Origin of the sequence: Actinospineispora acaciae DSM 45401 (assembly GCF_000620785.1) — a bacterium.
Lineage (GTDB): Bacteria > Actinomycetota > Actinomycetes > Mycobacteriales > Pseudonocardiaceae > Pseudonocardia > Pseudonocardia acaciae.
The window spans coordinates 366110-422072 of the sequence record NZ_JIAI01000002.1; the positions used below are offsets into that span (position 1 = coordinate 366110).

At 73.6% G+C, this 55963-nt stretch carries 55 protein-coding genes (1 of these 55 only partly in view); 29 read left to right on the forward strand and 26 right to left on the reverse strand.

The window, feature by feature from the left end; all coding sequences use genetic code 11:
* The 4 genes from N912_RS66990 to N912_RS51195 all read left to right on the forward strand — a co-directional run.
* A partial coding sequence (locus tag N912_RS66990; protein WP_425415289.1) for a cytochrome c oxidase subunit I occupies positions 1-792 on the forward strand: 792 nt, incomplete at its 5' end.
* 95 nt (positions 793-887) lie between these two features.
* Positions 888-2420 (forward strand): MFS transporter, encoded by a 1533-nt coding sequence (locus N912_RS51190; protein WP_084210813.1) that lies wholly within the window; start codon positions 888-890, stop codon positions 2418-2420.
* A gap of 2 nt (positions 2421-2422) precedes the next feature.
* The gene (locus N912_RS0111365; RefSeq protein ID WP_028922516.1) at positions 2423-2986 is read left to right on the forward strand and encodes a TetR/AcrR family transcriptional regulator; all 564 of its coding nucleotides are present in this window, start codon (positions 2423-2425) and stop codon (positions 2984-2986) included.
* Between the two features lie 62 nt (positions 2987-3048).
* Positions 3049-4272 (forward strand): MFS transporter, encoded by a 1224-nt coding sequence (locus N912_RS51195; protein ID WP_051580054.1) that lies wholly within the window; start codon positions 3049-3051, stop codon positions 4270-4272.
* Here the strand turns inward: N912_RS51195 and N912_RS0111375 are convergent.
* Positions 4250-5200, reverse strand: a complete 951-nt coding sequence (locus N912_RS0111375; RefSeq protein ID WP_028922517.1) for an Lrp/AsnC family transcriptional regulator — start codon at positions 5198-5200, stop codon at positions 4250-4252. The genes N912_RS51195 and N912_RS0111375 overlap by 23 nt on opposite strands.
* 86 nt (positions 5201-5286) lie before the next feature.
* Here N912_RS0111375 and N912_RS0111380 point away from each other — a divergent pair, with 86 nt between their 5' ends.
* From N912_RS0111380 to N912_RS0111390, 3 genes are read left to right on the forward strand one after another with little or no spacing between them, the layout of a single operon-like run.
* On the forward strand, positions 5287-6723 hold the full coding sequence (locus tag N912_RS0111380) for a UbiD family decarboxylase (RefSeq protein ID WP_211261211.1): 1437 nt from the start codon (positions 5287-5289) through the stop codon (positions 6721-6723).
* Positions 6720-7190: a pyridoxamine 5'-phosphate oxidase family protein gene (locus N912_RS0111385; protein ID WP_028922519.1), complete on the forward strand. Its 471-nt coding sequence runs from the start codon at positions 6720-6722 to the stop codon at positions 7188-7190. Before N912_RS0111380 ends, N912_RS0111385 begins: the two co-directional genes overlap by 4 nt.
* Positions 7187-7756 (forward strand): non-oxidative hydroxyarylic acid decarboxylases subunit B, encoded by a 570-nt coding sequence (locus N912_RS0111390; RefSeq protein WP_084210814.1) that lies wholly within the window; start codon positions 7187-7189, stop codon positions 7754-7756. Before N912_RS0111385 ends, N912_RS0111390 begins: the two co-directional genes overlap by 4 nt.
* A gap of 91 nt (positions 7757-7847) precedes the next feature.
* On the opposite strand, the gene N912_RS0111395 is transcribed toward N912_RS0111390, so the two are convergent.
* Positions 7848-9119, reverse strand: coding sequence for an FAD-dependent oxidoreductase (locus N912_RS0111395; RefSeq protein WP_028922521.1), 1272 nt, complete (start codon positions 9117-9119; stop codon positions 7848-7850).
* A gap of 143 nt (positions 9120-9262) precedes the next feature.
* Here N912_RS0111395 and N912_RS0111400 point away from each other — a divergent pair, with 143 nt between their 5' ends.
* A complete protein-coding gene (locus N912_RS0111400) occupies positions 9263-9850 on the forward strand; it encodes a dihydrofolate reductase family protein (RefSeq protein ID WP_028922522.1) in 588 nt (195 codons plus the stop codon).
* On the opposite strand, the gene N912_RS0111405 is transcribed toward N912_RS0111400, so the two are convergent.
* The 3 genes from N912_RS0111405 to N912_RS0111415 are packed head-to-tail and all read right to left on the reverse strand — an operon-like array spanning position 9847 to position 12061.
* Positions 9847-11073 carry an RNA polymerase sigma factor gene (locus N912_RS0111405; RefSeq protein WP_028922523.1) on the reverse strand — a complete coding sequence of 409 codons (1227 nt, stop codon included), beginning with the start codon at positions 11071-11073 and terminating at the stop codon, positions 9847-9849. The genes N912_RS0111400 and N912_RS0111405 overlap by 4 nt on opposite strands.
* Complete coding sequence (locus tag N912_RS0111410; RefSeq protein WP_028922524.1) at positions 11070-11405, reverse strand: YciI family protein; 336 nt, start codon at positions 11403-11405, stop codon at positions 11070-11072. The genes N912_RS0111405 and N912_RS0111410 overlap by 4 nt, the downstream gene beginning before the upstream one ends.
* Positions 11406-11413: 8 nt before the next feature.
* Positions 11414-12061 (reverse strand): dihydrofolate reductase family protein, encoded by a 648-nt coding sequence (locus N912_RS0111415; RefSeq protein WP_028922525.1) that lies wholly within the window; start codon positions 12059-12061, stop codon positions 11414-11416.
* A gap of 159 nt (positions 12062-12220) precedes the next feature.
* Between N912_RS0111415 and N912_RS0111420 the strand changes: the two genes are divergently transcribed.
* Positions 12221-13777, forward strand: a complete 1557-nt coding sequence (locus N912_RS0111420; protein ID WP_028922526.1) for an MFS transporter — start codon at positions 12221-12223, stop codon at positions 13775-13777.
* Here the strand turns inward: N912_RS0111420 and N912_RS0111425 are convergent.
* On the reverse strand, positions 13774-15501 hold the full coding sequence (locus tag N912_RS0111425) for a 2-isopropylmalate synthase (protein ID WP_028922527.1): 1728 nt from the start codon (positions 15499-15501) through the stop codon (positions 13774-13776). The two genes, N912_RS0111420 and N912_RS0111425, sit on opposite strands and share 4 nt — an antisense overlap.
* A gap of 165 nt (positions 15502-15666) precedes the next feature.
* On the opposite strand from N912_RS0111425, the gene N912_RS51200 reads away from it, so the two are divergent.
* Complete coding sequence (locus tag N912_RS51200; protein WP_037064214.1) at positions 15667-16335, forward strand: FadR/GntR family transcriptional regulator; 669 nt, start codon at positions 15667-15669, stop codon at positions 16333-16335.
* A gap of 3 nt (positions 16336-16338) precedes the next feature.
* On the opposite strand, the gene N912_RS51205 is transcribed toward N912_RS51200, so the two are convergent.
* From N912_RS51205 to N912_RS0111445, 3 genes are all read right to left on the reverse strand, one after another.
* Positions 16339-17052: a TetR/AcrR family transcriptional regulator gene (locus N912_RS51205; RefSeq protein WP_051580055.1), complete on the reverse strand. Its 714-nt coding sequence runs from the start codon at positions 17050-17052 to the stop codon at positions 16339-16341.
* A gap of 45 nt (positions 17053-17097) precedes the next feature.
* Positions 17098-18309, reverse strand: a complete 1212-nt coding sequence (locus tag N912_RS51210) for an MFS transporter (protein ID WP_064745239.1) — start codon at positions 18307-18309, stop codon at positions 17098-17100.
* A gap of 124 nt (positions 18310-18433) precedes the next feature.
* Positions 18434-18772 (reverse strand): winged helix-turn-helix transcriptional regulator, encoded by a 339-nt coding sequence (locus N912_RS0111445; protein ID WP_028922528.1) that lies wholly within the window; start codon positions 18770-18772, stop codon positions 18434-18436.
* A 69-nt stretch (positions 18773-18841) separates the two neighbouring features.
* Here N912_RS0111445 and N912_RS0111450 point away from each other — a divergent pair, with 69 nt between their 5' ends.
* On the forward strand, positions 18842-19123 hold the full coding sequence (locus N912_RS0111450; RefSeq protein ID WP_028922529.1) for a DUF6191 domain-containing protein: 282 nt from the start codon (positions 18842-18844) through the stop codon (positions 19121-19123).
* 7 nt (positions 19124-19130) lie between these two features.
* Here the strand turns inward: N912_RS0111450 and N912_RS51215 are convergent, their stop codons facing one another.
* From N912_RS51215 to dhaK, 4 genes are all read right to left on the reverse strand, one after another.
* Complete coding sequence (locus N912_RS51215; protein WP_245645255.1) at positions 19131-20753, reverse strand: alkaline phosphatase family protein; 1623 nt, start codon at positions 20751-20753, stop codon at positions 19131-19133.
* A gap of 107 nt (positions 20754-20860) precedes the next feature.
* Positions 20861-23362, reverse strand: a complete 2502-nt coding sequence (gene ptsP / locus N912_RS51220; protein ID WP_051580058.1) for a phosphoenolpyruvate--protein phosphotransferase — start codon at positions 23360-23362, stop codon at positions 20861-20863.
* A 3-nt stretch (positions 23363-23365) separates the two neighbouring features.
* Positions 23366-24019, reverse strand: coding sequence for a dihydroxyacetone kinase subunit DhaL (dhaL, locus tag N912_RS0111465; RefSeq protein ID WP_028922530.1), 654 nt, complete (start codon positions 24017-24019; stop codon positions 23366-23368).
* A 3-nt stretch (positions 24020-24022) separates the two neighbouring features.
* On the reverse strand, positions 24023-25021 hold the full coding sequence (gene dhaK / locus N912_RS0111470; protein WP_028922531.1) for a dihydroxyacetone kinase subunit DhaK: 999 nt from the start codon (positions 25019-25021) through the stop codon (positions 24023-24025).
* A gap of 113 nt (positions 25022-25134) precedes the next feature.
* Here dhaK and N912_RS0111475 point away from each other — a divergent pair, with 113 nt between their 5' ends.
* A complete protein-coding gene (locus N912_RS0111475; RefSeq protein ID WP_028922532.1) occupies positions 25135-25902 on the forward strand; it encodes an IclR family transcriptional regulator in 768 nt (255 codons plus the stop codon).
* A gap of 7 nt (positions 25903-25909) precedes the next feature.
* On the opposite strand, the gene N912_RS0111480 is transcribed toward N912_RS0111475, so the two are convergent.
* The 6 genes from N912_RS0111480 to N912_RS0111505 form a co-directional block, all read right to left on the reverse strand.
* Positions 25910-26647 (reverse strand): MBL fold metallo-hydrolase, encoded by a 738-nt coding sequence (locus N912_RS0111480; RefSeq protein WP_028922533.1) that lies wholly within the window; start codon positions 26645-26647, stop codon positions 25910-25912.
* A gap of 15 nt (positions 26648-26662) precedes the next feature.
* On the reverse strand, positions 26663-27616 hold the full coding sequence (locus N912_RS0111485) for a M56 family metallopeptidase (RefSeq protein ID WP_028922534.1): 954 nt from the start codon (positions 27614-27616) through the stop codon (positions 26663-26665).
* Positions 27613-27975, reverse strand: a complete 363-nt coding sequence (locus N912_RS0111490; RefSeq protein ID WP_028922535.1) for a BlaI/MecI/CopY family transcriptional regulator — start codon at positions 27973-27975, stop codon at positions 27613-27615. The genes N912_RS0111485 and N912_RS0111490 overlap by 4 nt, the downstream gene beginning before the upstream one ends.
* 20 nt (positions 27976-27995) lie before the next feature.
* On the reverse strand, positions 27996-28532 hold the full coding sequence (locus N912_RS51225) for a hypothetical protein (protein ID WP_064745240.1): 537 nt from the start codon (positions 28530-28532) through the stop codon (positions 27996-27998).
* A gap of 78 nt (positions 28533-28610) precedes the next feature.
* On the reverse strand, positions 28611-30002 hold the full coding sequence (locus N912_RS0111500) for a CoA transferase (RefSeq protein ID WP_037064724.1): 1392 nt from the start codon (positions 30000-30002) through the stop codon (positions 28611-28613).
* Positions 30003-30104: 102 nt separating this feature from the next.
* Complete coding sequence (locus N912_RS0111505) at positions 30105-30860, reverse strand: IclR family transcriptional regulator (RefSeq protein ID WP_211261212.1); 756 nt, start codon at positions 30858-30860, stop codon at positions 30105-30107.
* Positions 30861-30983: 123 nt separating this feature from the next.
* On the opposite strand from N912_RS0111505, the gene N912_RS51230 reads away from it, so the two are divergent.
* From N912_RS51230 to N912_RS0111550, 9 genes are all read left to right on the forward strand, one after another.
* Positions 30984-32375: an MmgE/PrpD family protein gene (locus tag N912_RS51230; protein WP_084210816.1), complete on the forward strand. Its 1392-nt coding sequence runs from the start codon at positions 30984-30986 to the stop codon at positions 32373-32375.
* Positions 32372-32854, forward strand: a complete 483-nt coding sequence (locus N912_RS51235; RefSeq protein ID WP_037064216.1) for a MaoC family dehydratase — start codon at positions 32372-32374, stop codon at positions 32852-32854. The genes N912_RS51230 and N912_RS51235 overlap by 4 nt, the downstream gene beginning before the upstream one ends.
* Positions 32851-34029: an acyl-CoA dehydrogenase family protein gene (locus tag N912_RS0111520; RefSeq protein ID WP_028922538.1), complete on the forward strand. Its 1179-nt coding sequence runs from the start codon at positions 32851-32853 to the stop codon at positions 34027-34029. The genes N912_RS51235 and N912_RS0111520 overlap by 4 nt, the downstream gene beginning before the upstream one ends.
* Positions 34026-34511 (forward strand): MaoC family dehydratase, encoded by a 486-nt coding sequence (locus N912_RS0111525; RefSeq protein WP_037064218.1) that lies wholly within the window; start codon positions 34026-34028, stop codon positions 34509-34511. Before N912_RS0111520 ends, N912_RS0111525 begins: the two co-directional genes overlap by 4 nt.
* Positions 34508-35755 carry a CaiB/BaiF CoA transferase family protein gene (locus N912_RS0111530; protein ID WP_028922540.1) on the forward strand — a complete coding sequence of 416 codons (1248 nt, stop codon included), beginning with the start codon at positions 34508-34510 and terminating at the stop codon, positions 35753-35755. Before N912_RS0111525 ends, N912_RS0111530 begins: the two co-directional genes overlap by 4 nt.
* A gap of 22 nt (positions 35756-35777) precedes the next feature.
* Entirely contained in the window at positions 35778-36674 is an 897-nt protein-coding gene (locus N912_RS0111535; RefSeq protein WP_028922541.1) for an HpcH/HpaI aldolase/citrate lyase family protein, read from the forward strand.
* A gap of 26 nt (positions 36675-36700) precedes the next feature.
* Positions 36701-38068, forward strand: coding sequence for an MFS transporter (locus N912_RS0111540; RefSeq protein ID WP_028922542.1), 1368 nt, complete (start codon positions 36701-36703; stop codon positions 38066-38068).
* Between the two features lie 99 nt (positions 38069-38167).
* On the forward strand, positions 38168-39316 hold the full coding sequence (locus N912_RS0111545) for a serine hydrolase domain-containing protein (protein ID WP_028922543.1): 1149 nt from the start codon (positions 38168-38170) through the stop codon (positions 39314-39316).
* A 36-nt stretch (positions 39317-39352) separates the two neighbouring features.
* Positions 39353-40207 carry a metallophosphoesterase family protein gene (locus N912_RS0111550; protein WP_051580060.1) on the forward strand — a complete coding sequence of 285 codons (855 nt, stop codon included), beginning with the start codon at positions 39353-39355 and terminating at the stop codon, positions 40205-40207.
* 21 nt (positions 40208-40228) lie between these two features.
* Here the strand turns inward: N912_RS0111550 and N912_RS0111555 are convergent, their stop codons facing one another.
* A complete protein-coding gene (locus N912_RS0111555) occupies positions 40229-40963 on the reverse strand; it encodes a FadR/GntR family transcriptional regulator (RefSeq protein ID WP_211261213.1) in 735 nt (244 codons plus the stop codon).
* 86 nt (positions 40964-41049) lie between these two features.
* On the opposite strand from N912_RS0111555, the gene N912_RS51240 reads away from it, so the two are divergent.
* The 4 genes from N912_RS51240 to N912_RS0111575 all read left to right on the forward strand — a co-directional run bounded on the left by N912_RS51240 (position 41050) and on the right by N912_RS0111575 (position 45869).
* Positions 41050-42600: a carboxyl transferase domain-containing protein gene (locus tag N912_RS51240; protein WP_037064220.1), complete on the forward strand. Its 1551-nt coding sequence runs from the start codon at positions 41050-41052 to the stop codon at positions 42598-42600.
* Between the two features lie 263 nt (positions 42601-42863).
* Positions 42864-44081 (forward strand): type III polyketide synthase, encoded by a 1218-nt coding sequence (locus tag N912_RS51245; RefSeq protein ID WP_281176259.1) that lies wholly within the window; start codon positions 42864-42866, stop codon positions 44079-44081.
* Between the two features lie 59 nt (positions 44082-44140).
* Entirely contained in the window at positions 44141-45343 is a 1203-nt protein-coding gene (locus tag N912_RS0111570) for a cytochrome P450 (protein WP_028922546.1), read from the forward strand.
* 7 nt (positions 45344-45350) lie between these two features.
* The gene (locus N912_RS0111575) at positions 45351-45869 is read left to right on the forward strand and encodes a cupin domain-containing protein (RefSeq protein WP_028922547.1); all 519 of its coding nucleotides are present in this window, start codon (positions 45351-45353) and stop codon (positions 45867-45869) included.
* Positions 45870-45908: 39 nt separating this feature from the next.
* Here N912_RS0111575 and N912_RS0111580 read toward each other — a convergent pair whose 3' ends face one another.
* The 4 genes from N912_RS0111580 to N912_RS0111595 all read right to left on the reverse strand — a co-directional run bounded on the left by N912_RS0111580 (position 45909) and on the right by N912_RS0111595 (position 49134).
* The gene (locus N912_RS0111580) at positions 45909-47108 is read right to left on the reverse strand and encodes a cytochrome P450 (RefSeq protein WP_028922548.1); all 1200 of its coding nucleotides are present in this window, start codon (positions 47106-47108) and stop codon (positions 45909-45911) included.
* Between the two features lie 117 nt (positions 47109-47225).
* A complete protein-coding gene (locus N912_RS51250) occupies positions 47226-47936 on the reverse strand; it encodes a YwaF family protein (protein WP_037064222.1) in 711 nt (236 codons plus the stop codon).
* Between the two features lie 12 nt (positions 47937-47948).
* Positions 47949-48284 (reverse strand): YnfA family protein, encoded by a 336-nt coding sequence (locus tag N912_RS0111590; protein ID WP_028922549.1) that lies wholly within the window; start codon positions 48282-48284, stop codon positions 47949-47951.
* A 25-nt stretch (positions 48285-48309) separates the two neighbouring features.
* Entirely contained in the window at positions 48310-49134 is an 825-nt protein-coding gene (locus N912_RS0111595; RefSeq protein ID WP_028922550.1) for an alpha/beta fold hydrolase, read from the reverse strand.
* Positions 49135-49254: 120 nt separating this feature from the next.
* Here N912_RS0111595 and N912_RS0111600 point away from each other — a divergent pair, with 120 nt between their 5' ends.
* On the forward strand, positions 49255-49728 hold the full coding sequence (locus N912_RS0111600) for a TrmH family RNA methyltransferase (RefSeq protein ID WP_037064224.1): 474 nt from the start codon (positions 49255-49257) through the stop codon (positions 49726-49728).
* Between the two features lies 1 nt (position 49729).
* Here N912_RS0111600 and N912_RS0111605 read toward each other — a convergent pair whose 3' ends face one another.
* On the reverse strand, positions 49730-51100 hold the full coding sequence (locus N912_RS0111605; protein ID WP_028922552.1) for an MFS transporter: 1371 nt from the start codon (positions 51098-51100) through the stop codon (positions 49730-49732).
* A gap of 12 nt (positions 51101-51112) precedes the next feature.
* On the reverse strand, positions 51113-52015 hold the full coding sequence (locus tag N912_RS0111610; protein ID WP_028922553.1) for a polysaccharide deacetylase family protein: 903 nt from the start codon (positions 52013-52015) through the stop codon (positions 51113-51115).
* Between the two features lie 143 nt (positions 52016-52158).
* Here N912_RS0111610 and N912_RS0111615 point away from each other — a divergent pair, with 143 nt between their 5' ends.
* The 3 genes in view from N912_RS0111615 to N912_RS0111625 are tightly spaced (at most 49 nt apart) and all read left to right on the forward strand, a layout consistent with a single transcriptional unit that may run on beyond the window.
* Entirely contained in the window at positions 52159-53229 is a 1071-nt protein-coding gene (locus N912_RS0111615; protein ID WP_156993437.1) for a LacI family DNA-binding transcriptional regulator, read from the forward strand.
* A 49-nt stretch (positions 53230-53278) separates the two neighbouring features.
* Positions 53279-55333: a TRAP transporter permease gene (locus N912_RS0111620; RefSeq protein WP_028922555.1), complete on the forward strand. Its 2055-nt coding sequence runs from the start codon at positions 53279-53281 to the stop codon at positions 55331-55333.
* Positions 55334-55963, forward strand: partial view of a TAXI family TRAP transporter solute-binding subunit gene (locus N912_RS0111625; protein WP_051580061.1) — the 5' portion only. It continues 372 nt past the right edge of the window; only the first 630 of its 1002 coding nucleotides appear in the window; the start codon lies at positions 55334-55336; its stop codon lies off the right edge, out of view.

Here is a 55963-nt window from a genome sequence, read left to right on the forward strand (position 1 = left end):
TGGGCGCACCACATGTACGCCACCGGCGCGGTGCTGCTGGCGTTCTTCTCGTTCACCACGTTCCTGATCGCGATCCCGACCGGCATCAAGTTCTTCAACTGGATCGGGACGATGTGGAAGGGCCAGTTGACCTTCGAGTCGCCGATGCTGTTCGCCGTCGGCTTCCTGGTCACCTTCCTGCTCGGCGGGCTGACCGGCATCCTGCTGGCCTCCCCGCCGGTGGACTTCCACATCACCGACACCTACTTCGTGGTCGCGCACTTCCACTACGTGCTGTTCGGCACGATCGTGTTCGCCACCTACGCCGGCATCTACTTCTGGTTCCCGAAGATGACCGGCCGGATGATGGACGAGACCCTCGGAAAGATCCACTTCTGGCTGACCTTCCTGGGCTTCCACGGCACGTTCCTGGTCCAGCACTGGCTGGGCGCGGAGGGCATGCCCCGGCGCTACTTCGACTACCTGCCCACCGACGGGTTCACCACGCTCAACACCATCTCGTCGATCTCCTCGTTCGTGCTGGGCGCCTCGGTGCTGCCGTTCGTGTGGAACGTGTTCCGCAGCTACCGGTTCGGGCGGGTGGTCACGGTGGACGACCCGTGGGGGCACGGGAACTCGCTGGAGTGGGCCACCAGCTGCCCGCCGCCGAGGCACAACTTCACCGAGCTGCCCAGGATCCGCTCCGAGCGTCCCGCGTTCGAGCTGCACTACCCGCACCTGGTCGGCCGGTTGCGCGCCGAGGTGCACGGCCGCCCCAGGAAGCCGGCCGGGCCTGAGCCGGCCGAACACTAACCGCCACACCACCCGTCCTCGTTCGAACCCTTCCGGCTCGGATGTTGAACTATGGTACAACTAGTACGAACGTTCAACTAATGCGAGGAGACGGAATGGGACGGGCCGGCTGGCAGGAGTGGGGCGGTCTCGCGCTGCTGGCGTTGCCGACCATGCTGTTGGGGCTCGATGTGACGGCGCTCTACCTGGTCGTTCCGAGCCTGGCCACGGACCTGAACCCGACCGCGGCCCAGCTGTTGTGGATCATGGACGCGTACGGCTTCTTCATCGCCGGGTTCCTGATCACGATGGGCACGCTGGGCGACCGGATCGGGCGGCGGCGGCTGCTGATGGTCGGGGTGGCCGCGTTCGGGGTGGCCTCGGTGGCGGCGGCGTTCGCGCCCAGCGCCGCGTGGCTGATCGTGGCGCGGGCGCTGCTCGGGGTGGCCGGGGCGACGCTCATGCCCTCGACGCTGTCGCTGATCAGCAACATGTTCGCCGATGCCCGGCAGCGGGCGATGGCGATCGGCGTGTGGGCCACGATGTTCGCGCTCGGGATGGCGGCGGGGCCGGTCGTGGGCGGCGTGCTGGTCGCCGGCTTCTGGTGGGGCGCGGCCTTCCTCCTCGCGGTGCCGATCGTGGTGCTGGTGCTGGTCGGTGCGCCGGTGCTGCTGCCGGAGTTCCGCACCGGTGACGGCCGCCTCGACCCGCTCAGCGTCGGGCTGTCGCTGGTGGCGATGCTGCCGATCGTCTACGCGATCAAGGAGGTGTCCGTCCACGGCGTCGGCGTGCCGGCGCTGGCCGCCGCCCTGGTCGGGGTCATCGCCGCCGTCGCCTTCGTCCGCCGCCAGCTGCGGCTGCGCGAGCCGCTGCTGGACGTGCGGCTGTTCACCGGCCGGGCGTTCTCCTCGGCCCTGACCGTCCTGCTGGTCGGCCTGGTGGGTTTCGGCGGGACGATGTTCCTGGTCACCCAGTACCTGCAGCTCGTGGAGGGGCTCTCGGCCACGGCGGCCGGGCTGTACATGGGGCCGCCGGCGCTGGCCATGCTGGTCGGTGCCCTCGGCGCTCCGCTGGTGGCGCGCCGGGTGCCTCCGGGCGTCGTCATGGCGGCCGCGCTGGCGTTGTCGCTGGTCGGTTACGGACTGCTCGCCGTCGCCGCGCCGGGCGGCGCGCCCGGGGTGGTCACCGGGTTCGCGTTCGTCTACCTCGCGCTCGGGGTGATCGCCGCCCTGGGCACCGACATCGTGGTGGGCGCGGCGCCGGCGGCGAAGTCCGGGTCGGCCGCGGCGCTGTCGGAGACCGTTCAGGAGCTGGGCATAGCGGTGGGGGTGGCGCTGCTCGGGAGCATCACGACGGCGATCTACCGGTGCACGGCGCAGGTCCCTCCGGGGCTGTCCGCGGCCGCGAGCGGGGCGTACGGCGACGGCCTCGCCGGGGCGGTGTCGGTGGCGAATGATCTGCCGGCGGGGGCGCTCGACCAGGCGCGGGCCGCGTTCCTCGGCGGGCTCAACGCCTCCGCCGTGCTGGCGGGCATCGCCATCGCCGCCGCCGCGCTCGCCTGCTTCACCACGCTGCGGCACATCCGGCCGCTCGGCCCGGATGGCTCGGAGACGGAGGTGCGGCCGGATAACCTCGACGCGAGGGGGTGACGATGACCGAGGCCGAACAGGACACCGCCGACGGGCGCACGCTGCGCGGCCAACGCCGCCGCGCGCAGATCATCGAGGCGACGCTCGCGGTCGTGCGCCGCGACGGGGCCAGCGGCGTCACCCACCGGACCGTCGCCAAGCAGGCCGGCATCACCACCAGCCTCACGCTGTACTACTTCGCCACCCTGGACGACCTGCTGGTGGCCGCCCTGACCAGCGTCACCGACGCCTACACCCACCGCATCCGCCGGCTCATCGACACCGAGGACGACCCGCTCGACGGGCTCGCCCACCTCATCGCCGAGTCCGCCGGCCCCGGCCGGGAGCGCGCGCTCGCCGAGCGCGAGCTGTCCACCCTGGCCGCCCGTCGCCCCGCCCTGCGCCCGGCCGCGCGGCGCTGGCGCGACAACGTCGCCGAGCTCGCCCGCACCCAGACCGACGACCCGGACGCGGTCGAGGCCGTCGTCGCCCTGTCCGACGGCCTGTGCACCGCGATCCTGCTCGACGACCGCGAGGCCGACCCGGACCACATCCGCTCGGTGCTCCGCCGGGCGTTGGAGAAGTAACCCCGGCGGTCACGTCGCAAAACCGCCGGAGCGCCGGCCCCGGCGTTGGCACTGTGATCGTCATGGAGTTGTACAGGCCTGCTCATCTCGGGCTCGGCGCCGGACGCCGCGCCGCGTTCTGGCTCTACGCCGCCTCGCTGCTGACGTTGATCGCCGGCACCGAGGTGCCCACCCCGCTGTACGTGCGCTACCGCGCGCACTTCGACCTGTCCGCGACCGCGCTCACCCTGCTGTTCGCCACCTACGCGCTGGCGCTGATCCCGTCGCTGCTGGTGTTCGGGCGGCTGGCGGACCGGTTCGGCAGGCGCGGCGTGGTCGTGCTCGGCCTGCTCGCCGCCACGGCCGCCGCCGTGGTCCTGGCCGGCGCGGGCACGGTGGGCTGGCTGTTCGCCGGGCGCGCACTGCAGGGGGTGGCGGTCGGCGCCGCGACCGGGGCGGCCACCGCCGCGCTGGTCGAGCTGGAACCCGCCGGTGACCGGGCGCGGGCCGCGCGGTACGCCGCGATGGCGGTGGCCGGCGGCGGCGCGGGCGGGCCGCTGCTCGGCGGGCTGCTCGCCGAGTACGCCCCGGCCCCGTCCGCGCTGAGCTACCTGCTGGTGGCCGCGCTGCAGCTCGCGCTGACCGCCGGGCTGCTGGTGGCCGGGGGCGTCGTACCCGCCGTCCGCACCGCCCGTGCCCGCCGCCCGGGCGTTCCGGCCGCGATCCGGTTACCGTTCGCGCAGGTCGGGCTGACCGTGTTCACCTGCTGGTCGGTCGGGGCGCTGTACACCTCCGTGGTGCCCTCCTACGCCGAGGCGCTGCTGGCCACCGACAACCTCGCCCTGCTCGGCGCCGTCGCGTTCGTCATGCTCGCCACGGCGGCCGCCGCCCAGTTCGTGTTCCGCCGGATGCCGGCGCACCGCGCCCAGGTCGCCGGGCTGGTGCTGCTCGCCGCCGGCCTGGTCGCGCTGGTGGTCGCGTTCCCGACCGGCTCGCTGCCGTGGCTGCTGGCCAGCGCGGTCACCGACGGCGCCGGCCTCGGGCTGGCGTTCCTCGGCGCCCAGACCCAGCTCAACCACATCGCGCCGCCGTCCCGCCGTGCCGAACTGGCCGCCGCGTTCTCGGTGTGCCTCTACCTCGGGGTGGCCCTGCCGGTGCTCGGCGTGGGCGTGCTGGCGGACGCGTCCTCGCTGTTCACCGCCGTGCTCTGGTTCGCGGTCGGGACCGGCGCGCTCGGCCTGCTCACCGCCGCCTGGATCACCCGGACCGCGCCCGCCCGGCTCCCTACTCCAGCCCCACCCGCTTGACGGTGCGGATGATCGGCGCGGTCTCGATCGCGCGGACGCCGGGCAGTGAGCCGATCCGACGAGAGATGCAGTCGTAGAGCGAGTCGTCGTCGGTGCACAGCAGCGAGGCGACCAGGTTGTGCGGGCCGGTGGTGGCGGCCGCGAACGGCACCTCGGGCAGCTCGGCGATGGCGCGGCCGGCGGCGTCCAGCGCGGACGGTTCGACGGAGATCCACAGCACCGCGCTGGTGGCGTAGCCGAGGCGGCGGTCGTCCAGCTCGACGTCGAAGTACAGCGCCCCGCTGGCGCGCAGGTGCGCGATGCGGCGGCGGACCGTGGACTCGTGCCGGCCGAGCTTGGCCGCGAGCAGCGCGTGCGGGGCGCGGCCGTCGCGGGCCAGCTCGGCGGCCAGCGCGCGGTCGCCGTCGTCCAGCTCGACGGGCGTGCCCGCCAGGTCCGGAGGCGGGGGCGCGAGCCGGTCGAGCTGGTCCTGGTCGAGCACCCCGGCGGGGACCGGCCAGACGTTGCGCCCGCCGCGCAGGCCGCGCAGCACCCGGTGGGCGCCGATCGCGGTGACCCGGCGGGTGGCGGGCAGCTCGTTGAGAAGCAGCGTGTCCCGGTCGCGGTCGCTGCGGGCCTCGACGTTGCACATGATCTCGGTGCCGCCGGAGGCCAGCCGGACCCAGTGGGTGTCGTCGCGGCGGGCCAGGGCGCGGGCGATGGACAGGGTGGCCGGTGGCACGCAGTGCAGCCGGATGATCCACTCCACGTGCCCGAGCCGGCGCGGGTCCAGCCGGGCGCGCACCCGCAGCACGCCGTCCGCGTGCAGCCTCGTGTAGCGGCGGGCCAGCCGCTGGTCGGACGCCCCGAGCACGGCGGCGATCCGGCGCAGCGAGGCCCGGCCGTCGACCTTCAGCGCACGGATGAGCTGCCTGTCGAGGAGATCCATGCATCAACTTTGCTATTCCGACGAAGACCGGCGCTATGCCCAGCACGCCGTTGAGACCCCGGGTACCCGGAACGAGACTGCTGGGCATGACGGCGTTTCGAGACCTGCGGCACTACGTCGACAACCTGACCGCCCGGCTCGGCCAGGACGAGGTCAAGGTCGTGCGGGGCGCGGACTGGGACCTGGAGATCGGCTGCATCACCGAGCTGGGCGCGGAGGCCGAGGGGCCTGCGCTGATGTTCGACGACATCCCCGGCTACCCGAGCGGGTTCCGGGTGTTCACCAACTTCATGGGCACCCCGGCGCGCACGGCGGTGGCGCTGGGCCTGCCGCCGGACACCCCCAAGCTGGACATCGTGCGCGCCTGGCAGGGCATGAGCCGCCGGCTGGAGCCGACCCCGCCGGTCGAGGTGGCCACCGGCCCGGTGCTGGAGAACGTGCTGGAGGACGACAAGGTCGACCTGACAGCCTTCCCCACGCCGCGCTGGCACGACGGCGACGGCGGCCGCTACATCGGCACCGCGTGCATGGTGCTGGCCCGCGACCCGGACACCGGATGGGTCAACGCCGGCACCTACCGGGCGTGCGTGCAGGGCCGCGACCGGCTGTCGCTGTGGATGCTCGGCAACCGGCACGCCCGCGCGATCGCCACCAAGTACTGGCAGCGCGGGAAGCCGTGCCCGATCGCGGTGGTGGTCGGGCAGGACCCGATCCTGTCCACGGCGGCGGCGATGGCGGCGCCGGCCGGGGTCTCGGAGTACGACCTGGCCGGTGGCCTGCGCGGGGCGCCGGTGGAGGTGCTGCGGCTGGCCAGCGGCATCCCGGTGCCGGCGCACGCGGAGATCGTCATCGAGGGCGAGATGCCGCCGCTGGACGAGGAGTCCGTGCTGGAGGGGCCGTTCGGCGAGTGGACCGGCTACTACACCCACTCCGGGCAGGAGACGGTGGTGCGGGTGCGGCGGATCCTGCACCGCGACGACCCGATCATCCTCGGCGCGCCGCCGATGATCCCCACCGTACCGGCCGGCGACCAGGCCGTTCCGCTGTACTCCGCGTCGGTCACCTGGGAGCACCTGGAGAGCTCCGGGGTGCAGAACGTCCGGGGCGTCTGGGCGTACGCCCGGCAGCTGATGATGGTGGTCTCCATCGAGCAGACCGGCGCGGGCGACGCCATGCACGCGCTGCTCGCGGCGGCCGGGCGCAAGCGCAGCGGCGGCATGGAGCGCTACTTCGTGGTGGTCGACGAGGACATCGACATCACCGACATCAACCACGTGCTGTGGGCGATCTTCACCAGGGTCGACCCCGGCCGGTCGGTGCACCTGCTGCGCACCCCGACCACCGCCATCGACCCCCGGCTGTCCCCCGAGCGGCGCGCCGCCGGTGACATGACGATGGGCATCGTGCTCATCGACGCCTGCAAGCCGTTCGCCTGGAAGGACCAGTACCCCAGGGCGAACCGCTTCTCCGACGCCTACCGGACCGAGATCCGCGAGCGGTGGCGGGCCGCTCTGCCGCTGTGACCGGCCTGCCGCTGCCCGACGAGGTCGCCGACCTGCTGCGCGGCTTCCCCGGCGTCGACGCCGACGCCGACGCCGACGAGCAGGCGTTCCCGTTCGTCACCGTGGACGAGCACGGCTACCCGCACAGCGCGCTGCTGTCCCGCTCCGAGCTGGAACCGTCGGGGGCCGTCCTGCTCGCCGTGGTCGCGGGCGCCCGCACCCGGGCCAACCTGCGCCGGGACGGGCGCGCCGCGCTGCTCGCCGTGCACGGCACCGTGTGCCACCACGTCAAGCTCCGCCTGCTGCGCTCGCTCGACCGTGACGACCTGCTCGGCTGCGTCTTCGAGGCCGTGTCGCACAAGCCCGACTCGCTGGGCATCCCGCTGCGCCCGCTCGGCTTCCGCACCGAGCCGGAGATCGCCGAGCGGGAGCGCTGGCCCCGGACCGCCGCGATCCTCGCCGAGCTGGGCGGGGCGGCCGGCCGATGACCCGGCTGATCGTGGCCATGACCGGCGCCACCGGCGCGCCGTTCGGCGTCCGCCTGCTCCAGGTGCTCGCCGACCTGCCCGACGTCGAGACCCACCTGATCATCTCCACCTGGGCGCGCACCACCATCGAGCTGGAGACGCCCTACACCGTCCGCCAGGTCATCGACCTCGCCGACGTCCACCACCGCCTCGGCGACCAGGGCGCGCTCATCTCGTCCGGCTCGTTCCGCACCGACGGCATGGTCGTCATCCCGTGCAGCATGAAGACGCTGGCCGGCATCCGCACCGGCTACGCCGACACGCTGGTGACCCGGGCCGCCGACGTCACCCTCAAGGAACGCGGCCGCCTCGTCCTGGTGCCCCGCGAGACCCCGCTCACCCAGATCCACCTGGAGAACATGCTGGCCCTGGCCCGCATGGGCGTCGACATCGTCCCGCCCATGCCCGCCTTCTACAACCACCCGAAAACCATCGACGACCTGGTCGACCACACCGTGACCCGAGTCCTCGACCAGCTAGCCCTCCCCTCACCCACCGCCCGCCGCTGGCAAGGCCTCGCCCGCTAGCTCCTGGGCGCCGCACAGCTCGGTGTGGTGTCGCACATGGTGCGGGGTGTGCGGAGCCCCAGGTAGATGTGCGGCGGGCGGGGCTCGGCGGTCAGGTGAGGCGGGCGTTCTGGGCGAGCAGGTGGCGTTTCACCGCGGTGGGATCGGTGCGGGCGGTGTCGGCTAGTACGGCGGCCGCCACTCCGGCGGCGTGGCCGGTGGCGAACGCGGTGCCCATCACCCGCAGCGAGCCGCCGGCCAGGCTGTCGGCGTCGGCGAGCCGGCCGGCGGCGAACAGGTTGGCGGTGTCGACGCTGTGCAGGGCGCGCAGCGGGATGCCGTAGGCGCCCCCGCCGCCGACCGGGCGCCAGACGTCCGGCCGGCCGGGGCCGGGGTGGTACTCGATCGGCCAGGCGCCCAGCGCCACCGAGTCGTCGAAGCTCGCGCCGCCGGTGACGTCGGCCTCGGTCAGCCGGTAGCGGGCGTCGACGTGCCGTGACTCGCGGGTGCCCAGGTGCGGGCCGGTGCACGCGATGTACGCGCGCTCGTGGCCGGGGATGGTGCGCACGGCGGCCAGCAGCTCACGCGCCAGCGCGCGCCCCCGGGCCTCGGCGCGGCTGATGTCCCAGGAGTCGGTCGCGTCGTAGGCGACGTCCACCAGGTAGCTCACCGCGTCGCCGGACACCGGCAGCCGCAGCACCAGCCCGCGCTCCTTGACCCGCGCCGTGTCGTCCGCCGCCGTGTCGTCGCCCGTGCCGGTGGCCGCGTTCAGCGCCCGAGCCCACCGGTCCCGGGAGACGTCCGCGTCGGGCGCGATCCCGCCGATCCTGACGCTCAGCGTGCCCGCCTGCACGGTGCCGTGGTTGCCGTACCGCGTCGACGCGCCGGCCTGGAACGCCAGGTCCCCCTCGCCGGTGGCGTCCACGAACGCCGCCGCGGTCAGCTCGTGCGCACCCCGGTGGTCCGCGACCGTGACCGCCGTGACCCGGTCGTCCTCACGGCGCGCGCCGGTCACCATGGCGTGCAGCAGCACCGACACCCCTGCCCGCGCGCACACCCGATCCAACGCCAGCTTGGCGGCCTCCGGATCGAACACCGCGATCACGTATCCCGACGGCGAACGGACCGGCCCCTCCACCCCGTCCAGCCGCCGCAGCTCGTCCAACACCTCGTCGGCCACCCCGGCCACCGCCCGTTCCGGCGGCTCCGCCTGCGTCCACAGCCCGCAGTACGTCGTCACGTTGCGCAGCGTGGCCGCCCCGCCCAGGCACGGCCCGGCCTCGACGAGCAGCACCCGCGCCCCGGTCCGCGCGGCCCCCACCGCCGCCGCGACCCCGGCCGAGCCACCCCCGGCGACGATCACGTCGTAGTCGTTCGAAGCCATCCGCCGATCGTCGCGCACCGAGCCACCGCCCGCCCGCCGAGCGCGAGAAGTCCGGTCCACCGCGACCGTCCCGGGTGTCGATATCCGGGTGTCCGGATCGACGCGTCGGTGAAACCGCAACCTGACCCGGAGGAGAACCCAGGATGGGCAAGATCTTCACCCACATGACGATGTCGCTGGACGGGTTCATCGCCGACCCCGGCGACCAGCCCGGAGAGCTCTTCGACTGGTACGAGGCCGGCACCGTGACCGTGCCGAACCCCAACGAGGACGTCACGTTCCAGGTCGACGACGCCAGCGCGCAGGCGCTGCGCGAGCTGACCGAGAACACCGGGGCGCTCGTCACCGGCCGACGCCTGTTCGACATCGCCAACGGATGGAACGACAAGCACCCCGCCGGCGCGCCCGTCGTCGTTGTCACACATCACGCGCCCGCCGATGCCGCGACGACGTGGCCCACCACGACGTTCGTCGACGGAGTTGACGCCGCGATCACCCACGCGCGCCAGATCGCGGGCGACAAGGACGTCACGATCGCCAGCGCGAACGTCATCCAGCAGGCGCTCAACCTCGGTCTGGTGGACGAAGTCTGCGTCAGCCTGGTACCTGTGCTGTTCGGCGAAGGCATCCCCTACTTCTCAGGGCTGCGCCACGGACACCTACTGCTCCACGACCCGATCGTCGTGCAAGGCCGCCGTGCCCTCCACCTCCGGTATCCCGTCCGGCGCTAGGTCTTTCCCATCTCGGCGAGTCGGCTGGCCAGGAGGGCTCGTTCGGCGTCGTTCTCGGCCAGCGCGATCGCGCGCTCGTAGGCCGAGGCGGCGTCGGCCCTCCGGCCCAGCCGGCGCAACAGGTCGGCCTTGACCGCCGGCAGGTAGCGGTAGCCGGCGAGCCGCGTGTCCGCTTCGAGGGCCTCGACCTCGGCCAGCGCGGTCGCCGGACCGCTGACCATCGCGACGGCGACGGCGCGGTTCAGCGCGACCACCGGCGACGGCCACGTCCTCAGCAGCTCGTCGTAGAGCACCAGGACCTGCGCCCAGTCGGTCTCGTCGTAGCTGGGCGCGGTCGCGTGCAGGCTGGCGATCGCGGCCTGCAGGGCGAACCGGCCGGGGTTGCCGCCCGCGAGCGCCTCGACGACCAGGCCGTGCGCCTCGGTGATGGCCCGCCGGTCCCAGGCGGAGCGGTCCTGCTCCTCCAACAGCAGCGGGCGCCCGTCCGCCGTGGCGCGGGTGGCCCGCCGGGCGTGGTTGGCCAGCAGCAGCGCGAGCAACCCCTGGACCTCGCGTTCGTCCGGCATCTCGGCGCGCAGCATGCGGGCCAGGTCGACGGCGCGTTCGGCGAGGTCGTTTCGGGTCAGCTTCTGGCCGGTGGGCGCGGTGTGGCCGACCGTGAACAGCAGGTGGATCACGGTCAGGGCGGCGTCCAACCGGTCCGGCAGCTCGCTCCCGGCGGGCATCCGGAACGGGATCCGCGCCGCCACGATCTTCTTCTTCGCCCGGGTGATCCGCGCCGCCATGGTCGCTTCCGAGACCAGGAACAGCTTCGCGATGTCCGAGGTCGTGACGCCGCAGACCAACCGTAGCGTCAGCGCGACCTGGGCCTCGATCACCAGCGCCGGGTGGCAGCACAGGAAGACCAGCCGCAGCCGGTCCTCGCGCACGGCCGGCTCGGGCGGCGAGTCGCCGGCGGGCTCGGTCAGCAGGTGCAGCTTCGACCGCAACGTTCTGGCCCTCCTCAGGGCATCCACCGCGTTGTGCCGGGCGGCGGTGACCAGCCAGGCGCCGGGCCTGGTCGGGACGCCGCGACGGGTCCACTCGTCGAGCGCCGAGGCGTACGCGTCCTGCACGCACTCCTCGGCCAGGTCGAGGTCGCGGGTCACGCGCACCGTCGCGGCGAGCACGGTGGCCCACTCGCGACGGTGCGCGTCGGCGACCGCCTCCCGGGCGGACGTCACGCCTCGAGCAGCGGCCGCACCTCGACGGCCCCATCCATGATCGGGAGCAGCCTGCCGATGGCGATCGCCTGGTCGAGGTCGGCGGCCTCCACCACGAAGAACCCGGCGATCACCTCCTTGCTCTCGATGAAGGGGCCGTCGGTGACCCGGCCGTTCTTGTGGATGGTCCGGACCGTCGCGCTGGGTTGCGTCCCGTGCTCGTGGAGGACCGTGGCGCCCAGCGCCGAGATCTTCTCCCCGGCGCGCAGGTTCGCCTCCATGACGTCGGGCGGGATGTCGGCAATCCCGCCGGGGGTTTCCCGCTCGTAGATCAGGATCGCGTACTGGGACATCGCCGGCCCTACCTGTTCGTCCCGCCCGGCGACCAGTTCTCGGTCTCCGGGCCGATCGCGCCGTAGGCGAGCGCGCCCGCCCGCGCGTACCTGCTGACCACGACGCCGGCGTCCAACGTGGTGGACTCGACCAGCCTGAGGCCGGCCGGGACGGTTCCCTCCGCGAAGAGCCGCTTGCCGGAGCCGAGCAGCACGGGGAAGACCAACAGGTGGAACTCGTCCACCAGGTCGTGCTCGAGCAGTGTCTGGATCAGCCCGCCGCTGCCGTGCACCTGGATCTCGCCGTCCTCACGCCGCTTGAGGTCGGCGACGGCCTCGACGACGTCGCCGGTGAGCGGCTCGGAGTTCTGCCACGTCAGCGTCCTCGGCGTGCGCGAGGCGACGTACTTGGGCAGCTTGTTCATGATCACCCCGATCGGGTCGTCGGGGCCGGCGAGCGGCCAGGTGGCGGCGAAGATGTCGTAGGTGTTGCGCCCGAGCAGCAGCGCGTCCGCCCTGCCGATCAGGTCGGTCATGCGCTCGATGACCTGCTCCTTGATGAGCGGAGCGGCCCAGCCGCCGTGTTCGTAACCCGGGTCGTGGACCTCGTCGTCGCCGCCCGGTGCCTGCAGGACACCGTCCAGGGACACGAACATGGTCACCATCAGCCTTGCCATATCGCTTCCTTCGCTCGTAGCTGTCGATGGGCGCCCGGGGTGGCGCCCTCATCAACCACGGCGAACGGGACTCTCCGAAATCGACAGCGTCCCCGGTTGTCGAATCGCCGCCTCGCCGTTCGCCGGGTGAGTACCTACCGGACGAAGGGCAGGAAGAAAGTGACCGAGAACGGAGCTGTCCGTGCGGCCGGGCGTCGGGAGTGGATCGGCCTGGCGACCCTCGCGCTGGCCACATTGATGATCACGTTCGAGATGTTCGCGCTGCTGCTCGCGTTGCCCAAGATCACCGAGGAGCTTCGGCCCAGCGCGGCGCAACAGCTGTGGATCGTGGACGTCTACGGGTTCATGGTCGGCGGGCTGCTCATCACGATGGGCACGCTCGGTGACCGGGTCGGCCGGCGGAAGGTGCTGATGGTCGGTGCGGCCGGCTTTGCGGCGGCCTCCCTGGTGTGCGCCTTCGCCACGAGCGCCGACATGCTCATCCTCGGCCGGGCGCTGCTGGGAGTCGCCGGGTCGACGCTCGCGCCGTCCACCCTGGCGCTGATCAGGAACATGTTCCCCGACCCCAGGCAGATGGGCCTCGCCGTGGGCGTCTGGGCCGGCGGCTTCACCCTGGGCGCGATCCTCGGCCTGGTGGTCGGCGGGGTGATGCTGGCGCACCTCTGGTGGGGCTCGACGTTCTTGCTGGCGGTGCCGGTGATGGCGCTGCTGCTCGTGCTCTGCCCGGTGTTCGTGGCCGAGCACAGGGGCTCCGGCACGGCGAGCCTGGACGTGATCGGCGCGCTGCTGTCGGTGGTCACGATGATCGCGTTGAGCTACGGGCTCAAGGAGATCACCCGGCACGGTTGGCGACCGGTGCCCATCCTGGTCGGGCTCGCCGGTGTCGGGATCGGCGCGGTCTTCGTCCGCCGGCAGCTGCGCGGCGACCACCCGCTGCTGGACCTGCGGCTGTTCGCCAACCGGTCGTTCAGCACGATGCTGGTCGGGCTGGTGCTCTACGCCCTCATCGGCGCCTCGGGCCTGTTCTACCTCACCCAGTTCCTGCAGTCGGTGTCCGGGATGACGCCGTTGGCCTCGGCGCTGTGCCTGCTGCCGGGCATGGCGGTCGCGGCGGCCAGCGGCATCCTGTCCCCGTTGCTGGCCCGGCGGATCCGGCCCGCCTACCTCATCTCCGGTGGGCTGGTCGGGATGGCGGCGGCGTACGCGATGTTCAGCCGGTTGGACGCGAGCTCCGGCCCGGGCCTGGTGATGCTCGGCTTCGCGGTCACGGCACTGGGGGAGGGGCCGTTGCTGACCCTCGGCACGAGCCTGGTGGTCGCCTCGGCGCCGCCGGACAAGGCCGGCTCGTCCGCGTCCATGACCCAGGTCGCCAACGAGGCCGGCGCCTCGCTCGGGGTGGCGGTCATGGGCAGCATCGGCGCCGCCGTGTACGTCGGCCGGCTCGACGACACCGCGCCGGAAGGCCTGGCGGGCGACGCCCTCGCCGGTGCCCGCGAGAGCGTCGCCGGTGCCGTGGCCGCGGCCTCCGACCTGCCGGCACAGCTGGGTGCCCCGCTGGTGGCGGCGGCGCGCGAGGCCTTCGTCAGCGGGATGAACGTGTTCGCCACGGTGTCCGTCGGCATCCTGCTCCTCGCGGCGGTCGTCATCGCCGCCAGGCTCAGGCACGTACCCCCAACCGGCCGCCGGGCCGCCTCATCGGTGAAGACCGGTTCCTAGCGGTTGGCGGCCGCGATCACGGCGTTCAGGCCGGCCTCGGATGAGGAGGCGCCCAGGCCGACCGCCCAGGCGGTGTCGCCGCCGGCCCGGTACTCCAGGTAGGCCACCCAGCCGCCGGTGTCGTTGCGCTCGGCGGGGGCGAGGTCGAGCACCTCCAGCTTGTGCCCGGCGGCGGCCAGCACGTCCAGCAGTTCGGGCACCGGGTCCGGGCCGGGGAGCGGGTGCCGGGTCGGGCGGTCGTCGGCGGTGAGTACGGCGTGCGGCCGGCCGCGCGTGTCGTCGATCGACCAGGACGCGCGGCCCGGCGGGGCGGTGACGTATGCGGCGGTGAACAGCTCCCACAGCCGGTCCGCGCCGACCTCCTGGCCGGTGGCGTCGGCGTGCTGCTGCACCACCCTGGCGAAGTCGATCTGCAGCCGGCGCGGCGGCTGCAGGCCGTGGTGCTCGGCGAGCAGGTAGGCGATGCCGCCCTTGCCGGACTGGCTGTTGACCCGGATGACCGCCTGGTACGAGCGTCCGACGTCGGCCGGGTCGATGGGCAGGTACGGCACCTCCCACGGCGCCTCGGACTCGGCCACTCCCAGGTCGGCGGCCCGCGCCCGGTGGTGCGCCATGCCCTTCTTGATCGCGTCCTGGTGGGTGCCGGAGAACGCGGTGTACACCAGGTCGCCACCGTAGGGATGCCGCTCGTGCACGCCGATCCGGTTGCAGTGCTCGACGGTGCGGCGGATCTCGTCGATGTCGCCGAAGTCGATCATCGGGTCGACGCCCTGGGCGTGCAGGTTCAGCGCGAGCGTGACCAGGTCCACGTTGCCGGTGCGCTCGCCGTTGCCGAACAGGCAGCCCTCCACCCGCTGCGCGCCGGCGAGCACGGCCAGCTCGGCGCAGGCGACGCCGGTGCCCCTGTCGTTGTGCGGGTGCACGGACAGGATCACCGACTCGCGCCGGGCCAGGTGGCGGTGCATGTACTCGATCTGGTCGGCGTAGACGTTCGGGGTGGCCACCTCCACGGTGGCCGGCAGGTTGTGGATCACCGGCCGGTCCGGGCTCGCGTCCCAGAGCGCGGTCATCATGTCGCAGACCTCGAGCACATAGTCCGGCTCGGTCAGGATGAACACCTCGGGGGAGAACTCGAACCGGACGCCAGGGTCGTCGCCGGCCAGCCGCGCGATGTCCTCGCCGCCGGCGCGGATGAGCGCGCGCAGCTCGTCGCGGGTCCGGCCGAGCACCACCCGCCGCCAGGTCGGCGCGGTCGCGGTGTACATGTGCACCACCACGTTGGGCAGGCCGGCGATGGCGGTGAACGTCCGCTCGATCAGGTCGGTGCGCGCCGGGGTGAACACCACGACCGTGACGTCGCCGGGCACCAGGTCGCGCTCGGCGAGCAGGCGGACGAAGTCGAAGTCGGCCTGGGACGCCGACGGGTAGCCGACCTCGATCTCCTTGAAGCCCATCGCGAGCATCAGCTCGAAGAAGCGGCGCTTGCGGGCCGGGTCCATCGGCTCGGCCAGCGCCTGGTTGCCGTCGCGCAGGTCGACGGGCACCCACAGCGGGGGCGTCTCGATGCGCCGTGACGGCCAGCGCCGGTCGGTCAGCGGGACGTCGACGCGGGCGTGGACGTCGGTGTACCTGTGCGACGGCATCCGGGACGGGCGTTGCCGGTTCCAAAACGGCCGGTCGGCGGGGATCTTGCCGTCCGGGATGTGCAGGGTTGGGAAGTTCATATGGCGCTGCCTTTCGGTCCAGGCGGGGAGGACCGGCGCGCGAAGGCCCCACGACGGGGTGCCGGTCCGGTCAGGCCCCGCCGAGGCGGCGAAGAAGCAGCGCGCTCCACGGCATGTCGGCTACGCTAGCGGACGACCACTCCTCAGACAACCTGAGAGGTTGCCGTGCGTCGTTACCCGCTCGCCGAGCAGGCGGCCGAACTGCTGCTCGCCCGCGTCACGGACGGCCGGTTGGCGATCGGAGGCCGGCTGCCCGGCGAGACGGCGCTGGCCGCCGAGCTGGGGGTCGGGCGCTCCACCGTGCGGGAGGCGATCCGCGAGCTGGCCGGGCGGGGCGTCCTGGAGTCGCGGCAGGGCGCCGGGGTGTTCGTGGTGGCCGCCGAGCCGGCCGAGGACTGGGACGCGGTGCTGCGCCGCTCGCGCATCGCCGACGTGGTGGAGGGCCGGGTCGCCGTCGAGGTGGAGGCCGCCCGGCTCGCGGCCCGCCGCCGCACCCCCAACGACCTGCGCACCCTGCGCCGCCGCCTGGCCGACCGCGCCGAGGCCGGCGGGGACGCCGCGTTCGTGGACGCCGACCTGCGGTTCCACCGGGCGGTGGTGGCCGCCGCGCACAACCCGGTGATCGCCGAGATGTTCGCCTCGTTCGCCCCGAGGATCCGCCGGGCCATGCTCGACTTCCTCGCCGCCCGCCGCCCCGGGGCCGCCCGCCCGGACGCGGCCGACGCCCATCGCGCCATCGCCGAGGCCGTCCGCGACCGCGACCCCGACCGGGCGGCGGCGGTCAGCCGGGCACACCTCGACCAACTGCTCGCCGCCGTGACCGATCCGCCGTGACGGTCAGCCCGCGCTGCCCACCGACATCGGCGCCTTGCGGCGGGCGGTGGTCGGCACCCGCACCCCCCACACCCGCGACACCAGCGCCGTGTAGTGCGCGAGGTCGGGCAGCGCGACGGCGGTGGGGTCACCGTCGAGCTGGAGCACCTGGAAGGCGATCTCGGCGTGCCGGATGGCTATCTCGTCCAGCCCGAGCGGCCCGCGCGGGGAGTACCACCTGGCCACCCCGCTGCACATCTCCAGCAGCGCCAGCCGGGCCACGCCGGGCGCGGTGGTGCGGAACTGGCCGCCTCGGCAGCCGTCCTCGATGGCCGTGCGCCACAGCCGCTCGTAGCTGTCCCGCAGCCCGACGATCTCGCGGCGCCTGGCCGGCGACAGCGCCCTGATCTCGTTGTCGACCACGCTGGTCTCCAACGGCAGCAGCGCGTGGGTGAGCACGTGCAGCTGGACCAGCGCGCCGAGCCGGGCCGGCGGCGAGGGCGCCTGTTCGACCACCTCGGCGGCGGTGCGCAACAGCCGCTCCAGCGAGTCCCGCATGATCCCGGCGAGCAGGTCCTCCTTGGTGCCCATGTAGTGGTAGAGCGACGCCGAGGACAGCCCGGCCGCGTCGGCCAGCTCACGAATCCCGGTGCCGTGGAACCCCTTCTTCGCGAACAGCCGCACCGCCGCGCGGCGAACCTGCCCCGCGGCCGGTCCGGGCGCGTGCTCGCGGGCCATCGGCTCCCCTTGCGTTCCCGGGTCCGCCTGACCGCCCGGCCACGCTCATTGTCCACCGAGTCGTGGCTCGCTCGGGCCCGGGCGAGGTGCCCGGCGGACCGTGAGCAGGACCAGCAGCACCAGCGCCGCCCCGAGCCACAGCACGCTCGGCACGCCCAACGCGTCCATGACCAGGCCGCTGGCGGCCGCGCCCACGGCGATGGACATGTTGAACACGAAGCAGTACACGGCCGTGGCCGCCTCGGCGCTCGCCGGCGCCGCCGTCATCACCCAGGTCTGGAGGGTGACCGGCGCGCCGCCGTAGGCCAGGCCCCACACCAGCACCAGCGCGACCCCGCCCCACGGGCTCGCGCCGAGCAGCGGGAACAGCGCGAGCGTCGCGCCGAGCGCCACGGCGATGACCGCGGCGGCCCGGCCCGGCGTGCGCGCCGCCCTCGGGCCGGCGAACACGTTGGCCACCATCCCCAGCACCCCGTAGCCGAGCAGCAGCACGCCGATGACCCCGCTGCCGACCCCGGAGATGTTCAGCAGCGCGGGGCTCACGAACGTGTAGGCGCCGTAGTGGCCCGCGACCAGCAGCGCGGTGGCGAGGATGCCCGCGACCAGCGCGGGGTTGCGCAGCTGCGCGCGCAGGGTCCGCGGCCGCACCGGCTCGGCGGCGGGCAGCCGCGGCAGCAGGATGAGCGCGGCGACGAGGACGGCGGCGGAGAGCCCGGCGAGCGCACCGAACGCGGCGCGCCAGCCCAGCCACTCGCCGAGGATCGTCCCGACCGGCACGCCGAGCACGGCCGCCGCGCTCACCCCGCCGAAGATCAGCACCATGGCGCGCGCCACGTACGGCCCCGGTACCAGCCGGATCGCCAGGCTGCCCGCGGTCGCCCAGAAGCCGCCGATGGTGATCCCGACGAACACGCGCGACCCGATCAGCACCGCGTAGTTCGGGGCGAGCGCCGACACCGTGCTCGCCACGGCCATCACCGCGAGCAGCACGGCCAGCAGCACGCGCCGGTCCAGCCGTCCGACCAGCAGCGGGATGCCGACCGACGCGAACGCCGCGATCACGCCCGGCGCGGTGACCGTCTGGCCGGCGGCCCCGGTGGAGACGCCCAGCTCGCCCGCGATCGCCGGGATCAGGCCGACGGGCAGCTGCTCGGCGGTGATCATGGAGAAGATTCCCACCGCGACGGTGAGCACGCCGAGCCACATCCACGGCGTCGGGCGTTCGGTCTCCCCCCGTTGGGGCGCGGTCCTGGTCATGACGGGTCTCCGTTTCTGGGCAGGGCGGATCGCCCGCGCGGCCCGGCGGGTGTGTGAGGACAGGGATGCTCAGCCGATGAGGCCGGGCCTCATCGGTCGGTGAAAGATGCGGTTGTGCCCGGTGTCAGGTGGTGGCGGTGGCCTCCAGCGGGACCCAGCGGTCCGCCCACCGGCTCAGGGTGTAGACGACGTCGTGCAGTTCGAGGCCCTTCTCGGTGAGCCGGTACTCGATGCGCACCGGGGTCTCGGGGTGGACGATCCGCTCGACGATGCCCTCCTCCTGCAGCTCCTTGAGCCGCTCGGCGAGCAGTCGGTCGGACAGCCCGGGAACGACCGCGCGCAGGTCGGCGAACCGGGTGACGTCCAGCAGCATGGCCCGCAGGATCACGCCGGTCCAGCGCTTGCCGATGACCTCGACGGCCTTGTGGTAGCGCGGGCAGAACGCGGAGTCGGTGAGGTCCATGCGGCAGAGACTAACGAATCGTAAGTTGGTGCACAAGAAGTAAGTCGTCTACTGGTCTACTGTGGTGACATGGCTCAGGTCGGCGCGCTCGCGGTCACGGGCTTCGTGCTGGTCACCCTGGTGGCCGGGCTGATCGCGCTGTATCGGGAACACCGCGCCGGCACCGCGCGCGTGGGAACGGCGGCGATGGAGGTCGATGCGCTGTTCTACCCCGCCCGGCGACACCAGCTCGAACAACAACGCGTCGTCGAGTTCAGCCTCGACGATCCGTCCCCGGGTGCCGGGGGATCGGGCCTGCTGGTCGACCTCGACTCGCACGTGGTGCGGGTGCGGCCTCGGTCCGGCGCCTAGTGGTCGGCTAGTGGTCGGCGCTGGCGCGTAGCGGCTCGGTCCTCGGCCCGAAGGCGGTCAGGAAGCGGTCGCGGAAGGCGTCCATCCGCCAGACCGGGGCGTCGGCGCCCGGTTTCAGGCCGTCGTGCCAGCCCCAGGAGGAGATCCGGTCCAGCACGGCGCGGTCCTTGGTGACGATCGTGATCGGCACGTCGCGGCTGGCGTTCGGGCCGGTGACGATCGGGGAGGGCTGGTGGTCGCCGAGGAAGACGAACACCAGGTCGTCGCCGCCCCGGGTCTCCAGGTAGGAGATCAGGGTGCTCAGCGAGTACTCGACGGAGTCCCGGTAGCCCGCGCGGACCACGGCGGGGTCCCTGGTCAGGATGGCCTGCGGCAGGTCGCCGGGCGCGGACATGGAGTTGAACACCGAGCCGTCGCCGACGTCCGCCCAGTCCACCGGGCGGGGCAGCGGCGACCAGGGGGCGTGGCTGGAGACCAGCGGGATCTCGGCCATCAGCGGGGGCCGGGCGGGGACCTCGCGTTCCAGGCGGTCGAAGGCGGTCAGGGTGTACTGGTCGGGCATGGTGGCCCAGCTGAACTTGGGGCCCCGGTAGCCCAGGTTGCGCGAGTCGTAGAGCCGGTCGTAGCCGTAGAACGCCGCCTCCGGCCAGTCGGTGGTGACGCCGGGCATCACGCCGACCGTGCGCCAGCTCGCCTCCCGGAACGCCCTGGTGAGGGTCAGGCGGTCGCTGGACTCCAGCTCGCGGTAGCGCTCCTGGTTGTCGATCCACAGCCCGGAGAGCAGCGTGGAGTGCGCCAGCCAGCTGGCGCCGCCGAACGTCGGCGAGGTGAGGTAGGCGCTGCGGGAGCCGAACCCGGCGGCGGCCAGCCGGCGGTCGCCGTCGTCGAGCACCGCGCCGACGCCGGGGGCGAACATCGGGTTCTGGATGGCGTCGCGCCCGTAGCTCTCCACGAAGGAGATCACCACGTCCTTGCCGCGCAGGGCGGTCAGCAACTGATCGCGCGGGGTGTCGCGGAAGGCGTCGGTGGCCAGGTCGTGGGCGAACTCCCGCTGGTCGAGGAGGTTGGCGCGCAGCCGCATCGCGTCGCCGTAGGCCGCCCCGGCCGCGCTCGCGCCCGCGACCGGCAGGCCGGGGGCGAGCTGCGCGCCGAGCAGGGCGCAGACGACCCAGACCGGGGTGAGCACGGCCAGCGCGCGGACGGCCGGGGTGCGGTGCCGGGCCACGACGCGGCTCAGGCGCAGCGTGGACAGCGCCAGCAGGACCGGGACGGCGGCGGCCAGCAGCACGGCGGCGACGACGCAGCCGATCGCGGCGGCCTGGCCGGACGTGCTGGACACGAAGCCGAACCCGTCGCCGAACAGCCGCCAGTCCCACAGCGGGTCGAACGGCCTGTCCAGCACCGAGGTGAAGCCCAGGTCGACGATCTTCATGACGGTCACCACGCCGAGCGCGGCGCCGAACAGGGCGGCCAGCAGGCGGCTCGGCCTGGACGGCAGGACGAGGACCAGCGCGGCGGCCAGCAGGCCCTCGACCGGGATCCGGGCCAGCGCCCACGGCGTGAGGCCGCCCGGGTCGCCGGGGGCGACGAGGGCGGCGAACACCAGCAGGGCGGCCGACACGGTGGTCACCCGTGCGCGGAGTCGGCGCGGCCGGCGAGGTCGCGTGGGTGACACCATGAGGACCCATCTGTGCGAGCTGTGGACAGGCGACCACACGGCCCGCCCCGCCGGATGGTTCAGGCTCGATGATGCCCGGTCGGTGGTACGGACTCTCGGGCGGTGTGCGCATCGGGGGCGGCCAGTGCTGCCCGGGCGAGCCTGGCGGCGTCGCGGGTGTCCAGGGCTCGGACGGCCTGTTTGGTCGCGGGGATCGCGTGCGGGGTGACCGACAGCTCGCGCACGCCGAGGCCGGTGAGCAGTGTGGCGGCCGGTTCGTCGGCGGCCAGCTCGCCGCAGACCGCCACGGTGGCGTGCCCCTCGGCGCCCCGGCAGGTGGCGTCGATCAGGCGCAGCACGCCGGGGTCGTAGGGGTCGCCGAGGGTGGCGACGGCGTCGTTGTTGCGGTCGGCGGCCATGGCGTACTGGGTGAGGTCGTTGGTGCCGATGCTCATGAAGTCGACGTGCGGGGCGAACGCGGCGGCCTTGAGCGCGGCGGCCGGGATCTCGACCATGATGCCGACCTCCAGGCCGTCGGGGTGGCCTCGGCCGACCCGGGCGACGGCGTCGTCGAGCCGGCGGCGGGCGGCGAGCAGCTCGTCCAGGGTGGCGACCATCGGGAACATCACGCTGACCGGGGTGTCGTGCGCGAGGCGGGCGATGGCGAGCAGCTGGTCGGCGAGCAGCCGGGGATGGGCCAGGGACAGCCGGATGCCGCGCACGCCCAGGTAGGGGTTGGCCTCGGCGGGGGCGGGCAGGTAGCGCAGCGGCTTGTCGCCGCCGACGTCGAGGGTGCGCAGGGTGATCCGGCGCCCGCCGAGCGCGTCGGCGATGTCGCGGTAGATGGCCTCCTGCTCGTCCACGCCGGGCGGGTCGGCGCGGCCGAGGAACAGGAACTCGGTGCGGACCAGGCCGGCGTGGTCGGCGCCGAGCCGGGCGGCGGCGACCGCGTCGTCGAGCGAGCCGATGTTGGCGCCGACGGCGATGTGGACGCCGTCGCGGGTGGCGGCGGGTTCGGTGGCGTGCGCGAGCGCGCGCTCGGCGGCGTCGGCGAGCTGGGCGGCGCGGTCGCGGTAGGAGCGTTGGGTCGCGGGCGGTGGGTTGATCACGAACTCGCCGAGGGTGCCGTCGACGACGAGGGGGGCGTCCTCGGCGATGTCCAGGACGGCGGGTCCGGCGGTGACGACGGCGGGGATGCCCTTGGCGCGGAGCAGGATCGCGGCGTGCGCGGTGGGGCTGTCGTAGGCCAGGAGGACGGCGGTCACGGTCGCGGGGTCCAGCTCGGCGGCCTGGGCGGGGGTGAGCTCGGCGGCCACCAGGACGCCGGGGGGCTTCGGCGCGGCGGTGTGGGTCCGCGCGTTGTCGCCCAGGAGTGCTCGGAGGACCTGGTCGCCGACGGCGCGCGCGTCCGCGGCGCGGGCCTGCTGGTACGGGTCGGGCAGGGCGGCCAGTTGGTCGCTCAGGGCGGCGATCGCCTCGGCCCAGGACCGTGGGGCGGACCGGCCGGTGTCGATGTTCGTGCGAACCTGGTGGAGCAGGTCGGTGTCGTCGAGCAGCAGCAGGTGCGCGTCGAAGATCGCGGCTTCCGGTTCGTCGAGGTCGGCGGCGGTGCGGGCGCGCAGCCGGGCGATGTCGTCGCGGACGGTGGCGATGGCCCGGTCGAGGCGGTGCCGTTCGGCGGTGGGGTCGGCGGCGGTGTCGTCGTCCGTGGGGATCTCGATCACGGACGCGCCCGGGGTGCGGGCCGGGCCGATGCCGATGCCGGGGGAGGCGGGCATCGGGCCGTGGGTCCGTTGCGGTCGGGCAGCGGGTTGGGATGGCGCTGGCGCGGGTGCTTGTGACGCCGGCTCGTCGAAGTTGCGGGCGGCCAGGGCGAGGATGTCGTCGAGCGCGGCGCGGGCGTGGGCGCCGGTGGTGCGCAGCTCGATCTCGTGGCCCGGCAGCGCGCCCAGGGTGGCGATCCTGGACAGGCTGGAGGCGGGCACCCACGGTGAGCCGGTGGTGCGGTTGCGCAGCTCGCCGGTGGCGTCGTAGCGGCCGATCAGCCCGACCAGCCGGGCGGCCGGGCGGGCGTGCAGGCCGTGCTCGTTTGCCAGCGTGAACACGCCGCTGACCGCCCCGGCGGGCTCGTCGCTCGGTTCGGTGTCGGTCCCGGTCGGTGGAGAGTCAGGCGGTGCGAGCTGGGCGGTCTTGCCGGCCAGCGCGGACTGCGCCTCGGCGGCCACCTCGGCGAGCGACGCGCCCCCGGCGGCCGCCACCGCCGCCACCACCAGGCCCTCGACCAGCGGGGCCGGGCACAGCGCCACCCGCGCCCGTACCTCGTCGTCGAGCAGCTCCAGGGCCAGCTCGGCGGAGAGCACCGCGCTGCCCAGGTCCATCAGCACGGCCACCCCGTCACCGCGGTCGACCTCGGAGATCGCCTCGACGATCTGGGCGGCGTCGGTGCCGAACGTGGTCTCGTCCAGCCCGGCGGCGATGCCGATCCGCGCCCGGTCGCCGTGCAGCATCTCCGAGGCCAGCGCGACCGCCGCCCTGGCCAGCGGGCGGCTGTGCGACACCACGACGAGCCCCACCTCGGCCATGCGTCAGCCCTGGGTGTCGGCGAGCGCTGTCATCAACGCCGTGATGAGCAGGGCGGCCGAGGTGGCGCCGGGGTCCTGGTGGCCGACGCTGCGCTGCCCGAGGTAGCTGGCGCGGCCCTTGCGGGCCAGCATCGGGGCGGTGGCGTCCCGGCCGGCCTCGGCGGCCGTCGCGGCCCGGCGCAGCGCGTCCGCCAGCCCGGCGCCGGAGGCCAGCGCCTCGTCCAGCGCGTCGGCGGCCGGGGCCAGCGCGTCGAACATCGTCTTGTCCCCGGCCTCGGCCTTGCCGCGCTGCACCACGCCGTCCAGGCCGGCCCGGATCGCCGAGGCCAGCGCGGCGGCGTCCAGCTCCGGGGCGTCGCCCGCCGCGGTGCCCATCCGCAGGAAGAACGTGCCGTACAGCGGCCCGGACGCCCCGCCGACGCGGCTGACCAGCGTCATGCCCACCTGCTTGAGCAGCGCGGCCGGCCCGGCCGGCGGTGAGGCGTCCAGGGCGTCGCGCACCGCCGTCATGCCCCGGTCCATGTTGATGCCGTGGTCGGCGTCCCCGATCGCCGCGTCCAGTTCGGTCAGCCGCTGCTTCTCGGCGGCGACGACCCTGGCGAACTCCCGGACCCACCTGGCCAGCGCCGCCGTGTCCGCCGTGCCCGCTGTGTCCATGCCCTAGATCCCCCACCGCAGGCCGGGCGTGCGGACCGGCGCGTCCCACAGCTCCAGCAGCTCGTCGTCCACCCGCAGCAGGGTGACCGAGCAGCCGGCCATCTCCAGGCTGGTGATGTAGTTGCCCACCAGCGAGCGGGCGATCCCGACGCCGGCCCGCTCCAGGACCGAGGCCACCTCGGCGTACATCAGGTACAGCTCCAGCAGCGGGGTGCCGCCCATGCCGTTGACGAACGCGAGCACCGAGTCGCCGCCGGACAGGCCCAGGTCGGACACGATCGGTTCGAGCAGCCGCTCGGCGACCCGCCTGGCCGGCTCCAGCGGCACCCGCTCGCGGCCCGGCTCGCCGTGGATGCCGATCCCGATCTCCATCTCGTCGTCCGGCAGGTCGAACGTGGGCTTCCCGGCGGCCGGGACGGTGCACGAGGTCAGCGCCATGCCCATGCTGCGGGCGCCGGCGTTGACCTTCTTCGCGACGTCGGCGACCGCCGCGAGCGGCCGGCCCGCCTCGGCGGCCGCGCCGGCGATCTTCTCCACCAGCACCGTGGCGCCGACCCCGCGCCGGCCGGCGGTGTAGAGGCTGTCCCGCACCGCGACGTCGTCGTCGATCACCACCGAGGCAACCTCGACGCCGTCGGCGGCCGCCAGCTCGGCGGCCATGTCGAAGTTCATCACGTCGCCGGTGTAGTTCTTCACGATGTGCAGCACGCCGGCGCCGCCGTCGACGTACCTGGTCGCGGCCAGCATCTGATCCGGCACCGGGGAGGTGAACACCTCGCCCGCGCACGCCGCGTCGAGCATCCCCGGCCCGACGAAGCCGCCGTGCATCGGTTCGTGCCCCGACCCGCCGCCGGAGACCAGCCCGACCTTCCCGCGCACCGGCGCGTCGGCCCGGTACACCACCCGGTTCTCGTGGTCGACCTTCAGCTCGGGATGCGCCGCCGCGACCCCGCGCAGCGCGTCGGACACGACCTCGGACGGATCGTTGATCAGCTTCTTCATCGCGTCCCCTGGGTTCCGGTTCACGAATTTCGTTCGACGATGTCGAATGTGGTGTGGAACATACGCTACTGTTGCGCCACAGACAAGGCTGTGAACCCGAAGGAGCCGGTCAGGTGATCCAGGCGGTGGACCGCGCGCTGCGCATCCTCACCGTGCTGCAGGGCGCGCGGCGGCTGAACCTCGGCGAGATCGCCGCCCGGCTCGACCTGGCGCCGTCCACCGTGCACGGGCTGATCCGGACCCTGCTCGCGCACGGCATGGTGCAGCAGGAACGCGACTCCGGGCGCTACCGCCTCGGCCCGGCCACGCTGCGCCTGGGCAACGTCTACCTGGACACGCTGGAGCTGCGCTCCCGGGTGGCGATCTGGGCCGAGGACCTGGCCCGCCGCACCGGGTGCGCGGTCCGGACCGGCGTGCTGCTCTTCGACGAGGTGGTGGTGGTCGCCCACGAACCGCGCCCGGACGGCACCCGCCAGATGCCCGAGGTCGGGATCGTCATCCCGGCGCACGCCAGCGCGGTGGGCAAGGCGCTGCTCGCGTTCGACGCCGACGCCTACGCCGCGCTCACCGCCGCCGGCCACACCCTGCGCGGTATGACCGGCCGCACCATCACCCACCCCGCCGCCCTGCGCGACGAGCTGGACGCCGTTGCCGGCACCGGCATCGCCACCGAGAACGAGGAGGCCGTGCTCGGCGAGTGCGCCGCGGCCGCGCCACTGGCCGACGCGACCGGGCTCACCCCCGGCGCCATCTCCCTGGTCGTGCCCGCCGCCCGCTGGCCGCTGCCCCCCGACGCGCTCGACGCCCTGCGCGACACCGCCCGCGCGATCTCCCGCGAACTGGGCGCCCCCACCTGGCCGCCGCCCGCCGCCCGTCCGTGATCGCCTCCTAGACGCGCACGACCAGGCCGTCGTGCGCGGTCTCCCAGCCGGACAGGTCGGCGGACAGCGCGGTCGGGGACAGGTGCGTCAGGATCATCCGCCGGGTGTCGAACCGGTCCCGGTGCTCGCCGAGGGTGCCCAGGTCCAGGTGCCAGCGCACCGGCGCGGGTGTGTAGCCCTCGCAGAGGAACACGTCGGTGCCCTCGGCGGCCGCGAGCAGCGCGTCGGTCCACTCGGTGTCCCCGGAGTAGGCGACGCGGGCGGCGCCGTCGGCGTCCTGGACCCGCAGCGCGTACGCCGGGGCGCCGGACGCATGGCGCACCTCGAAGGGCACGGCGGTGAACCGCTCGGTGCTGAATGGCGCCCGGTCGCGGTGCTCGACCACGCGCACCTCGAACCGCCGCCGAACGGTGCTGGAGCCGGGGAAGAACACCTCCATGGCCTCGGCCAGCCGCCGTTCGGTGCCCGGCGGGCCGACCACCGTGAGGTCGGTGGTCCGCCGCCGGAACTGCCCGTCCAGGACGAGGAACGGGAGCCCGCCGAAGTGGTCACCGTGCAGGTGGGTGATCAGGACGGTCTCGATGGCGTTCGGGTCGAAGCCCTGCTCGCGCAGTGCGACCAGGCTGGTCGCGCCGCAGTCGACCAGGGTGTGGGCGTTCCCGTCGTCGGGGCCGAGCGCGATGCAGGTCTGGAAGCGCCCGCCGGAGCCGAATGCGTCGCCGCTGCCCACCACCGTGATCCTCATGGCGCGATTGTGTCGTCACAGCCCCGAGCAGTACAGCGTGGACGTGGCCGCGAACAGCGCCGCCGCGGCCAGGGCCGGCAGCAGCACCGAGCCGCCGGCGACCCCGCGGGCCAGCCCCCGGCGCACCCGGGTGACCGGCCGGGCGTCCGCCGCCAGCCGCTCCAACCGGGCCAACCTCGGCTCCAGGGCGTCCTCGCCGAACGCCAGCGACGCCCCGGGTGCCCCGCCGGCGACCCGGACCAGCGCGGAGCGCACCACCCCGGCGCCGCACCGCCGGGCCGCCTCCGCGTCGGCGGACAGCTCCACCAGCTCGCGCACCGCCGCCGGCGCGGCGCCGAACAGCGGCAGGAACGGCAGCCCGGCCGCCAGCACGTCCGCGAGCGCGACCAGCAGGTGGTGCCGCCCGCGCAGGTGCGCCCGCTCGTGCGCCAGCACCGCGCCGGCCTGCGCGGGCGTCAGGTGGCGGCCGAGGCCCTCGGTGGCCACCAGGTAGCTCGGGCGGCCGGGCATGGCGAACGCGAGCGGGCGGTCGTGCGCGAGCCACAGGACCTCGGGCGAGCCCGGCTCGGTGCGCGCGGCCAGCCGGAGCACGGCCACCCGCTCGCGGCGGGCGCGGGCGCGGCGGGCCGCCACCCGGGAGCCGATCAGCACGACGTTCACCGCCGCCGAGAGCAGCACCAGCAGGCCCAGCACCCCGGTGACCTGCTCGACGTCCGGCGACGCCCCGTGGGTGACCGCGGACCAGCAGCCGCCGGCGGCGGACAGCAGCCCGCTCGGCACCCCGTGGTCGGGCACCAGCAGCAGCGCGACCCCGGCGCCCGCGGTGCCCAGCACCCCGGCGGTGGTCAGCAGCCAGGCCACGATCAGGGCGGACGGGTCGATCCGGGACGCCGGCAACCGGCGCAGCCGGGCGGGCGGGCACGAGCCGACCAGCGCCGCGCCGAGGACCATGGCCACCGACACCGTCACCGTTCGTCGCGCCGTTCCTCCAGCGCCGCGCGCAGCACGCTCGACTCGTGCTCGGACACCGAGCGCGCGAAGTGCAGCAGCACCGCGTCCGGGTCGCCGGAGCCGTCGATGACCTCCCGCAGCGCCCGCGCGGCCGCCTCCTCGCGGCTGGTCGCCGTGGCGTAGCGGTAGGCCTTGCCGGCCAGCTCGCGGCGGACCCACCCCTTGCGATGCAGGTTGTCCAGCACGGTCATGACCGTCGTGTAGGCCAGCGTGCGCCCGACGTCCAGCCGCTGGCGCACGTCACGGACCCGGACCGGGCCGTCCGCCCGCCACAGCACGTCCATCACGGCGGACTCCAGCTCGCCCAGCCCGTGCACGGTCGCCCTCCTGACGCCGGTCAGTCGCGGGACCGGTGCGGGTCCCAGCCCTCCAGCGGCCACAGCGTGCCATCCTCGCCGATGCCCGCCGGCCGCGCGTCGGCGCCCGGGTCCGTCCGAGGAACCGGGCAGGACGACGCCGTCCGCCACTTGGCGACCACCGCGACCAGGATCAGCACGACCGACCCGACCGCGAGCAGCGGCTGCAGCGGCGCCCAGACCGCCAGCGCCCCCGACAGCCCGAGCAGCCCCATGACCAGCTTGTTGCACATCGGGCAGCCCACCGCGAGGCTGCCGAGCAGGCTGGCCCCGGTGGCCCGGTAGCCGCTCACCGACATCCCGCCGGGCAGCACCGCCCACAGCCCGGTCAGCAGCGCGGTGGCCGCGAGCACCGCGTAGTCCCACCACCGGACCGGGGTCATCCGGGTGAAGTACGGGTTGTCCAGCACGTCCGTGGGCACCCCGACGACCAGCGCGCTCACCGCCGCCGCGACCAGTCCCCGCCCCCATCTGCCGGTCAGCACCGGCCGGGGCCGGGCGTGGTCGGTCCGGGTCATGCGGGCCTCTCAACCTCTCGACGGCAGGAACTACTATCGCGCATAGTAGTGGCCGTCCGGGCGTGCGCGGGCCCGCGGTTACCAGCGGGGTGGGGCCGCGCCGTATCGGATCGGTCGGTCCGGCCAGCTCAGCGGTACGCCGTCCAGCGCCCCTGGCGGCGCCACCGTCGTGATCGTTTCCTGGTCGGCGGGCACGGTGGTCAGCCAGGCGTCGGCGTCCGCCCGGGCGGTGGGGCGGACGGGCTCGGGGGCCGGGGGCTGGGCGAGCAGCCAGTGCGCGGTGCGGGCCAGCGACAGCTCGCGCAGCACGCCGCCGCCGTGCTCGGCCTGCCGGCGCAGCCCGTCCAGCGCGGCGGCCGCGCACAGGTACCCGGTGCCGTGGTCGAGCAGCTGGCAGGGCAGCGCGCCCGGGCGTTCGCCGTCGGGCGACTCGCGGGCCGCGATCCCGGTGGCCACCTGCACGATCGAGTCGAAGCCGCGCCGGTGCCCCCACGGGCCGTCCGGGCCCCAGGCGGACAGGGCGACCACCACCAGGCCCGGATGCCGGTGCGCGAGCTCCGCGCCGTTCAGCCCGAACCGGTCCAGCGCGCCGGGGCGGTAGCCGTGCACCAGCACGTCGGCGTCGGTGAGCAGTTCGTGCAGCCGGGCGGCGCCGTCGGGGGTGGCCGCGTCCAGCAGCGCGCTGCGCTTGCCGGGCAGCCCGTCGTAGCGGTGTATCGGCAGCTCCGGGCGTTCCGGCGGGTCCAGGCGCAGCACGTCGGCGCCCAACGCGGCCAGGTACCGGGTGGCCACCGGGCCGGCGATCACCCTGGTCAGGTCGAGCACCCGGACCCCGGACGCGGGCAGCGGGCCGGCCTCCCGCCGCCGGGGCCGGCCCGGTTCGAACCGGGTCTCGGCGACAAGCGGCCGCGCGGCCACCGCCCGACCGGCCGGATGGGCCAGCCACTGCTCCGGGGTGCGCATCGCGGCGGCCACCCCGCCGGCGTCCACCACCCGGCGCTCCACCTCGCCGGCCGCGAGCTCACGGACCACCGCCGCGACGCGTTCGGGATCGGGGTCGGCGCCGTCCAGCTCGAGCGCGGTGAGCAGCGCGCGCCGGTGCCACGGGTAGTTGCCGTGGGTGCGTACCCAGCCGTCCGCCGCCCGCCAGAACCGGGACAGCGGCGCGAACCCCTCACCGAGCCCCTTCCCGTCGACGCGCAGGTACCGCTCGCTGCGCACCGCCGCCGCCACCTGACCGCCGCTCACCGCCACCGACCGCGCGCGGCCACCCATCACCGAGCCCGCCAGCGCCGAGCCCGTCAGCAGAGCCGTCGCGACACAGGCGACCGCCGCGTCCGCCACCGGCAGGCCGGACGGCAGCTCCTCGCGCGGCACCGCGTCCACCGTCGGCTCCAGCGGCGGCGTGTCGGCGCCGGTCACCGCCCCCCACGCCTCGGCGAGCAGCGCGCGCCACCCGGGTTCGCTCACGCCCACGATCGTGACACAGCGCGACCCGCACCGAACTCCAACCAGCCCCGTGAAGAGCGCTCATCCAGCCTCGCCGGCGTGTGAGGCGAAAATACAGCCCCGTCACACCAGGCGACCGGCGATGTCGGTGGCGGCCTTGCGCACGAGCTCTCCCCAGTGCGGCACCAGGCGTCGCTGGTAGCGCGAGTCCGGCATGGAGATGCACAGGCCCGCGACCGGCTCGCCCGCCCGGTCCAGGATGGCGGCGCCGACGGCGGCCACCTGCGGGCGGTAGGAGCGCAGGTTGATCGCGTAGCCGCGCTTGCGGATGCGGCGCAGCTCGGCCCGCAGCTCGTCCGGGTCGTCGATCGTGGTGGGGGAGTAGGTGGCCAGGCCCTCGGCGATGACCGCGTCCACCCGGCCGGCCGGGTAGTGCGCGAGCATGGACAGCCCGGTCGAGGTGGCGTGCATCGGGGTGCGGGTGCCCAGCTCGTTGAAGGTGCGCACGGCCTGCGTGGAGTCCATCCGCTCGACCAGCACCACCCAGCTCAGCCCGTCCGAGACGGCCAGGTGGATCGTCTCGTTGGTCTCGTCGCGCAGCGCCTGCATCGGGCCGAGCGCGGCCTCCCGCAGGTTGATCTCGCGGTCGTGCCCCCTGGCCAGCCGCCGCGCCGCCGGGCCGAGCGCCCAGCGGGTGGGCTCGCCCTCGGGCTGCCCGGCCGGCTCCAGCCAGCCGGCCTCGGCGAGGGTGAGCAGGCCGCGCTGCACGGTGCTCTTGGGCAGCTCCAGCCGTCGCGACAGCTCGGCCACCCCCACCGGCTGGTGCGCCGCGACGGCCTCCAGCACCTGCAGGCTGCGCACGACGCTCTGCATCGTCATCCGCGAAGTATCCCAAGACGATCGGTAGCGGTCATTGACATGCGGCGGGCGTCCGTCGCAGAGTGTTGTGTACCGCATTGCAGCACATAGTGTGCCACATTGTGGCACGAAGAAAGGTGTGCGATGACTCGATCGGCAGTGCCGCCGGTTGCCATGCAGGCCCGGGACGGCTGTTCGGTGCTCGGCGAGCGGGTGGCCGGCCTGTGCTTCGGTGACCTGGGTACGGACGTGCGCGTCTGCGCGGCGCAGTGCGTGCTGGACGGTCTCGGGGTGGGCATCGCGGCGGCCGGGGAGCCGGCGGTGGGCGCGGTGCGGTCGGTGGTGCTGGCCGACGGCGGCCGGGGCACCGCGCGGCTGTGGGGGACCTCGGAGCTGGCGCCGGCGCGGGACGCGGCGCTGGTCAACGGCACCGCCGCGCACGCGCTGGACTTCGACGACGTGTCGCCGGCGATGGGCGGGCACCCCACGGTTCCGGTGCTGCCCGCCGCGCTCGCGCTGGCCGAGGAGCTGGGCACCGGCGGGCCGGAGCTGGTCACCGCGCTGGTAGCCGGCATGGAGACGGAGATCAGGGTCGGCGCCGCCCTGGGCACCGCCCACTACCGGCGCGGTTTCCACACCACCGCGACCGCCGGCACCCTCGGCGCCGCCGCGGCCGCCGCCCGGCTGCTGCGCCTGTCGGCGGACCGGACGGCCACCGCGCTGGGCATCGCGGCCACCCACGCCGCCGGGCTGAAGTCGATGTTCGGCACCATGTGCAAGCCGCTGCACGCCGGCAAGGCGGCCGCCGCCGGGATCCTGTCCGCCCGGCTCGCCGCCGCCGGGTTCGACTCCGCGCGCGGCGCGCTGGAGGGCGAGCAGGGCCTGCTGCGCACGCTCTCCGACGCCCCGGAGCCGGCCGCGCTGCACACCCCGTTCGGCGACCCGTGGCACGTCACCGGCGTGCTGTTCAAGTACCACGCGTCCTGCTACCTCACCCACGCCAGCATCGAGGCGGCGCTGGCCGTGCGCGAGCAGGGCCTGGACCCCTCGGCCGTCGACACCGCGGAGATCCTGATCAGCCCGGACCACATCGGGGTGTGCGACATCCCGGAGCCGCGCACCGGGCTGGAGGGCAAGTTCAGCGTGCGGTTCGCGACGGCGCTCGCGCTGGCCACCGGCCGCACCGACGAGTCGGCGTTCACCGACGCGGGAGTGTCCGACCCGGGGCTGTCCGGGCTGCGCGAGCGGGTCGTCACCGTCAGCTCGGACCGGCTCGACCGCTACCAGGCGCGGGTCACCGTGCGGGACCGGGCCGGGCGGACCTGGCGGGCCGAGGCGGACGCCGGCACCCCGAGCTGGACGCGCTCGCCGGTCGAGCAGTCCGCGCGGCTGGCCGCGAAGTTCGACGCGCTGGTGGCCCCGGTGCTCGGGCCGCACCGGGCGTCCGCGCTGCGCGAGCGGCTGCTGGCCGACCCGGGGGACCCGCCGTCCGCGGCGGAGCTGGCGGCGCTCACCGGCCCGGGGGCGGCCCGGTGACGGCTCGGGTCTGGCCGAAGGGCCACCACCTCGAGGACTTCACGGTCGGCCAGGTGTTCACCCACCACTGGGGGCGCACGATCCTGGAGTCGGACAACGCCACGTTCTCCGCGCTGACGCTGAGCTACCACCCTTCGTACTTCAACCTGCCCTACGCCCGCGAGCACGGCCACGACGGCCTGGTGGCGAACCCGATGCTGGTCTTCCTGGTCACCTTCGGGATGAGCGTGCAGGACCTCAGCGAGTCCGGCGGGGCGTTCCTCGGCGTGGATGACCTGGTGCACCACGGGCCGGTCCTGGTCGGCGAGACGCTGGTGGCGCGCAGCACCGTCGCCTCGGTGAAGGCCTCGGCCAGCCGGCCGCACCAGGGCATCGTCTCGTGGCGGACCGAGGGGTTCCGCTATCGGCAGCCGGACAACGACCCGGTCATCTCGTTCACCAGGACCAATCTCATCAACCGGCGGGAGGCGTCGTCGTGACCACAGAAACGGTGGCGGCACCCGGCCGGTACCTCACCCCGGCGCGGCGTGAGTTCCAGGCGCTGGCCCGCGAGTTCACCCGGCGCGAGGTGCTGCCGGTGGCCAACGAGCTGGACCCGGAGGGCGCGGACATCCCGATGTCGCTGCGGGACAAGATGGCCGACCTCGGCTTCTTCGGCATCATGATCCCGGAGTCGCACGGCGGGCTGGGCCTGGGCGTCTTCGAGTACTGCATCGCGGCCGAGGAGCTGGCCAGGGGCTGGATGAGCGTGGCCAGCATCATGGCGCGCGGCAACAAGCTGATGGGCGGCTGGGGCGAGGAGCGGCGCAACCGGCTGCTGCCCGAGGTCGCCGCCGGCCGCTACCTCGGCTCGATGGCGCTGTCCGAGCCCGAGGCCGGCTCCGACGTCGCCAACATCTCCTGCCGCGCCCGGTTTGTCGACGGGAGCTGGGTGGTGAACGGCCAGAAGATGTGGTGCACGTTCGCCGACGGCGCGGACTACATCCTGCTGTTCGCCCGCACCGACCCGCACGTCGACCCGGCCCGCCGCCACCGGGGCGTCAGCGCCTTCATGATCGACAAAGCCCGCGGCACGCTCCCGCCCGGAGTCGGCGGCACCCCCGTCCGCAAGATCGGCTACCGGGGCTGGAAGACCTGGGAGCTGTCCTTCGACGACGTGCGGCTGCCGGCCGACGCGCTGGTCGGCGAGGAGGGCAGGGGCTTCTACCTGGCCATGCAGAACCTGGAGGTGGCCCGGCTGCATACCGCGGCCCGGGCGATCGGGCTGGCCAGGGGCGCGCTGGAGGACTCGATAACCTACGCCGCCCAGCGCGCCCAGTTCGGCCGGCCGATCGGGGAGTTCCAGGCCATCCGGTTCAAGATCGCGTGGATGGCCAGCCAGATCGAGGCGGCCCGCGCCCTGATGTACGACGTGTGCACCCGCTACGACGCCGGCGAGCGTTGCGGCACCGAGGCGTCCATGGCCAAGCTGGTGGCCAGCGAGATGGCCGAGCGGGTGACCAGCGAGGGCCTTCAGGTCCACGGCGGCGCCGGCTACACCACCGACTTCGCCGTCGAGCGGCACTGGCGCGACGCGCGGCTGACCAAGATCTTCGAAGGCACCTCGGAGATCCAGATGCGGATCATCTCCGACGCGCTGATGGGCCGCCCGTGAGGCCCCGGGCCGCCGAGCTGACCGGCTCGGACAACTACTTCGAGGACTTCGCGGTGGGCGACAGCTTCCGGCACGCGCGCGGCAAGACGGTCACCGAGATGGACGGCGTGCTGATCACGAACCTGGTGATGAACACCGCCCAGGGCCACTTCAACGAGCACCTCATGGCCGAGGGGGAGTTCGGCCGGCGGATCGTCTTCGGCGGCGTCACCGCGTCCCTCGTCATCGGCCTGGCCTCCCAGGACACCGGCGAGAACGCGCTGGCCGAGCTGGGCATGACCGAGGTCCGCTTCCGCAAGCCCGTGTTCCACGGCGACACCCTCTACGCCACCACCGAGGTGCTCGCCACCTCCGACGCCGACCGTCCCGATGCCGGCGTGGTGACCTTCGCCCACACCGGCCACAACCAGAACGACGAGGTCGTCTTCACCGCCCGCCGCACCGTCCTGCTCAAACGCGCCTCCCACTGGACGAACCCGTGAGTGGCAAGGGGCGCCATAGCACCCCTAGCCACTCACGGGGTCCGCTGCACGGGCTCCGGGTTCTCGATCTGACCCGGGCGCTGGCCGGGCCGTTCGTCACGATGTTGCTGGCGGACCTGGGCGCGGACGTGGTGAAGATCGAGCCGCCGCAGGGCGACATCACCCGCCCGCAGGGGCCGTTCCACCCGGACGACGGGCTGCGCGCGTACGGCGGCTACTTCGCCAGCGTGAACCGCAACAAGCGCGGCGTGATGCTGGATCTCAAGACGGACGGTGCCCGCGAGGTGGTGCGCGACCTGGCGCGATCCAGCGACGTGCTGGTGGAGAACTTCCGGGCCGGGGTGATGGACCAGCTCGGGTTGGGGTACGAGCGGTTGGCCGAGGACAACCCGAGGCTGGTGTATGCGGCGGTGCGCGGCTTCGGCGACCCGAGGACCGGCGCGAGCCCGTACCTGCAGCGGCCCGCCTACGACGTGGTGGCCCAGGCCATGGGCGGGCTGATGCAGATCACCGGCGAGCCGGACGGGCCGCCCACCAAGGTCGGGCCCGGGGTCGGGGACATCCTGCCGGCCGCGCTGTGCGCCGTCGGGATCCTCTCGGCGCTGCACCGGGCCGGCGCCACCGGCGTGGGCGACTTCGTCGACGTGGCCATGTACGACGCCGTGCTCGCCCTGTGCGAGCGGATGATCTACCAGCATTCCTACCTGGGCGACTCGCCCGGCCGGGAGGGCAACGAGCACCCGCTGTTCTGCCCGTTCGGCCTGTACCGGGCGTCCGACGGCTGGGTGGCCATCGCGGCGCCGGGCGAGCGGCACTGGCGGCTGCTGTGCGCGGCGGTGGGCCACCGCGACCTGGCCGACGACCCGAGGTTGGTCACCAACGCCGGCCGGGTGGCGCACCGCGAGCTGGTGCGCGAGGTGATCGAGGCCTGGACGTCGGCCCGGGGCGTGGCCGAGGTGGAGGCGGAGCTGGCCGCGAAGGTGCCGCTGGCGCCGGTGAACACCGTGGAGCGCATCTTCGCCGACCCGCACGTGCGGGCCAGGGAGATGCTCGTCGCCCTGGAGCAGCCCGGCGTGGCCGAGCCGCTGGCGGTGGCCGGGCGTCCGATCAAGTTCGGCACCGGGGCCGGGTCGCCGATGCGGCGGGCGCCGCTGCTCGGCGAGCACACCGACGCGGTGCTGGCCGAGCTGGGCTACCCGGACGACCGGGTGTCCGCGCTGCGCACCGCCGGCGCGGTCGGCTGAACCCCCTGGAAGGAGAACGGGCGTGCGCCTGCGACGCAGTGAGCTGTCCACCCCGGGCAGCAGCGAGAAGATGCTGGCCAAGGCCGCCGGCAGCGATGCCGACCTGGTGTTCTGCGACCTGGAGGACTCGGTCGCGCCCACCGAGAAGGTCGCCGCCAGGGCCAAGGTGGTGCGCGCGCTGACCACCCTGGACTGGAAGCCGCCCACCCGCGCGGTGCGGATCAACGCCCTGGACAGCGCGTGGTCGCTGCGGGACGTGATCGACGTGGTGGAGGGCGCCAGGGAGGCCCTCGACCTGATCATCGTGCCCAAGGTGCTGGCCGCCAGGGACGTCTGGTGGCTGGACCGGCTGCTCGGCCATCTGGAGGAGTCGCTGGGCATGACCAAGCGGATCGGCATCGAGGTGCTGATCGAGGAGGTCGAGGCGCTGATCAACGTCGAGGAGATCGCCACCGCCAGCCCCCGGCTGGAGGCGGTGATCTTCGGCCCGGGGGACTACTCGGCCGCGCAGGGCGTGCACCCCGAGGTGGCCAGGGGCGCCGGTGACTATCCCGGCGACGTCTGGCACTACGCCCGCAACAAGATCGTCGTCGCGGCCCGGGCGGCCCGGATCGACGCCGTGGACGGCCCGTTCGCCGCGTTCGGCGACCCGGACGGCTACCGCCGGCAGTGCGCGCTGTCCGGGTCCATCGGGTACGTGGGCAAGTGGGCGATCCACCCGTCGCAGATCGCGCTGGCCAACGAGGCGTACTCGCCCGGCGCCGAGGAGGTGGAGCGGGCGCGGCGGCTGGAGCGGGCCTACGCCGAGGCGGAGGAACAGGGCCTGGGTGCCGTCGCGGTGGACGGCGACATGATCGACGTGGCGTCCATCCGCATCCTGCGCAACACGATCGCCAAGGCTGATCTGATCGGGATGTAGGTCGGACACAACAAAAGGAGGAGCCCGTGACAGAGCGGTCGGTGGCTTCGGAGTTGGACATCTCGGCACGGCTGGACAGGATTCCGGTGGCCACCCGGTCACACCGGGTGTGGGCGGCGCTGCTGTGCGCGGTGTTCCTGTTCGAGCTGGCCGACCTGAACACGTTCGCCTACGTCGCGCCGGCGCTGCGCGAGCACTGGGGCGCGACGGTGGGCGACATCGGCCTGGTCACCTCGGCGGCGTTCCTCGGCATGTTCGTCGGCGCGCTGATCGGCGGCCGGATCGCCGACAACTACGGCCGGCGCTGGGCGCTGATCGGCTCCGCGTTCGCGTACTCGCTGTTCTCGCTGCTCAGCGCGCTGTCGCCGAACATGGCGGTGCTCGGCGTGCTGCGCGTGCTGACCGGGGTCGGGCTGGAGGCGCTGACCGTGGTCGGGCTGATCTACATCGCGGAGATGTTCCCGGCCAGGATCCGGGGCCGGCACCAGTCGCTGATCCTGGGCATCGGGCTGATCGGCATCCCGATGATGTCCTGGTTCGCCCGGCTGGTGGTGCCGGCCGGGCCGCAGTCGTGGCGCTGGGTGTTCGTGCTCGGCGGCGCCGGCATCCTGGCCGCGTTCGCGATGATCCGGACGCTGCCGGAGTCGGTGCGCTGGCTGGAGGAGCGCGGGCGGCGCGCGCGGGCCGAGGAGCTGGTGGCCGGGCTGGAACGCGAGGCCAGGGAACGGACCGGCGCGGAGCTGCCGCCGGTGGGCCCGGCGCCGAGGCCGGAGCAGCCGGGGCGGCTGGGCGAGCTGTTCTTCGGCAGGTACCGGTCGCGCACGCTGGTGCTCTCGGCGGCCTGGGTGTTCGGCATCCTGGGCTTCTACGGCTTCAACGCCTGGGTGCCGACGCTGCTGGCCGAGCGGGGCTACGACGTCAAGCAGAGCCTGACCTACGCCGCGATCCTGTCCATCGGCGCGGTGCCGGGTGCGCTGCTGGCCTGGCCGGTGATCGACAGGTGGGAGCGCAAGTACGCCATGCTCGGCATCGACGTGGCGCTCGGCGCGCTGGTGCTGGTCTACGGGTTCGTGGCCAACCTGCCGGTCATTCTGGCGAGCGGGCTGCTGGTCACGCTGCTGCTGCAGATGCACACCGCGTTCATCTACACCTACACCCCCGAGGTGTTCCCGACCCGGCTGCGCGGCGTGGGTACCGGGTTCACCAACGGGCTGGGCCGGCTGGCCGGCACCGGCGGCGGGGCGCTGGTCGCCGTGCTGTTCCAGAACTGGGGGTACGGGTCGGTGTTCGTGTACGTGGCGGCGTGCATGCTCGCCGTCGGCGTGCTGGTGGCCGTGTTCGGGGTCCGCACCACCGGCCGCCCGCTCGCCTCCATCACCGCCGACGCCGGGTAGCTGCCCCGATCGGGTGACATGCGGCCGGGCCGTGTCAGAGTGGCCGGGAGCGCCTCGACCCAGGGGCGGCGAGCGTCGTCCCCCGAGAGGAGCACCCCGATGGCCGGCCTGGAAGACCTACTGCGGGTCTACGTCGACGACGGATCGTTCCCGGGGGCGGTGGCGGTTGTTGCCTCGGCGGCCGGGGTCGAGTGGGCGGCGGTCGGGTTCGCGGACGCCGATCACACCGCCCCGATGGCCCGTGACTCGATCTTCCGTATCGCCTCGATCACCAAGCCGATCACCGCGGCGGCGGTGTTGATGCTGGTGGACGACGGCCGGATCGGGCTGGACGAGCCGATCGGTGGCTGGCTGCCCGAGCTGGCCGAGCCGGTGGTGGCGCGCACCCCGGCCGGCCCGGCCGGCGACGTGGTCCCGGCGGAGCGCCCGATCACCGTGTTCGACCTGCTGACCAACCAGGCCGGGTGGGGCTTCCCCTCCGACTTCTCGCTGCCGGCAGCCCAACCGCTGTTCGCCGTGCAGAAGGACGGCCGCGAGGTGGCCGGCTTCCCGCCGCCGGACGAGTGGATCGCCCAGCTGTCCCGGGTGCCGCTGCTCTACCAGCCGGGGCAGTCCTGGCTGTACGACACCTGCTCGACCGTGCAGGGCGTGCTGGTCGAGCGGGTGACCGGCCGCTCGCTGCCCGATGTGCTGGCCGAGCGGGTGTTCGCGCCGCTGGGCATGACCGACACCGCGTTCGCCGTGCCCGCCGGCAAGCTCGGCCGGTTCACCAGCCTGTACAAGACCCAACCCGCCGGCGAGCTGAAGCTGATGGACACCCCGGACGGGCAGTGGAGCACCATGCCGGCGTTCCCGATGGGGTCCGGCGGGCTGGCCGGGACCGCCGGTGACTGGCTTGCGTTCGCCCGGATGCTGCTCGCCGGCGGCGTCACCGACGAAGGCCGGCGGTTGCTCTCCGCCGACGCGGTGCGGCTGATGACCACCGACCACACCACCGCGGCGCACCGGAAGATCGGCGAGCTGTTCCTGGAGGGACAGGGCTGGGGGATGGGCGGCACCGTCGACATCGCCGCCACCGAGCCCTGGAACGTGCCGGGGCGCTACGGCTGGGTCGGCGGCACCGGCACCAGCGCGCACGTCATCCCGGCCACCGGCGCGGTCGGCATCCTGCTCACCCAGGCCGGCTCGGACAGCCCGGTGCCGGCGCGGTGGATGCGGGACTTCTGGCGGTACACCGCCGGCGTCTGACCGCGCGCCGGCGCGTGCTGGGGCAGGATCTTCGGTGTGGCTGACGGACCCGTTCACACGCTGATCCAGATCACCGACGTGCACATCTGCCGCGCCGCCGACGCCGGGCAGGAGCCCGTGGACACGCACGCGGTGCTCGACCGCGCGCTGCGCGCCGTCCAGGAGGTGGCGCCGACGCCGTCGGCCGTGCTGCTGACCGGCGACCTCACCGAGCACGGCGCGCCCGAGGAGTACCGGCGGCTGCGGGCGCTGGTCGAGCCGGCGCTGGCGCGGCTGGGCACGCGCGCGGTGTACCTCGCCGGCAACCACGACGAGCGGGCCGCGCTGCGCGAGCACCTGCTCGGTGGGGAGGGCGGCGGCGAGCCACTGGACCGGGTGGAGCGGTTCGGCGACCTGCGGGTGATCGCGCTGGACAGCACGGTGCCCGGGCGGGCGTACGGCGAGCTGGGGGCGGACCAGCTGGAGTGGCTGCGCGCCGAGCTGGCCACCCCGGCGCCGGCCGGCACGGTGCTGGCGCTGCACCACCCGCCGCTGCCCTCGCCGGTGCCGCTGGCCACCTCGATCGAGCTGAGCAACCGGGCGGCGCTGGCGGACGCGATCGCCGGCACGGACGTGCGGGTGGTGCTCGCCGGGCACACCCACGTGGTCAGCGCGGGCGTGCTGGCCGGGGTGCCGGTCTGGACCGGCGGGTCGATCGCGCCCATGCTGGACTCCCTGGTCACCGACGGGGCGCTGCGCGGTCTGGCCGTCCCGAGCGTGAACCGGATCGACCTGTTCGCCGACGCGGTGCTCGTCACCAACCTCCCGGTCGCCGCCGAGGTGGTGCTCGAGCTGCCCGCCGACGCCATGCGCGCCAAGATCGCCGACCTGCGCGCCCAGCTCCCGGCCTGAAGCGGGTCAGGTCGCCGCGGGTCAGGTGGCGGGGTCGTCGCGCAGCAGCGCCACGTCGGACACGGCCGCGATGTGCTCGCCCATCGCCTTGGCCGCCCGCGCCGGGTCGCCGTCTCGGATCGCGTCGGCCACCAGGCGGTGCGCGGCCAGCGAGGTGGACGGGCGGCCCGGCTGGGACAGCGACTCGATGCGGCTCTCCCGGATCAGCTCGGCGATCTCGGTCATCAGGTCCGCCAGCAGCGAGGAGTGCGCCGAGGCGGTGACCGCGGCGTGGAACAGCTCGTCCCCGGTGACGCCGCGCCCGCCCTCGGCCACGTCACGCTCCATCACGGCCAGCGCGTCGTCGATCGCGGCCAGGTCCTCGGCGGTGCGGCGCACGGCGGCCAGCGCGGCCAGCTTGACCTCCATCGCCTCGCGCGCCTCCACCACGTCGCGCAGCCGCGCCCGTTTGGCCCGCAGCGCGCGCAGCACCTGCCGGCCGGGCGGGATGTCGAGCAGGACCGCGCCGTCGCCGTGCCGGACGTCGACCACGCCGAGCACCTCCAGCGCCACCAGCGCCTGGGTCACCGACGCCCGGCTCACCGCCAGCCGGGCGGCCAGCTCGCGCTCGGGCGGGAGGCGGTCGCCGACCGCGAGCCCCTCGGCGGCCACGTGGTCCAGCAGCCGCTCCACGAGCTGCTCGTAGAGGCGGGGGCGGGCGACCGGGCGCAGCGCACCGGAGCGCTCCGCGCGGTGCGCTCTGGTGTCGCGGGTCACGAACTCTTACCTCCCGGGCTTGCGGCGGCCCATAGTCTAAGTGTCCGAGTGGCTAGTCCTCTAGGCCACCACGAGTGAGGAGCCGTATGTCAGAGCGCAAAGCCGGTTCCTCGGTGGGCTCGCACGAGCTGCTCGGGCTCGTGTTCGGGGACGGCTCGTTCCGGTGCTGGGACGAGGAGGCCGGCCCGCTGCCCGCGTTCGCCGACACCGAGCGGTACCGCGCCGAGCTCGCCGCCGCCCGGGCTCGCGCCGGTGTCGACGAGGCAGTGGTCACCGGCGAGGGCCGCATCGGCGGCCGGCGGGTCGCGGTGGCCTGTGGCGAGTTCGCGTTCCTGGCCGGATCGATCGGGGTGGCCTCGGCGCGGCGGCTGGTCGCCGCGATCGAACGGGCCACGCGGGAGCGGCTGCCGATGCTCGCGGTCACCGCGTCGGGCGGCACCCGGATGCAGGAGGGCGCGCCGGCGTTCCTGCGGATGGCCGGGATCGCCGCGGCCGTCGCCGAGCACAAGCGCGCCGGCCTGCCCTACCTGGTCTACCTGCGGCACCCGACCACCGGCGGCGTGCTCGCGTCCTGGGGCTCGCTCGGCCACGTCACGCTGGCCGAGCCGGGGGCGCTGATCGGGTTCCTCGGCCCGAAGGTCTACCTGGCGCTGCACGGCCGGCCATTCCCGGACGGGGTACAGACCGCCGAGAACCTGCACGCGCACGGCCTTGTCGACGCGGTGCTGCCGCCCGAACAACTGGCCGGGACGGTCGGCCGGATCCTGGACCTGCTCGACCCCTCGGCGCCGGCAAAGGCGGAGGCGGACGCGGCGCGCCCGGGAGCCGAGGGCCGGGACGGCACCTCCGATGGCGTGACCGCCTGGACGTCGATCACCCGGTCCAGGGACGAGCGGCGGCCCGGGGTGTGGGAGCTGCTGGGCGCCGAGGGCGTCGACGCGCTGCCGCTGGCCGGTGCGACGGGGCCGGGGGACGGTCACGGCCTGCTGCTGGCGGTGGCGCGCATCGGCGGCACCCACTGCGTGCTGGTCGGCCAGGACCGCCGCGCGCAGGCCACGCGCCCGCTCGGCCCGGACGCGTTGCGGCTGGCCCGGCGGGGGATGCAACTAGCGGCCGAGCTCGGGCTGCCGCTGGTGACGGTGATCGACACGCCGGGCGCCGCGCTGTCGGTGCCGGCCGAGGAGGGCGGCCTGGCCGGCGAGATCGCGCACTGCCTCGCCGAGCTGGTGACGCTGCCGGTCCCGACCGTGTCGGTGCTGCTCGGCCAGGGTGCCGGCGGGGCGGCGCTGGCGCTGTTGCCCGCCGACCGGGTGATCGCCGCCCGGCACGGCTGGCTCGCGCCGCTGCCGCCGGAGGGAGCCAGCGCGATCGTGCACCACCGCCCGGACCGCGCCGCCGAGGTGGCCGCCGCCCAGCGGGTGACCAGCGCGGACCTGCTGCGCGACGGGGCGGTGGACACGCTGGTGGACGAACACCCGGACGCCGCCGAAGAGCCCGCCGCGTTCGTCCGCCGGCTCGCGACCGAGGTGGCCACCGCAGTCCGCGACCTGGCCACCTCCGCCGCCGAGCACAGGCTCGCCGCGCGCCGGCGGCGCTACCGCGATTACCCCGGTAAAACGCCGCGAACACCCTTCTGATTGCTTTCAGTGACAGGAATTGCGCCGTAGCAATGCTACCTGGAAGTAACACTCAAACGTGGTTGGAACAGCCTTGTCCATCACTCTCACCAGCGATTTACGTTCACCACTTGGGGTAGTTCTGCCGGCGACACGTGGGGGTTACCTTGAAACTCATGGACTCGTCGCAAGGGGTTGCCGGTTCCAAGGCCGCGCTACTCGAACCCGCTAACGGCGACCATTCACGCCGGCCGTCACCACGCGAATTGGCGTCCGAGGAGAATGTGCGGCGCGCGACATTGTGTCGCCCGGCCGTCGCCGTTCCGGAGCACATTATCACCGCCGAGGAGACTCTCCAGCTCGCGCGCACCCTGCACGCCGGCCACCCTCGGCTGGACCTCGCCCTGCGGCTGATCGCGAACACCGGCGTGAAGACCCGGCACCTCATCCAGCCGATCGAGCAGGTGCTGCGCCACCCGGGGTTCGAGGCCCGCAACGAGTGCTACGAGCGGCAGGCCAAGGCCAGGGTCCCGGACGTGGTACACCAAGCGCTGGCCAACGCCGGCCTGTCCAGCCCGGACATCGACTTGATCGTCTACGTGTCCTGCACCGGGTTCACCATGCCGTCGATGACCGCCTGGATGATCAACAACCTGGGCTTCCGGCACGACACCCGGCAGCTGCCGATCGCCCAGCTCGGCTGCGCGGGCGGCGGGGCGGCGATCAACCGCGCGCGTGACTTCTGCGCGGCCTATCCCGGATCGAACGTGCTGATAGTGGCCTGCGAGTTCTGTTCGCTGTGCTACCAGCCGAACGACCTGGAGGTCGGTTCGCTGCTGTCCAACGGGCTGTTCGGGGACGCGGTGGCCGCCGCCGTGGTGCGCGGCAGGGGCGGGGTGGGCATCCGGCTGGCGGACAACGGCTCGTACCTGATCCCGCACACCGAGGACTGGATCGCCTACCAGGTCCGGGCCAGCGGGTTCCACTTCCTGCTGGACAAGCGGGTGCCCACCACGATGGGTCCGCTGGCGCCCGCGCTGCGCTCGCTGGCCGAGGCGCGCGGCTGGGACGCCGGCCGGCTGGACTTCTACATCGTGCACGCCGGCGGGCCGCGCATCCTGGACGACCTGTCCCGGTTCCTGCGGGTGGAGCCCGAGGCGTTCCGGTTCAGCCGGGCCACCCTGACCGAGTACGGAAACATCGCGAGCGCCGTCATTCTGGACGCCATTCGCCGGCTTTTCGAGAGCGGTGGCGCCGTCGAGAACGGGCGGGGGCTGATAGCGGGTTTCGGCCCCGGCATCACCGCGGAAATCGCGCTCGGCACCTGGACCTCGGGCGCCGACGGGCTGTTCCCCGCCATCGTGCCGACCGCGCGGAAACCGTATTCGTCCTGGGAGAGGCTATTCATTAGTCCGGCTAGCGACGGCGGACCCTCGGGTCCGCCCGAGCGCCGGATCGCGCCGGACCGGCATGACCTGAACGATCGACGCGACGGCGCATGACCGCCGGAGACGGTCTCGATGAATAGCCCGACCGTTAAACAAGACACGGAGGTCGTGCAATGACGGAAACGACCGACTCGGTGCGTTCCTGGGCCGCCCTGGCGCCGCGCGGGCTCGAATTCGACCCGTTGCTGGCCGAGCTGTTGGCCGACGAGCCGGTGTCGCGGGTGCGGCTGCCGCACGGGGAGGGCTGGGCCTGGCTGGTGACCAGGTACGCGGACGTCAAGCTGGCCACCTCGGACCCCCGGTTCAGCCGGCACGCGCTGCTCGGGCGGCCCATCACCAGGCTCGCGCCGCACTTCATCCCGCTGGACGAGGCGGTGGGGTTCGCCGACCCGCCCGAGCACACCCGGCTGCGCCGCTCGGCGGCCAAGGCGTTCAGCCCGAAGAGCATGCAGCGGCTGCTGCCGCGCACCCGCCTGCGGATGAACCGGCTGGTGGACGACCTGCTGCGGCACGGGCCGCCGGCCGACCTGATGGCGCACGTGCACCGTCCGCTGCCGCTGGCGGCGGTCAGCGACCTGATGGGCGTGCCGGAGCCCGACCGGCCGGCGATGGCGAACTGGACCGCCGTGCTGCTCACCGCCGGCGCCGGCCGGGAACGCAGCGAGCGGGCGAAGGCGGAGATCGGCGCCTACTTCACCGAGTTCCTGGCCGCCCGCGCCCCCGACCCGGACGGTGACCTGGCCGGCATCCTGGCGGCGGCGGTCCATCGCGGCGAGCTGGGCCTGGACGAGGCGGTCGGGCTGGCGGTGCTCATCCAGGCCAGCGGCGCGCACGCGGTGTGCAACAACAGCGGCAACATGCTGTTCACCCTGCTCACCTACCCCGACCAGCTCGCCCGGCTGCGCGCCGACCCGGCCCTGCTGTCCAGGGCGGTGGACGAGCTGCTGCGCTGGATCCCGCACCGCAACGGCGTCGGCATGGCCCGGATCGCGACCGAGGACGTGCGCCTCGGCGGCGTGCTGATCCGGGCCGGCGACCCGGTCTACGCGTCCTACCTGTCGGCGAACCGCGACCCGGAGGTGTTCGCCGACCCGCACCGGCTGGACCTCGACAGGGGCTTCAACCCGCACCTGTCCTTCGGCCACGGCCCGCACCACTGCGTCGGCGCCGCGCTGGCCAGGATGGAGTCCGAGGTCATCGTCTCGACGCTGCTGGAGCGGCTGCCCGGGCTGCGGCTGGCGGTGCCGGCCGGCGAGGTGCCGTTCCAGCCCGACGCGCTGATCCGGGGCCCCGAGACGCTGCCGGTGACCTGGTGAGCGCGGGATGAGCGTGGACGGCCTGGTGGTGCCGCCGGGCGGCGGCCGCACCCTGGTCAGCACCGCGCAGCGGGTGACGTTCAAGGTCACCGGCGCGGACTCGCGGGCGGCGTCGACGTTCGAGGTGTCCGTCCCGCCCGGGTTCGACGTGGGCGCGCACGTGCACGCCCACAGCGAGGAGCTGTTCTACGTCCTCGAAGGCGAGCTGGAGGTGCTCGCGTTCGAGCCGACCGTGCGCACCGCCGACGGCTGGCGGGGCTGGCGGTCCCCGTCCGGTGCCGGGGTGACCCGGGCCCGGCCCGGCACGCTGATCCTGGTCCCGCCCGGCTGCCCGCACGCGTTCGCCAACCCCACCGGCGCGCCGGCGCGGATGCTGTTCCAGGCGTCCCCGCCGCCGGACCACGAGCGGTACTTCGAGGAGCTGCTGGACATCCTCAACGCCGGCGGCGAGGTCGACCACGCGGCGATCGCCGAGCTGCGCGCCCGCTACGACATCAAGCAGCTCACGCCGATGGTCCCCCCGTGAGTGGTTAGCGTTGCTATGGCAACGCTAACCACTCACGGGTCACCAGGTGACCGGCAGCGACTCCGGCCCCCGGTTGACCACCCCGCGCAGCCACCGCACCCGCTCCGGTTCGCAGGCCAGCCGCAGCCCGGGGAACCTGGCGACCAGCCGGGCGAGCAGCACGCGCAGCTCCATCCTGGTCAGCGAGGCGCCCGCGCAGTGGTGGATGCCGTGCCCGAACGCCAGGTGCGGGTTCGAGTCCCGGTCCACGTCCAGCCGGTGCGGGTCGTCGAACACCTCCGGGTCGCGGTTGGCCGCGATGTAGGAGACGTACACGGCCTCGCCGGCCCGGACGGTGGCGTCGCCGATCGGCAGGTCCTCGGTGGCGATGCGGGGCAGGCCGACCCCGTTGCGGTTCGGGATGTAGCGCAGCAGCTCCTCGATCGCCGTGGGCAGCAGCGCGGGGTCGGCGCGCAGGCGCGCCAGCAGGTCGGGGTGGCCGAGCAGGACGTAGGCCATGGTGGCGCCCATGTTGCGCACCATCTCCACGCCGTTGAGCGCCAGGATGTAGCCCAGCGAGATCAGCTCGGGGGTGCTCAGGTTGCCGGCGTCGCGGGCCGCCACCAGGGTGCTGACCAGGTCGTCGCCGGGCTCGGCGGCCTTGCGCGCGGCCAGCTCGCCGAGGTAGCGGCCCAGCTCGGCCTTGGTCGCGGCGCTGTCCTGGCGGGCCGTCGTGGTCGACCACACCACCCGCTGCCAGCCGCGTACCCGCTCCCAGTCCGCCTCCGGCACGCCCAGCAGCTCCGACACCATCCGCATCGCGAACGGCGCGGTCAGCGCCTCGGTCAGGTCGATGGGCGGCTCCTGGCCGGCCATCCGGTCCAGCAGTTCGTCCGCGATCGCCTCGGCGCGCGGGCGCAGCCGCTGCACCCGGCGCACGCTCAGGCCCTGCATGGCCAGCCGGGCCAGCCGGGTGTGCTCGGGCGGGTCGGTGCGCCCGATCCCGCCGGGCAGCCCCAGCACGTGCGGGGTCATGCTGGTGATCGGGCGGTCCACCGTCGCCGCCCGGCTCAGCCTCGGGTCCATGGCGATCCGCTTGACGTCCTCGTACCGGGTCGCCAGCCAGGCGTCGCCCTCGCCGAACCGCATCCGGATCCTGGCCAGCGGTTCCTCGGCGAGCAGCCGGGCCAGCAGCGGATCGAGCCGGACGCCGTCCAGGTCGTCCACCGGCCAGTCGTGTGCCCGGGGCGGTTCGGTCATGCCGGCGTCCTCTCCTCGACCCCGACCATCCTCGGGCCCGCCGTCGGCGAGCCGCCAGGAGTTCGCGCGGCCACCATCCCTCCGCGCCGCGCCAACCCACCGATTCGGTGGTCCGGCTCAGCCGCCGACGTGCTCCTCGTCCCGGCGCGCCGGGGCCGCCGGGCGGCGACGCCACGGCGCGGTCATCAGCGCCCACACGCCGAGCAGCAGCGCGACCTCCGGCACCAGGTACCACGGCCACGGCCCGAGCAGGTCCAGGATGGACCCGGTCGGCGGCTTGGCGTTCAGGAAGCCGTAGTTCGTGCCGGTCAGGGCGTTGAACGCCAGCGTCGCCGCCGCCCAGCACCCGGTCACCCCGACGGTGAACCAGTAGCCGCGCCAGCTCGGCGCCAGCCGCAGCCCCCAGGTCAGGAAGATCGCGGCCCACACCACCATGCTGTGGCTGGCGAAGAACACCAGGAACTGGAGGCTCGGGAAGTCCGGCCCGGCCAGCGCCGGGGTGAGCAGCGACTGCGTGCTCAGCGTGATCCCCCAGTAGTAGGTCAGCGCGCACGCCCAGCGCCACCGGGTCCACAGCGCGCACGCGGCGGTGTAGGGGGCCAGGTCGGACAGGTGCAGCGGCAGCGTGTGCACGACGTGCTCCGGGTCGAACTCCCACACGTGCTCGCCCACGACCAGCACCAGCAGCACCACCGCGAGCACCCGCGCGCACAGCCCGGCCGCCCGCGCCCCGCCGTGCCTGCCCAGCACCACCAGGCCGGCGGCCCCGGCCACGGTGACGGCCAGCACCGTGGAGTGCGACGTGCCGTACGCGACGAACTCACTCATGTTCCCAGGCCCTCAGGCGTGGCGTGGCGCGTACATGATCACGGCCACGCCGAGCAGGCAGAGGACGGCGCCGACGACGTCGAACCGGTCCGGCCGGTACCCGTCGAACGCCATTCCCCAGGCCAGCGAGCCGGCCACGAACACGCCCCCGTAGGCGGCCAGGATCCGGCCGAAGTGCGGGTCCGGCTGCAGCGTGGCGACGAACCCGTACGCCCCCAGTGCGAGGATGCCGGCGCCGACCCAGAGCAGGCCACGATGCTCGCGCACGCCCTGCCAGACCAGCCAGGCACCGCCGATCTCGGCGAGGGCCGCGAGCACGAACAGCGCAACCGAGCGCAGCACCGTCACGGCCGACCAGCCTAGAACGTGACGGTTACAGATGTGACAGCAGCGCCGCGTAGAACGCCTCGGGCGCCTCCAGCCACGGCACGTGCCCGACATCGGGCAGCGTCACCCGCGTGACCGACGGCAGCGCCCGGTGCAGCGAGTCCACCGCCCAGTTCGGCCGGATGTCCAGGGCGCCCTCCACGATCAAGGTCGGAACGGCCAGTCCTCGGCAGGCCGCCAGCAGTTCGTCCTCGTCCCGCGAGGCGAGCCTGGCCTCCGCGCCCAGTGCCGCGTTGCACTCGTGGTTGATCTCGAACCAGGGGTCGGCCATCCGCTCGGCGTACTCGGTCGCCCTGGCCTGGTCGGCGAAGTCCGCCGTCCACTGCAGCACCGCCTTCTCCCGGTCCTCGGCGTCGGTGCTGGCGTCCAGGACTTCGAGCCGGTCGCCCAGCCGCTCGGCGAGGTTGCGCTTGTACTCCGGGTGCCAGTCCCGCCCGAGCCCGGTGCCGGCGACGTAGCCGAGCGCGCTCACCCGGTCCGGATGCTCCAGCGCGTACCGCAGCGCCACCGTCGCGCCCCACGAATGCCCGAGCACCGCCGCCCGCTCCAGCCCGAAGTGCCGCCGCACCGCGTCCAGGTCCCGCAGCGTGCGCGCCAGCTCGTACGGCCCGCGCCGCTGCGACCGCCCGCACCCCCGCTGGTCCCAACGGATCACCCGCCGCCGCCCCGCCAACGCCGCCGCGACCTCGCCGAACATGTCCCACAACCCCGGCCCGCCGTGACACAGGATCAACGGACGCCCCGTCCCGGCCGCCGTAGCCCACAGCTCGCACCCGTCGTCGGCCAGCACCGTCTCCGCGTCGTGATCCACACGACCGAGTATCACGTCCGCCCGTAGAATCGCGACAGCTCATAAGCCCTCGACGATGGCCCCGGCGCGCCGCCAAGCGCCGTTCCCCATGTTGACAAGGAGACCGTTCGTCCGCGCCTGATGCGCGCCCGCCGCCACGGTTGCTGGGACCACCTGATCGCCGCCCCGCTGTGGGTCGCCTACGGCGCGAACCTGGGCACCCTGCTGCGCACTTGCGACGCCGTCGGGGCGTGCATGGCGGTGCCGCGCACCCCGCACTACCGCGGCGCGCTGGCCAAGGGAAACACCCTGCCCGGCCGCAGCTGCGTGCACTGGGTGGCGCCCTCCAAGCTCGGCTGGCTGCGCGACCAGCGCCGGCGCGGCGCCCGCCTGGTCGCCGTCGAGCTGACCGAGGGCGCCCTGCCGCTGCCCCGCGCCCAGGCCGCCCGCCACCGCACCGTCGTGATGCTCGGTCACGAGCACGGCGGAATCCCGCCGGACGCGCTGGAGCTGGCCGACGAGGTGCTCGAGATTCCCATGACCGGGCGCGGGGTCAGCCTCAACGTCGCCGTGGCCGGCTCACTGGTCCTCTACCGCCTCGCCGGCCTGATGTAGGTCAGTCGGTGCGGACGGTGCGGGGGTCGATCTTGCGGGCGGCCAGGATGAGCAGGCCGGAGGCGAAGATCGGCAGGCAGCCCCAGAGGAACGCGGCGGTCTCCCAGGTGTGGCCGCCGTTCAGGGTCGCGGTGATGCACAGGCCGGCGATGATCGCGCCGACCTGGCCGGCCGCGTTGATGATCGCGCCGCCGGTCGCCCTGGAGTGCACCGGGAAGCTCTCCCCGTTGAAGAAGATCAGCGCGGAGTACGGGCCGATGAGGAAGAACAGCCCGGCGCTGTACAGGGTGATGATCACGCCGACGTCGCCGTCCGGGGCGAGCAGCATGCCCGCGAAGCTGGCCGAGGACAGGATCCAGCCCACCGAGATGGCGTTGCGCCGGCCGATCCGGTCGCCCAGCCAGCCGTGCACCAGGTAGCCCACGAACGCGGTGGCGTTGGAGATGATCAGGATGCCGATCGCCCCGCTGAACGCGATGTTCTTGCCGTTGGCCGCCGTGAGCAGGGAGGTGCCCAGCACCGCGAAGGTGAGCACGCCCAGCCAGTTGAGCAGCATGGACCCGCCCAGCACCAGCGTGGAGCGCAGCGACTCGCCCTTGAACGCCGCCGCCAGCGGGCTCGACTCGTCGGCCGCGCCCAGGCCGGCCGCGGTGGTGACCGCCGTGGCGCCCTCGACGTCACCGGCCGCGAGCAGCCGTTCGGCGCGGCGGCGGGCGACGAACTGCGGGCTCTCCTTGAGCCGCCGACCGGCCACGAAGATGAACACCGCCGGGAACACCGCGACCAGGAAGCACAGCGCCCAGCCGCCCACCGGGAACAGCAGGAACACCGACACCGCCGCGAGCACCGAACCGACCGGCCACCCGGACTGCACCAGCGAGTAGATGAACCCGCGCCGCCGTGCCTGCGCCGGGTCGCGGTACGAGTGCGCGAACATCTCGTTGAGGTAGGTCGAGTTGATGGCCTGCTCGGAGTACCCCAGCCCGGCCACCGACCGGATCAGGATCAGCAGCACCACGCCGACCCCGCCGGCCACCCCCGCGACCCAGCCGGCCACCGCGGTCAGCCCGGAGCACACGGCCGCCCCGATCACCGCGATCATGATCCCCTTGCGCCGGCCCACCCGGTCCACCACCGGCCCGACCGCGAACGCGACCAGCGCGGTGCCCGCCGTGACCCAGGTGTTCACCGCCGTCGAGCTGGCGTCCGACCACCCCAGGTCCTTGGCCAGCTCGGGCAGCAGGTTGCCGAACAGCACGAAGTCGTAGACCGCGAAGGTCCAGGCGAAGAAGCAGATCCAGGTGGAGAACCGGACGTCGGAATCGGTGACGACGTGCTCGGTGTCGGCGGCGCTGCCAACGTGTGCGCTCATTTTCAATACACCTCAGTAACCGAGAGGCCGTTCGGCCCCGTCGAAGGGAAAGCGAACGCGGAAGTCGTCGGCGGCCTGTTCCATCGTCGACCAGGTGATCCCGTCGTGGCCGCTGATGTAGTCGATCAGCCGTTCCAGCATCAGCAGCACCTGCGGGCGACCCGAGACGTCCGGGTGGATGGTGAACGCGAACACCGCGTAGTCCAGCTCGCGGTACACCCAGTCGAACTGGTCGCGCCACATCTGCTCGATGTCGCGCGGGTTCACGAAACCGTGGCTGTTCGGCGAGCCCTTGATGAACATCATCGGCGGCAGGTCGTCGACGTACCAGTTCGCGCCGATCTCCACCAGGTCGATCTCCTGGCCGCGTTGCAGCGGCCGCATCCAGGACTCGGCCGGGGCGTTGAGGTCGATCTTCGTCCAGCTGTCGCCGACGCGCGCGTAGAACGGCACGAAGTCGTTGAGCCCCTGGCTGTGGTCGTAGGTGAACCCGTACTTGTGCAGCAGCGACGGGGTGGCATCGCTCATCTCCCACCACGGCGCGACATAGCCCCTCGGCGGGCGCCCGGCCATCTTGTCGATCAGCTCGACGCTGCGGGCCAGCACGTCCTCCTCCTGCCGGGGCGTCATCGCGACGGGGTTCTCGTGCGCGTAGCCGTGCGCGCCGACCTCGTGCCCGGCGTCGACGATCATCTTGACGGTGTCGGGGAACGTCTCCAGGGAGTGCCCGGGGATGAACCAGCTGGCCGGGATCTCCTTGCGCTGGAACATCTTCAGCAGCCGGGGCGCTCCCACATCGCCGGCGAACATGCCACGCTGGATGTCCGACGGTGAGTCCTCACCGCCGTAGGACCCCAGCCAACCGGCGACGGCGTCGATGTCGACTCCGAACACGCAGTGGATGTGCTTGTCCATGGTCAGAACCTTCCGGGCACGGGCGGGAGACAGTGATCAACTAGCGGAAGAACGCAGAATTGAGGCGCGAGCCCCTAACGTTAGGGCTAACGTTAGGCTGAAGATAGAGACCACATTATCGGGTGTCAATGGGGGGATATGTCATGGCAGGTCGACGCGACGGGGGCGCCGGCGAGCTGGACATCGGAAAGCACGGCCGCCCCCCGACGCTGCGGATGATCGCCGACGAGCTGGGCCTGCACGTGACCACGGTGTCCCGGGTGCTCAACGGGTCGCGGGCGGTCGCGGAGTCGGCGGCGTCGGCGGCCAACGTGGCCAGGATCCGGCAGCTCGCGCAGCGGCTGGGCTACCAGCCCAACCCGCAGGCGATCGGCCTGCGGACCAGCCGCAGCGGCCTGGTCGGGGTGATGGTGCCCAGGCTCTCCGACCTGGTGCTGGCGACGATCTACGAGGGCATCGAGGACGCGGCGAACAACCACGGCCTGGCCACCTTCGTCACCAACTCCCACGACCGCCCCGAGCTGCGCCGCGCCCGCACCACCATGATGCTCAACCGCCGGGTGGACGGCATGATCTTCGGCGACGCCGACCACAACGCCGAGTTCGTCGATGGGCTGGCCGAGCGGGAGGTGCCGTTCGTGCTGGTCAGCCGGCATGCGGGCGATCACCCGGCGGTCACCTGCGACGACTACATGGGCGGTCGGCTGGCCGCCACGCACCTGGCCGGGCGGGGGCACACGGACGTCGCCGTGGTGGCCGGCGAGCCGTACGCGAGCACGGGCATCGACCGCACCGGCGGCTTCGTGGACGGCATGGCAGAGCACGGCGTCGCGGTGCCGGCCGACCGGGTGGTGCACTCCCACTTCGACGCGGAGGGCGGCCGGGCGGCGGCCGAGCGGATCCTGGCCGCCTCGGTCCCGTCGGCGATCTTCGCGGTGAACGACTTCGCGGCGATCGGCGTGCTCGGCGCGCTGCGTGCCCGGGGGCTGCGGGCCGGCGTGGACGTCGCCGTCGTCGGTTACAACGACACACCGCTGGCGGCCAACCTGCCGATCCCGCTCACCACCGTGCGCTCGCCGATGTTCCGGATGGGCCAGCGCTCGGTGGACCTGCTCGTCGAGCTGCTCGCCGGCCGGCGGCCCGCGTCCGAGCGGCTAGCCCCCGAGCTGGTCGTCCGCGCCACCTCGGTACCGGAGGACGAGCCGGCGAACTGACCGCGCTCTTCGACTATCCAAAGGGTGCTCGCGCGGCTACCGTCGGCGCATGTCAGACCGGGAGGCCGAGCCGACCTCGCTTGACGCCCTGGAGCGGGAGGCCACCCCGGTCGACCCGGAGACCATGGCCGGGTACGACGAGGAGCGGCCGGCGCGGTCGTTGTCCGGCCGGGTCGAGACGGCGGTCAATGTCATCTCCGCGCTGGTCGCCGCGTTCTCGCTGTACCAGGTGTTCTTCCCGCTGCCGGCCGGTCGCCAGTTCGCGCTGATGCTGTTCCTGGCCTGCGTGCTGCCGCTGGTGTTCCTGTGTTACCGGTCAGGCGCAGGGCAGGGCCGTCGAGGCGGCGCGGACAACCCGGGGCCGGCGGACTGGGCGCTGGCGGTCGTCGCGGTCGCGGTCGGCCTCTACCCGGTGCTGCCGGTGACGATCGGCGACGGGGGCGGCGGGTACAACGCGTTCCTGGACCGGCAGGGCCTGCTCACCACGCCGGACCTGATCGCGGGCGCGGTGCTGCTGGTGCTCGTGCTGGAGGCCTGCCGGCGCACCACGGGCTGGGTGCTGCCGGCCGCCTGCCTGCTCGCGCTGGCGTACTCGTACTACGGCGGGTTCCTGCCGCAGAACTGGCCGATCGCGCACCAGGGGCTGAACCCGGACGAGATCATCAACGGGCTGTACAACGACGCGTCCGGCTTCTACGGGGTGCCGCTCGCGGTGGCGGCCAGCTACATCGTGCTGTTCGCGCTGTACGCGGCGGTGCTGGACATGTCGGGCGCCGGGCGGTTCTTCATCGAGCTGTCGTTCGCGATGTTCGGCGGGTCGCGCACGGCGCCGGGGCGGACGGTGACGCTGTCCGGGTTCCTGCTCGGCACGGTGTCGGGCTCGGGCGCGGCGACCACCGTCAGCCTGGGCTCGGTGACGTGGCCGATCCTGCGTCGCGCCGGCTACCCGGCGGAGAACGCGGGCGGGGTGCTCGCGGCGGCCGGCATCGGGGCGATCCTGTCCCCGCCCACGCTCGGCGCGGCGGCCTTCATCATCGCCGAGTACCTGCGGGTCTCCTACCTGCAGGTACTGCTCTGGGCGATCCTGCCGACGGTGCTCTACTACCTGGGCATCCTGCTCGCGGTGGAGATCGACGCGCGGCGGTACGGGACGCGGGCGGTCGCGGTGCGCACGGCCGGCGGGCCGTGGCGGCTGCTCGGCCGGTTCGGCTACCACCTGGTCTCGCTGGTCGTGATCATCGTGTTCCTGGCGCTGGACATCCCGCCGTTCACCGCCGTGGTGTACGCGATCGGCATCCAGCTGGTGCTGTCGTTCCTGGACAAGCGGCACGCGCTGACCCCGCGCCGGCTGTTCGACGCGCTGGCCGGCGGGCTGCGCAGCGCGCTCGCGGTGGCCGCCGTGTGCGCCGCGGCCGGGATCATCACCTCCACGATCGCCAAGACCGGGCTGGGCCTGCAGCTCGCCTCGATCCTGGTGAACACCGCGCGGGCGGTCACCGACAACCCGACGGGGACGCTGGTGGTCACCGCCGTGCTGGCCGCGCTGGCGATCGCCGTGCTCGGGCTGGCCGTCCCGGTCACCGCGTCGTTCATCATCGCCTGGGTGATCATCGCGCCGGCGCTGACCGACCTCGGGGTGGCCGCGCCGGAGGCCGCCATGTTCATCTTCTACTTCGCCGTGCTCTCCGAGGTGACGCCGCCGACGGCGCTGGCCGCCGTGGCCGCCGCCGCGATCACCGGCGGGCGGGTGGTGGCCACCATGTGGCAGGCCGCGAAGTACACGCTGCCCGCGTTCCTGGTGCCGTTCGCGTTCGTGCTCACCGACAACGGCGCCGCGCTGCTCACCGAGGGCCCGGCCGTCACCGTCCTGTGGGCGTCGCTGGTGGCCGGACTCGCGGTGGCGGCGCTGGCGGTGGTCACCGGGGGCTGGCTGGTCGGCCGCGCCGGGCCGATCGAGCGGGCGCTGTGCCTGCCGGCGGCGTTGCTGCTGCTCTACCTGGCCCCGGCCACGATCGTCGCCGGTGTCGCGCTGCTGGCGGCCGCCGTGGCCGTCCATCTACTGCTGCGTGTGTGGAACCGTGAAACCCCCGAGGAGGCGTTGTAGGTGAGGTACAGAGCGGTACTGGTCACCGTCCTGGTGGGCGCGGCGCTCGTCGCGTGCGGCGGGCGGCAGGAGGCGGCGCCGGCGTCCCCAGGCGGCGGGGGTAGTTGCGAGGTCACCCGGGACACCCGGATCAGCATCGCGACGGGCAACACCGGCGGGGTGTACTACGTGCTCGGCGGGCGGTTCGGCGAGGTGGTCACGCAGGCGACGGACGGCAAGCTGAAGGCGACGGCCGCCGAGACCGGTGCGTCGGTGCAGAACATCCAGCAGCTCGCCGCCGGCACCCACCAGGTGGCGTTCTCGCTGGCCGACAGCGCCGCCGACGCCGTCGTCGGCAAGGGCGCGTTCGAGGGCAAGCCGCAGCGGATCGCCGCGCTGGGCCGCATCTACCCGAACTACACCCAGGTGGTCGCCCGCTCCGACGCGGGCATCAACTCGGTGGCCGACCTGCGCGGCAAGCGGGTCTCCACCGGCTCGCCGAAGTCCGGCACCGAGGTGATCGCCAACCGGGTGCTCGCCTCGGCCGGCCTCAACCCCGAGCGGGACGTCTCCGCGCAGCGCCTGGACCTGGGGGCCAGCGTGGACGGGATGAAGGACGGCACCGTCGACGCGCTGTTCTTCTCCGGCGGG

What these genes read in the sequence shown, in the direction of transcription:
- N912_RS51190 (WP_084210813.1), top strand. Translation starts at nt 888, where the DNA reads ATGGGACGGGCCGGCTGGCAGGAGTGGGGCGGTCTCGCGCTGCTGGCG.
- N912_RS0111365 (WP_028922516.1), top strand. Translation starts at nt 2,423, where the DNA reads ATGACCGAGGCCGAACAGGACACCGCCGACGGGCGCACGCTGCGCGGC.
- N912_RS51195 (WP_051580054.1), top strand. Translation starts at nt 3,049, where the DNA reads ATGGAGTTGTACAGGCCTGCTCATCTCGGGCTCGGCGCCGGACGCCGC.
- N912_RS0111375 (WP_028922517.1), bottom strand. Translation starts at nt 5,200, where the DNA reads ATGGATCTCCTCGACAGGCAGCTCATCCGTGCGCTGAAGGTCGACGGC.
- N912_RS0111380 (WP_211261211.1), top strand. Translation starts at nt 5,287, where the DNA reads ATGACGGCGTTTCGAGACCTGCGGCACTACGTCGACAACCTGACCGCC.
- N912_RS0111390 (WP_084210814.1), top strand. Translation starts at nt 7,187, where the DNA reads ATGACCCGGCTGATCGTGGCCATGACCGGCGCCACCGGCGCGCCGTTC.
- N912_RS0111395 (WP_028922521.1), bottom strand. Translation starts at nt 9,119, where the DNA reads ATGGCTTCGAACGACTACGACGTGATCGTCGCCGGGGGTGGCTCGGCC.
- N912_RS0111400 (WP_028922522.1), top strand. Translation starts at nt 9,263, where the DNA reads ATGGGCAAGATCTTCACCCACATGACGATGTCGCTGGACGGGTTCATC.
- N912_RS0111410 (WP_028922524.1), bottom strand. Translation starts at nt 11,405, where the DNA reads ATGTCCCAGTACGCGATCCTGATCTACGAGCGGGAAACCCCCGGCGGG.
- N912_RS0111415 (WP_028922525.1), bottom strand. Translation starts at nt 12,061, where the DNA reads ATGGCAAGGCTGATGGTGACCATGTTCGTGTCCCTGGACGGTGTCCTG.
- N912_RS0111425 (WP_028922527.1), bottom strand. Translation starts at nt 15,501, where the DNA reads ATGAACTTCCCAACCCTGCACATCCCGGACGGCAAGATCCCCGCCGAC.
- N912_RS51205 (WP_051580055.1), bottom strand. Translation starts at nt 17,052, where the DNA reads ATGGCCCGCGAGCACGCGCCCGGACCGGCCGCGGGGCAGGTTCGCCGC.
- N912_RS51210 (WP_064745239.1), bottom strand. Translation starts at nt 18,309, where the DNA reads ATGACCAGGACCGCGCCCCAACGGGGGGAGACCGAACGCCCGACGCCG.
- N912_RS0111445 (WP_028922528.1), bottom strand. Translation starts at nt 18,772, where the DNA reads ATGGACCTCACCGACTCCGCGTTCTGCCCGCGCTACCACAAGGCCGTC.
- N912_RS0111450 (WP_028922529.1), top strand. Translation starts at nt 18,842, where the DNA reads ATGGCTCAGGTCGGCGCGCTCGCGGTCACGGGCTTCGTGCTGGTCACC.
- ptsP (WP_051580058.1), bottom strand. Translation starts at nt 23,362, where the DNA reads ATGGCCGAGGTGGGGCTCGTCGTGGTGTCGCACAGCCGCCCGCTGGCC.
- dhaL (WP_028922530.1), bottom strand. Translation starts at nt 24,019, where the DNA reads ATGGACACAGCGGGCACGGCGGACACGGCGGCGCTGGCCAGGTGGGTC.
- dhaK (WP_028922531.1), bottom strand. Translation starts at nt 25,021, where the DNA reads ATGAAGAAGCTGATCAACGATCCGTCCGAGGTCGTGTCCGACGCGCTG.
- N912_RS0111480 (WP_028922533.1), bottom strand. Translation starts at nt 26,647, where the DNA reads ATGAGGATCACGGTGGTGGGCAGCGGCGACGCATTCGGCTCCGGCGGG.
- N912_RS51225 (WP_064745240.1), bottom strand. Translation starts at nt 28,532, where the DNA reads ATGACCCGGACCGACCACGCCCGGCCCCGGCCGGTGCTGACCGGCAGA.
- N912_RS0111505 (WP_211261212.1), bottom strand. Translation starts at nt 30,860, where the DNA reads ATGACGATGCAGAGCGTCGTGCGCAGCCTGCAGGTGCTGGAGGCCGTC.
- N912_RS51230 (WP_084210816.1), top strand. Translation starts at nt 30,984, where the DNA reads ATGACTCGATCGGCAGTGCCGCCGGTTGCCATGCAGGCCCGGGACGGC.
- N912_RS0111545 (WP_028922543.1), top strand. Translation starts at nt 38,168, where the DNA reads ATGGCCGGCCTGGAAGACCTACTGCGGGTCTACGTCGACGACGGATCG.
- N912_RS51240 (WP_037064220.1), top strand. Translation starts at nt 41,050, where the DNA reads ATGTCAGAGCGCAAAGCCGGTTCCTCGGTGGGCTCGCACGAGCTGCTC.
- N912_RS0111570 (WP_028922546.1), top strand. Translation starts at nt 44,141, where the DNA reads ATGACGGAAACGACCGACTCGGTGCGTTCCTGGGCCGCCCTGGCGCCG.
- N912_RS0111575 (WP_028922547.1), top strand. Translation starts at nt 45,351, where the DNA reads ATGAGCGTGGACGGCCTGGTGGTGCCGCCGGGCGGCGGCCGCACCCTG.
- N912_RS0111580 (WP_028922548.1), bottom strand. Translation starts at nt 47,108, where the DNA reads ATGACCGAACCGCCCCGGGCACACGACTGGCCGGTGGACGACCTGGAC.
- N912_RS51250 (WP_037064222.1), bottom strand. Translation starts at nt 47,936, where the DNA reads ATGAGTGAGTTCGTCGCGTACGGCACGTCGCACTCCACGGTGCTGGCC.
- N912_RS0111600 (WP_037064224.1), top strand. Translation starts at nt 49,255, where the DNA reads ATGCGCGCCCGCCGCCACGGTTGCTGGGACCACCTGATCGCCGCCCCG.
- N912_RS0111605 (WP_028922552.1), bottom strand. Translation starts at nt 51,100, where the DNA reads ATGAGCGCACACGTTGGCAGCGCCGCCGACACCGAGCACGTCGTCACC.
- N912_RS0111610 (WP_028922553.1), bottom strand. Translation starts at nt 52,015, where the DNA reads ATGGACAAGCACATCCACTGCGTGTTCGGAGTCGACATCGACGCCGTC.
- N912_RS0111615 (WP_156993437.1), top strand. Translation starts at nt 52,159, where the DNA reads ATGGCAGGTCGACGCGACGGGGGCGCCGGCGAGCTGGACATCGGAAAG.
- N912_RS0111620 (WP_028922555.1), top strand. Translation starts at nt 53,279, where the DNA reads ATGTCAGACCGGGAGGCCGAGCCGACCTCGCTTGACGCCCTGGAGCGG.